We start from the raw sequence: 46,399 nt of genomic DNA on the forward strand, positions 1-46,399 counted from the left end.
GGGCGTGGCCGGGGACGGGCGGCGGATTCGCTCGACGGCACCGGCGGCCGGGGCTCAGGCGCGCCGCGGGTCGCCGCTCGCGGACCGGGACGCGACGAAACCGGCGAACACCGGTGGTGAAGCCATCGACGTGCGGGTCATGGTCACCACCTCCTCGCTACTCGGGTACCGCCTCGGACCTCCAGCTTCGCCCGGAATGCGGCGCTCGGCATTGCGCACGACCGGCCAACAAAGGGCCGAATGATTGCCGGTCACTGGACAACCGGTCCGGGCACCCCCCGGAGCTATGGTTGACCCGAGGAGGTTGACGTGATCATCAAACGCACGATCCTCCCCGGCATCGGGGTCCGGCACACGCTGACCACCGACGAGGGCCGCCGCATCGGAGTGATCGACTACCAGACCGGCGGCCGGCGCGACATCGTCCACGACGACCCGGACGACCCGGACCGGATGGTGGCGCTCAGCCTCACCCGCGACGAGGCGTCGGCCCTGGCGAACCTGCTCGGCTTCCCGGAACTGGTGGCCGTTCCCGCCTGAGCGTCACGCCGGCAGCGGCCTGAGCGTCACGCCGGCAGCGGCTTGCGCGGCCAGTCCAGCGCCCGCGCGCCGAGGACGGCGGCGTGCAACGTGAACCGGTCCCGCGCGTCGGCGGGGTCGTACCCGCTCAGTGCCCGGACGCGGGCCAGCCGGTAGGTGACGGTGCGGACGGAGACGTGCAGCCGCCGGGCCGCCTCGGTGCTCACCTCGCCGCAGGCGAAGTACTCGTTCAGCGTGTCCAGCAGCGGCTCGGCGCCGCCGCGCGCCTGGGCCAGTGGCGTCAGCACCGCCCGGACGAGGTCCACCATGGCCGGCTGGTCGCGCAGCAGCACGCGGTAGATGAGCAGGTCGTGCGCGTCGATCACGGACGTCTCGGAGTGCAGCCGCCGCGCCGTGGTCAGCGCCTCCCGCGCCTCCTCGTAGGAGCGGGCGATGCCGTACACGCCGGGGTGCGGGCGGCCCACCGCCACCTGCCACGGCCGGCCCCGCACCAGGCGGTCCAGCTCGCCGTGCATCAGCGTGCCCAGGTTGCCGGCCGGCCCGCGGCCCCGGTCGGTGGCGACCGGGTCGGCCGGGGCGATCACCACGAGCAGCCCCTCCTTCGTGGCCACCAGCACGTCCCGGTCGCCCAGCCGGTCGAACACGGCCCGTTCCAGCGCGCTGATCGCCGCCTCCGTGTCCGGCAGGCGGCGACCGGGCGCGGCGAGCGCCACCTGGTGTACGCGGGCGAGGTCGAGCCCGAAGGGCTCGGCCCGTTCCACCAGCCCGCCGAGGTCGGAGTCGCCGCGCAGCAGGTCGTCGACGAGTTCCCGGCGCAGCGACTCCTCCCGCCGGACCAGTTCCCGCCGGGCCACGGCGTAGCCCTCGGCGAGCGTGGCCACGGCGGTGTCGACCACCTGCAGCACGGCGTCGGCGGCGGCGCGCACCGCCTCGCTGTCGTCGGAGCGGTCCAGGTGCGGAAACTGCCGCCACACCCGCCGCGCCGCGGACAGGTAGAGGCGTACCGCGCGTCCGGCGGACACCCCCTGCTCGGCCGCGCGCCGGCCGAGGGCGCCCACCGCGTCGAGTTCGGCGCGGCGCGGACGGCGGCCGGTCACCGCCGCGTCGGTCAGCAGCCGCAGGTAGTCGCCGAGCAGTTCCACGGGTACGCCACCGGCGTCGGCGCTCGCCGCCCGGGCCACCTCGGCCAGCCACTGCTCGTCCTCGCCGCCCGCGGCCGGCGCCGGCCGGCGGACGTTGTCGGTCATCGCGGTCTCCCCGTGCCGGGCCGGCACCCGATGCCGGCCCACTGCGCCCAGCGTAGGCCGGGGGTCCGGCGCCGTCGGGCGCGACCGGCCCGCGCGGTCCGTCCGGGAGCGGGCGCGCCCGGCGTCATGCCCGCGACGGCGGGCCCGGGTCGACCACGAGCGCCGGACCGGTCCGCCGCCCACCCCGGGGGCCGCGGGTCAGGCGCCGCGCCGCCCCCGCCGGGTCGTCGTCGGCCGCCACCTGATCGAGTACGCGCACCCAGCGCTCGCCGTGCGCGTCGGCGAACGCGGCGGCGACCACGGCGACCCGACGGCCGGTGACCGGCGCCGGCGTCGCGCCCCCGCCCGGTGACGCGGACCCGGCCCGGGCAGTGGACCCGGCCCGGGCAGCAGAGCCGGCCCGGGCAGGGGACCCGGCCGGTCGAGTGGACCCGAGCGCCGGACCGGCCGGCACTCCGGCGAGGGCGGCCCGGTCTGCGGCGACGGTGATCAGGTCGGGCGAGCCGCAGCGCGCCGCCTCCACCGCGCCGGACCGGTCCACACGCACGATCGTGGCGCGCAGGTGACCCGCCGGGGCGAGGTCGCGTACCGCCTGGTCGAGCACGCCGGCGAGGCGCTGCGGCGACGCTGCCGGCCGGGCGTGCCGGCGGAACGTCTGCTCGATCGCCCGCCGCCCGGCGGGCGTGTCCAGCGCGGCGCCGGTGACGGTGCCGACCAGGGCGAGAAGCCCGCCGCCGCGCAGCGGGACGGCGGCGCCGATCTCGCCGGGCGAGCCGCAGACCGCCAGCGCGGCGCTTCCCGAGCCGGCCGGCACGGTGAAGACCGCGACGTCCGGCGGCCCGGCGGCGCGCGTCACCGACGCGGTCCGGGTCCGTCGGCGGGCCCACGCCAGCAGGGGCACAGCGGTCAGGCTGAGCGTGGAGGCGAGCAGCGCCTGCGGGTCGCTGCGGTGGCCGGGGATCACCGGTACGAGGACCGACGCCACCACCAGCACGCCCGCCCACGCCGACACCAGTGCCGCCACCCGGGGCCGGGCCGAGACGCCGAGCAGGCCGGGCAGCAGCACCCAGCCGATCGGGGTGCCGACCTCGGCGACACCCATCAGCACCGCGTTCCCGGTGGTGCCCGCCAGGGCGGCTCGCATCGGCAGCACGCCCACCACCCTATCGGGGCCCCCGCCGTACCGGCCGAGACCCAACCTCACTCCTTACCCGGTGATGGGCCCGGGCGACACGACACGAGCGCGTGATTCTCTCGACATACCGTCGCGCCGTGTCGCCCGTTAGGGTTGACGTACCGCAGGTCGATCTTGAGGAGTGTGTGTGCTGGTTCTGGTGGCGGTCCATGCGCTCGCAGCCGTGATCGCCCCCGTGCTGGTACGCCTACTCGGTCGACGCGCTCTCTACCTGCTGGCTGCCGTTCCCGCCGCGGCGCTGGTCTGGGCCCTGACCTGGACCGGGCAGGTGCGCTCGGGCCGGCCGGTCGTCGAGACGGTCACCTGGGTGCCGCAGCTCGGCCTCGACCTCGCGCTGCGGATGGGCACGCTGTCCTGGCTGCTGGTGCTGCTCGTCGGCGGCGTCGGCGCCCTCGTGCTCGTCTACAGCGCACGCTACTTCCGCTCCGACGACCCGAGCCTCGGCCGGTTCGCCGCGGTGTTCGTCGCGTTCGCCGGCGCGATGCTCGGCCTGGTGGTCTCCGACGACCTGCTGCTGCTGTACGTGTTCTGGGAACTGACCACGGTCTTCTCGTACCTGCTGATCGGCAGCGACCCCACCAAGCGGGCCAGCCGGCGCGCCGCGATGCAGGCGCTGCTCGTGACCACGCTGGGCGGCCTGGCGATGCTCGCCGGGTTCGTCATGCTCGGCCAGCACGCCGGCTCGTACCGGTGGTCCGAGATCGCCGGGAACCTGCCGGAGGGCGGATACCTCACCGCCGCGCTGGTGCTCGTCCTGCTCGGCGTGACGAGCAAGTCGGCGATCTTCCCGTTCAGCTTCTGGCTGCCGCGCGCGATGGCCGCGCCCACGCCGGTCAGCGCCTACCTGCACGCCGCCGCCATGGTCAAGGCGGGCGTGTTCCTGGCCGCGCTGATGGGCCCGGCGGTCGGCCAGGCCACCGTGTGGCGCGCCTTCCTGCTCGGCGGCGGCCTGATCACGCTGTTCCTCGGCGGCTGGACGGCGCTGCGGCAGGTCGACCTCAAGCTGCTGCTGGCGTACGGCACGGTCAGCCAGCTCGGCCTGCTCATGGTGATCCTCGGCGCGGGCACCCGCGACACCGCGCTGGCCGGCGCCGCGATGCTGCTGGCGCACGCCCTGTTCAAAGCCACCCTCTTCCTCGTCGTCGGCGTCGTCGACCACGTCACCGGCACCCGGGACCTGCGCGAGCTGAGTGGGCTGGGCCGCCGTGCGCCGGTGCTCGCGGCGGTCGCCGGGCTCGCCGCCGCGTCCATGGCCGGGCTGCCGCCGCTGTTCGGATTCGTGGCCAAAGAGGCAGCGCTGGAGGCGTTCCTGCACGGCGGGCCGGTCGAGCTGCTGGTGCTCGCCGGGGTGGTGGCCGGTTCGGCGCTCACCGTCGCGTACACGTTGCGTTTCCTCTGGGGCGCGTTCGCCGCCAAGCCCGACGTGCCCGACACCCCTGTCGAACGGATCGAGCCGGCCTTCCTCGGCCCGGCGGCGGTGCTCGCCCTCGCCGGCCTCGTGGTCGGGATCGCCGCCCCGGCGGTGGACCGGGTGCTCGCCCCGTACGCCGACCAGTTCCCGACCGCCGACCCCGGCTACCACCTCGCGCTGTGGCACGGCCTGACGCCGGCGCTCGGCCTGTCGGCGCTGGCCGTCACCGGCGGCGTCGCGCTGTTCCTGCTGCTGCAGCGCCGCCGCCCGTACCTCGCCCGGCTGCCGTTCGACGGCGCCACCGGCTACGACCGGCTGGCGGGCGCCGTCGACCGCGCGGCGGTGGAGCTCACCGGCGCCACCCAGCGCGGATCGCTGCCGTTCTACCTCGGCGTCATCCTGCTGGTGCTGGTGATCCTGCCGGGCGGGGCGGTGCTGGCCGGCATTCCCTGGGCGCAGCGGTTCCAGCTCTGGGACACCCCGTTGCAGGCCGTCGCGGGCGCTGTCGTCGTGGTCGCCGCGCTGGTCGCCGCGCGCGCCCGCCGTCGGCTGACCGCCATGATCCTGGTCGGGGTGACCGGCTACGGCACGGCGCTGCTGTTCATCCTGCACGGCGCGCCGGACCTGGCGCTCACCCAGTTCCTGGTGGAGACCGTCACGATCGTGATGTTCGTGCTGGTGCTGCGCCGCCTGCCGCGCCGGTTCTCGGCCCGCCCGATCCGCGCCACCCGGCAGTTCCGCGTGGCGCTCGGCGTGGCCGTCGGCGTGGTCACCGCCGGCATGGCGTACGTCGCGGCGGGCAGCCGGGTGGCCACGCCGATCTCGGTCGGCTTCCCGGACGAGGCGGTCTCCTACGGCGGCGGCAAGAACGTCGTCAACGTGACGCTCGTCGACATCCGGGCCTGGGACACGATGGGCGAGATCGCGGTGCTGGTGGTGGCCGCCACCGGTGTGGCCAGCCTGATCTTCCGCGGCACCCGCGCCCTGGACCTGCGCAGCGGCATCCCCGGCGTCGGCCGGCAGCAGTCGTCGCGCCCGCGCTGGCTCACCAGCGGCGCGACGTCCCGGCAGCAGTCGGTGATCCTCCAGGTCGTCACCCGGCTGCTCTTCCACGCCATCCTGCTGTTCTCCATCTACCTGCTCTTCTCCGGCCACAACGCGCCGGGTGGCGGGTTCGCCGCCGGGCTGGTCGCCGGTCTCGGGCTCGCGGTGCGGTATCTGGCGGGCGGGCGTACCGAACTCAACGGCGCCGCACCGGTGGACGCCGGCTTCGTGCTCGGCGCGGGACTGTTCGTCGCGGTCGGCACCGGCGTCGCCGCGATGCTGCTGGGCGGCGAGTTCCTGCAGAGCGCGACGCTCGACTTCCACCTGCCGCTGCTGGGCCACGTCCACTTCGTCACGTCCGTCTTCTTCGACGTGGGCGTCTACCTCATCGTGGTCGGCCTGGTGCTGGACATCCTGCGCAGCCTGGGCGCCGAGATGGACCGCCAGGAGGAGGACGACGAGCAGGAGACCGAGCCGGCCGGCGTACGGGAAGAGGAGCTGGTATGAGCCCGAACATTCCCAACCTGGTCTACATCCTGGTGATCGGCGTCCTGTTCGCCACCGGGGTCACGCTGCTGCTGGAACGCAGCCTCACCCGCGTCCTGATGGGGGTCATCCTGCTCGGCAACGGCGTGAACCTGCTGCTGCTCACCGGCGGCCGGGCCGGCGGCCCGCCGATCGTCGGCACCTCCGCCCAGGAGGACATGGCCGACCCGCTGCCGCAGGCCATGGTGCTGACCGCGATCGTGATCACGCTCGGCATGACCGCCTTCCTGCTGGCCCTGGCCTACCGCAGCTGGCACCTCAACGGCCACGACGAGGTGCAGGACGACGTCGAGGACCGCCGGATCATGGAACTGGCCGACCGGGACGAGGGCCCCGGCACCGCCGACGCCGACACCGCGGACGGCGGCCCCGCGGACGGCAGCCCCGAGGCTCGGGTCCTGGCCGAGGCGGAGGGCGGCCGATGACCTGGCTCGTCCCGCTGCCGGTGGTGATGCCGCTGCTCGGCGCGGCCCTCACGCTGCTGGCCGCCCGGCGGGCCCGCGCCCAGCGCTGGGTCAGCATCGTCGTGCTCGCCGCCACCGTCGCCGTGGCGGCACTGCTCCTGGTCCAGTCGTCGCTGGACGGCCCGCTCGTGGTCGAGGTGGGCGGCTGGGTCGCGCCGATGGGCATCGTGCTCGTCGCCGACCAGCTCGCCGCGTTGATGCTCGTGGTGTCCGCCTCGGTCACCCTGTGCGTGCTCGTCTACTCCATCGGGCAGGGCATGGCCGACGGCAACGAGGAGACGCCGCTGTCGGTCTACCACCCGACCTATCTGGTGCTGACCGCCGGCGTGTGCAACGCCTTCCTCTCCGGCGACCTGTTCAACCTCTACGTCGGCTTCGAGATCCTGCTGGTGGCCAGCTACGTGCTGCTGACGCTCGGCAGCACCGAGACGCGGATCCGGGCCGGCACCACGTACGTCGTGGTCAGCCTGCTCTCGTCGCTGATCTTCCTGGTGGCGATCGGCCTGGTCTACTCCGCCACCGGCACGCTGAACCTGGCCCAGCTCGCCGACCGCCTGGACGCGCTGCCCGACGACATGCGCCTGGTCCTGCAGGGCATGCTGCTGCTCGCGTTCGGGATCAAGGCGGCGGTGTTCCCGCTGTCGGCGTGGTTGCCGGACAGCTACCCGACCGCGCCCGCGCCGGTGACTGCGGTCTTCGCCGGCCTGCTCACCAAGGTCGGCGTGTACGCGATCATCCGGACCGAGACGCTGCTGTTCCCCGGCGGACGCACCGCCGACCTGCTCATGGTGATAGCGGCGTTGACCATGGTGGTCGGCATCCTCGGCGCGGTGGCGCAGTCGGACATCAAACGACTGCTGTCGTTCACGCTGGTCAGCCACATCGGCTACATGCTGTTCGGGGTCGGCCTGACCACCCCGCTCGGCCTGTCCGCGGCGATCTTCTACGTGGTGCACCACATCACCATCCAGACCACGCTGTTCCTCGCCGCCGGCCTGGTCGAACGACGCGGCGGCAGCACCGCGCTGGACCGGCTCGGCGGGCTGGCCCGGCTGTCACCGCTGCTGGCGTTGCTGTTCTTCGTACCGGCGCTCAACCTGGCCGGCATCCCACCGTTCTCCGGGTTCCTGGGCAAGCTCGGCCTCGTGCAGGCCGGGGTGGACGACGGCGGGTTCCTGGCCTGGGCGCTCGTCGCGGGCGGGCTGCTGACCAGCCTGCTCACCCTCTACGCCATCGCCCGGGTGTGGAACCTGGCGTTCTGGCGGGCGCCGCACCCGGACATGCCGGAGGCCGGTGACGCCGACCGGGCCGCCCGAACCGACGGCGCCGAGCAGCCGCACGAGGGCGCCTCGCCGGCCGGGGCCGTGCTGCCCCGGCTGATGACGGTGCCGACCGCCGCCCTGGTGGTGCTCGGTCTGGCGCTGACAGTGGTGGCCGGGCCGCTGTTCGAGATCAGCACCGACGCCGCCGACGACCTGCTGCGCCGTGCCCCGTACGTGGAGGCCGTGTTCCCGGAGGGACCGCCGTGACCAGTCAGCCGAAAGCGCCGCTGACCCCCCGCGACCGCTGGCGCAACCGCGCGATCGCCGTGACCGGCCTGGTCACCGTCTGGGTGCTGCTGTGGGGCACCTTCAGCTGGGCGAACGTGATAAGCGGACTGGTGGTCGCCGCCGTGTTGCTCGTGGTCTTCCCGCTGCCCCCGGTGACCTTCGCCGGCCGGATCCGGCCGGTGCCGCTGCTGAGATTCCTGGCCCGCTTCCTGCGCGACCTGGTTGTCGCGTCGGTCCAGATCGCCTGGCTGGCCGTCCGGTCCAGACACCCGCACTCGGCGATCATCGCGGTGCCCCTGCGGGTGAACACCGACCTCAACCTCACCCTCAACGCCGAAGCCCTGTCGCTGGTGCCGGGCAGCCTGATCCTGGAGGCCGACCGGCGTACCGGCACCCTCTACGTGCACGTCATCGGCATCCGCAGCCTCGACGAGGTGGAGCGCTTCCGGCAGAGCGTGCTGGAACTGGAGGGGCGCATCGTCGCCGCCGTCGGCTCGGCCGAGGAACTGGACCTGATCCGTCGATCCGCACCCACCGGCCCGTCCGGGTCGGTCGAGCTGGAAGGAGCACCGACGTGACCGTCGTCGCCGTGATCGTCACCGCGCTGCTCGTCGCGGCCGGTGGGCTCACCCTCGTCCGCATCATCCGTGGGCCGTCGATCCTCGACCGGGCCGTCGCCACCGACGTGCTGCTCGCCGTCGTCGGCGCGGCCATCGCCACCGAGGCCGCGTACAGCCGGGACGCCACCGCGCTGCCGGTGCTCGTGGTCCTCGCCCTGGTCGGGTTCGTCGGCTCGGTGAGCGTCGCCCGCTTCGCGGCTCGGAGAAACCCGAAATGACGCTCGACACGATCCTGGACACCGTCGCCGGCGTCTGCCTGGTCGCGGGCGCCCTGCTCTGCCTGGCCGCCGGCATCGCGCTGATCCGCTTCCCGGACGTGCTGTCGCGGATGCACGCGGCGGCCAAGCCGCAGGTGCTCGGGCTGCTGCTGGTGCTGCTCGGCTGCGCGTTGCGGCTGCGTACCGGGGTGGACATCACCACGCTGGTCCTGGTGGGCCTGTTCCAGCTCGCCACCGCCCCGGTCGCCGCGCACATGGTCGGGCGGACCGCGTATCCGCACGACGACATCCGACGGGACCTGCTGATCACCGACGAGTTGGCCGGCGACATCGACCGGATCCGGGCGGACCGGGCCGGCGAGCCGCAGGACACGTCGCCGGCCCGCACGTCCTGAGACTCCGCCCCAGCGTCGAGGCAGGGAGCCCATGAGCGGCACGGTCTACGAGAACGCCCGCATCCACACGCTCGACCCGGCCCGCCCGCACGCCGAGGCGATGCTGGTCCGCGGCGAGCGGATCGTCGCCGTCGGCGACCTCGCCGAGTGCCGGGACCGGGCCGGCGGCGGCGCGCGCCGGATCGACCTCGGCGGGATGGCCGTGCTGCCCGGGCTGATCGACAGTCACATCCACGCCGCGTCCTACGTACGCGGGCTGGACCAGGTGGACCTGCGCGGCACGTCGAGCCTCGACGAGGCGCTGGCCCGGATCGCGCGGCACGCCGCCACGCTGCCGCCGTACGCCTGGCTGTTCGGTGGCGGGTGGGACAGCAACAGGTGGACCCGGCCGGTGCAGCCGACCCGTACCGACCTGGACCGGGTCTGCCCGGACCGCCCGGCCGCGCTGCCCAGCGTCGACGGCCACACCATCTGGGTGAACAGCGCCGCGCTGGCCCGCCTCGGCATCGACGCCGCCACCCCCGACCCGCCCGGCGGGCAGATCGCACGCGACGAGCACGGTGAGCCGACCGGCATCCTGCGCGAGGCGGCCGCCGACGCGTCCTGGGCGGTGGTGCGCTCCCCGCACGCCGGTGACCTGGTCGCGCAGTTGCGCGCCCACCTGCCCCGGCTGCTCGCCGCCGGCCTGACCGGCATCCACGACCTGGACGGGCAGGACGCCCGCGCCGCCTACGAGACGCTGTACGCCCGGGGCGAGCTGCCGCTGCGGGTGCACAAGACGATCCCGGCCACGGCGCTGGACGAGGCGATCGACAGCGGCTGGGCCACCGGCGACGGGGACCGGTGGCTGAGCACCGGCCCGGTGAAGATCTTCACCGACGGCGCGCTCGGCTCGCACACCTGCCTGATGAGCGAGCCGTACGACGGCGAGCCCGGCAACCACGGCATCGCCGTCACCCCGGCCGAGGAGTTCGAGCGGCTGCTGGCCACCGCCGCCGGGGCCGGCATCGCGGTGGCGGCGCACGCCATCGGCGACGCGGCGAACCGGATGGTGCTGCGGGCGTACGCGCGCTGGCGCGATTCGGCCGGGCCCGGCCCGGCGGCGCGGCTGCGGCACCGGATCGAGCACACGCAGCACCTGCTGCCCGAGGACGTGCCGTTGCTCGCCCGCTCCGGGGTGATCGCCTCGATGCAGCCCACCCACTGCACCAGCGACATTCCGCTGACCAGCCGGATGCTCGCCGGCCGGGACCTCGCCTCGTACGCCTGGCGCAGCCTGCTCGACGCCGGGGCCGTCGTGGCGTTCGGGTCGGACGCCCCGGTGGAGGACCCCGACCCGTTCTTCGGCGTGCACGCCGCGGTGACCCGGCAGCAGCCCGACGGGACCCCGCCCGGCGGCGTCGACCCGCACGAGCGGCTCGACCTGGACACGGCGCTGCGCTGCTTCACCGGGGCCGGCGCGTACGCCTCCTACGAGGAGCACCTGAAGGGGCGGCTGCGCCCCGGCATGCTCGCCGACTTCATCGCGCTGCCCACCGACCCGTACCGGGTGGAGCCGGCGCGACTGCGGGACCTGACAGTGGCGCTGACCGTGGTCGGCGGCGTGGTGCGCTGGCAGCGCTGACCGTGTCCCGCCCGGACGCCGCTGTCCGGGCGGGACACGGCTCTCAGGCGCCCTTCACCCAGCCGAGGCTGAACCGGGCGAAGTAGATGCCGCCGGTGTCGCCCACCTCGTACAGGTTGCCGACCGTGCCGTCGGCCAGCACCGCCATCGTCGAGTAGCCGGCGCCGCCGGGCTTGACCAGTGCCCGCGCCGGCCAGCTCGCGCCGTCGTCGGTGGACAGCCGTACGGTGAGGTCGTTGCGCGCGCTCGGGTGCGCGTTGTTGCTGAACAAGGCCGTGCGGGTCCGCACCGGCGCCCGGTTCGCGCCGACCTCGGACGGCCGCAGGTAGGACATCTCGTCGGCGTTGCACAGCGGGTCGGTCAGCAGCGTGCTGGCCGTGGCCGCGCCGAACGTCGCGGCGCCGTCGGTGGAGGTGGCGTAGAAGCGGCTGCGGGTCGAGTTGTGCCGCATGTTCTGCACGATCGCGCCGGTGCCGCGCTCGATCGCCTTGCTCTCGTTGATGTTCCCGCCGGCGGATCCGCCACGGCGCCAGGTCGCGCCGTGGTCGTCGCTGTAGATGTTCGCGGCGTGGCTGGTGCCGGCCGAGTCCCGGTAGGCGATCGGCTGGATCAGACGGCCGGTGCTCGTCTGGATGCCGTGGCCGGAGGAGAAGAACACCTGCCGCCAGGTGGGGTCCTTGACGGCCGGGTTCAGCTCGACGGGCGCGCTCCAGGTGGCGCCGTTGTCCCGGCTGGTGATGTAGCGCAGGTGCATGCTGTTCGGGTCGTCGGCGGTGTTCAGGCCGGAGCCGCCGGACCAGAAGCTGATGCCGGGCCGGGGGGAGTAGGTGAAGAAGCAGTAGACGACGCCGGTGGCGCGGTCCACGAGCAGGCTGGGGTCGCCGACGCCCTCGCTGGTGGTGGGCGGGGCGTGGATGACCCGGGGCTGCTCGAAGGTGCGGCCGCCGTCGGTGCTGCGGATCATCACGATCTGGATGTTGTTGGTGCCGCCGCCGAGGTCGTACGAGCCGTTCACCCGGGCGTCGGCCACGGCGATGACGGTGCCGTTGTTGGTGACGGCCAGGCCGGGGATGCGGACCGAGGCGACGGTGCCGTCGTACCGGCCGCCCGTGCCGTTGAGGTCGCGGATCACGGTCTGCGTGGTGAGCAGCGTGGTGCTGGTCATCTGCGGGGTGCCGGTGGCCAGGTCGCAGGAGGTGGTGCCGCGCAGCGTGGTGTCGAAGCCGGGGGCGGTGACCCGCAGCGTGTACGGGGCGCCGGCGCCGACGGTCCAGTAGTGCAGGTAGTTGCCGCCAGCGGCGATGGTGCGGGTCCACGGCGAGCCGGTGCGTCCGGGCCACGTGACGGTGAAGTCCCGGGCGGTCGTGGTGCGGTTCTCCAGCGCGAGCTGGAGGCGGCCGTTGGTGCAGTCGAAGCTGGTGAGCGCGGACATGCCGGTGCCGCAGTGGAAGAGGCCGGAGGTGGTCTCGTCCAGGCCGGTCGGGGTCGTCGTGCGCAGCGTGTACGGCGTGCCGGGGGACAGCGTCCAGTACAGCTCGGCGCCGCTGCCGGCCGCGACGGTGCGGGTCCAGGGCGAGCCGGACCGGCCGGGCCAGGTGACTGTGTACGTCTGTGCCGTGGTGCTGCGGTTGTCCAGAAGCAGGAGCAGCCGGCCGGTGGTGCAGTCGGCGCCGACGGTGGCGCTCACGTCGGCGGGGGCGGCCTGGGCCGGGGTGGCGGGGAGCACCGTCAGCAGGCCGAGGAGGACGGCCAGGCCGGCGGTCACCCGGCGTGGTATCGCACGGACAGGGGGCACGGGGGATTCCTTCCGGACGGGGGTGAGGATCGGAGCGACAGCGTCAGACGTCGGACGTCCGATGTTGGGTACGTACGCTAAGCCGATCGATGGGACCCGTCAAGGAATCCGACGATGTGGACCGTGCACAAAGGGCGCGCGCAGGCCGGCCGGGCCGCCGGCGGCCTGCCGGTGTCCGGTCGCCGGGTCAGGCCTGGGCGGCGCGGGCGATGCTCGCCCGGATGGGCGCGTAGTGCTCGGCGATGGCCGAGCGCAGCGCCGCCGCGTCCCCGGCGGTGAGGGCGGCCACGATGGCCTGGTGCCGCTGGGCGGTGATGACCCGGTCCTCCGGCTCGGTGCGCAGGGTCGGCGCGACGATGGCCTGCACCTGCCAGAACGCCTCGGTCAGCTGGACCAGCAGGTCGTTGCCGAGTGGCTCCATCAGCTTCAGGTGGAAGGCCCGGTCGACGTCGAGGAAGTCCTCGCCCTGTGCCGCCCGGCTGCGCATCTCGTCGGCGAGCGCGGACAGCTCCGACCGGTGTTCCTCGTCCAGGGCGTCGATGACGGTGGCCGCCAGCCCCTGCTCCAGCGTCTGCCGGATGTCGACGACCTGGGCCAGTACGTGGTGGTCGTCCTCGCCGCTGAGCAGCCCTCGGAACGTCAGGCTCTCCACCAGGGCGTTGAGGGACATCCGGCCGACGAACGTGCCGTGGCCGTGGCGCACCTCGACGATGTCGAGCGCGGAGAGGATCTTGACGGCCTCGCGGACGCTGGAGCGGCTGGCGCCGACCGCCTCGCACAGCTCCGTCTCGGTGGGCAGGAGATTGCCCGGCTTGAGGCGGTTGCGCAGGATGTACTCCTTGATCCTGGTGGCGACCTCCTGCCGGCGAGGGCTCGGCCGCTCGGCGCCGCGTAGCGGACTGGCGTCAATGGTCGTCATCTGCCCCTTGCCCTTCGTTCCCGAATCTGACACCCTCACCCTACCGGCATCAGACGTCAGACGTCATACACCTTACACTTCACATCCCCGGCGCGAGCGGCGACGCGAGCGCATGAAGAGCCTATGGAGGCATCTACGTGAGCACCACCGGTAAGTCGCGGAGCTGGCGCGTGCCGCGCCGCCGCGTCCGCCCCCTGGCCGTCGCCTCCCTCGGAGCGACCCTCGCCCTCGGGCTGGTGGCCTGTAGCGGCGGTCCCGCCTCGACCAACGCGGTCAGCGGCGGGAAGGCGGGCACGTCGATCGAGGCCACCCTGGCGTTCACGCTCTCCAGCGGTTTCGACCCGGGCAACGCCTCCTCCGCCGTGGCGACCGCCGTCAACCAGCACGTCTTCGAGGGTCTCGTGGACCTCGACCCGATCACGCGGGAACCCTACAACGCCCTGGCCAAGAGCGACCCGACGCCCGGCGCCGACGGCCTCACGTACACCGTGACGCTGCGCGACGGCGCGAAGTTCTCCGACGGCACCCCCGTCACCGCCGAGGACGTCGCCTGGTCGTTCACCCGGGTGCTGAAGCCGGCGGACCCGAAGGCGCCGCCGCTGATGCAGGGCTTCGTCTCGTTCCTCGACAGCGTCACCGCCAAGGACGCGGCCACCGTCGAGTTCAAGCTGAAGTACCCGTTCGCCCTGTTCAGCGAGCGGATCTCGGTCATCAAGGTCGTGCCCAAGGCCAAGACCGGTGACGCGGCAGCGGCCAAGGCGTTCGACACCGCGCCGATCGGCTCCGGCCCGTTCAAGGTGGACAGCGCGTCCAAGGAATCCGGCATCAAGCTGAGCAAGAACGAGACCTACAACGGCCCGCGCCCGGCCAAGGTCGAGACGATGACGTGGAACACCACCACCGAGGCGTCGGCCCGGGTGTCGGACCTGCAGGGCGGCCGCGTGCAGGCCATCGAGGCCGTGCCGTACCTGAACGTCGACTCGCTCAAGGACAAGTACACGATCGACGTGAAGCAGGCCTTCAACCAGGTCTTCCTCATGTTCAACAACGCCGCCGCGCCGTTCAGCGACAAGCGCGTCCGCCAGGCCCTGCACTACGCCATCGACAAGGACGCGGTCATCAAGACCGCGCTCAACGGCTACGGCAGCCCGGCGACCAGCTACCTCGACGAGGGCAACAAGGCGTACCAGAAGGCCGCCACCGTCTACGACTACAACCCGGACAAGGCCAAGGCCCTGCTCCAGGAGGCCGGCGTCACCAACCTGTCGTTCCGGCTCGACACCACCGACAACTCGGTGGTCAAGGACGTCGCCCCGCTGGTCATCGAGCAGTGGAAGAAGATCGGCGTCAACGCCACGCTCAACACCGTGCCGTCCTCGGCCATCTACGGCGACATCGTCCCCAAGGACACGTTCCGGGTGCTCATGGCCACCGGTGACCCGAGCGTCTTCGGCGTCGACACCGACCTGCTGATGCGCTGGTACTACTTCGGCGAGACCTGGCCGGGCCAGCGTTACCGCTGGAGCGACGCCAACCGCAAGGCCATGGGCGACCTGCTGGACAAGGCCGCGCAGACCTCCGACGAGGCGGCCCGCAAGGCGCTGTGGAAGCAGGCCCTGGACATGGTGGCGGACGACGCCCCGCTCTACCCGATCCTGCACACCAAGGTCGTCACCGCGTACGACCCGGCCAAGCTCGACGGCTTCTCGGGCGCCTCGACCACCGGCCTGTACTTCCTGGGCACCGGCCGGACCGGCTGAGCCCACTCGGGGCTCCGCCCCCGCCTCCGTCCCGTCCGGCCGCACGTGACCCATGCGGCCGGACGGGACGCCCCGGCGCCCCGCCACGAGAAAGAGAATCAATGCTGACCGTCCTGAACCTGGTCGCACGACGATTCCTGACGCTGATCCCCCTGGTGCTGGGCATCACGCTCTTCGTCTTCGTGATCATGCAGTTCTCCCCGATCGACCCGGCGCTGTCCGTCCTCGGCGACCAGGCCACGCCGGCGCAGGTCGAGGCGTTCCGCGCCGCGAACGGGCTGAACGACCCGCTGCCGCTGCGCTACCTGCACTTCCTCGGCGACCTCGTCCGCGGCGACCTCGGCATGACGTTCCCGCCGTCGGTCCCGGTCGCCGAGAAGATCGCCATGGCGCTGCCGCTGACCATCCAGCTCACCGCGCTCGGCGTCGTCGGCGCGCTGGTCATCGCGCTGGCCCTCGGCATCCCGGCCGCCCTGTACCGGGACCGCTGGCCCGACCAGGTCATCCGGATCGTCTCCATGGCCGGCATCGCCACGCCTTCGTTCTGGCTGGCCCTGCTGTTCATCCAGGAGTTCTCGGTCCGCCGCCCGATCTTCCCGACCGGTGGATACGTCAACCCCGCCGACTCGGTCGGCCTCTGGCTGCAGTCCCTCGCGCTGCCCGCGCTGGCGCTGGCCGTACCGGTCGGCTGCTCGCTGGCCCGCATCGTCCGCACGTCGATGGTCGAGGAACTCGACAAGGACTACGTCCGCACCGCCGTCGGCGCCGGACTGCCACCGCGCGTGGTGATCGGCCGCAACGTGCTGCGCAACGCGCTGGTCAACCCGCTCACCGCGCTCGGCCTGCGGATCGGCTACCTCATCGGCGGCACCGTCGTCATCGAGGCCATCTTCTCGCTGCCTGGCATGGGCACCCAGATCATGAGCGCCGTCCAGCAGAACGACACCGCGCTCGCCCAGGGCACCGTGCTCACCATCGCGCTGTGCTTCGTCCTGGTGAACCTGGTCGTCGACATCCTCTACCTCTTCGCCAACCCCCGACTGCGCGGAGGCCACTGATGCGCCGGTCCCTCACCACGCGGCTGTCCCGCCCCGGCATGGCCTTCGCCCGGCTCGGTCTCGCGGCCCGGTTCGCGCTCGGCTTCGTCGCGCTCATCGTCGTGGTCGGCGTGCTCGCCCCGCTGCTGCTGCGCCACGACCCCACCCAGACCGGCCTCGGACCGGCGCTGACCGGCCCGAACGGCGACTTCTGGTTCGGCCTGGACAAACTCGGCCGCGACGTCTTCTCCCGGCTGGTCGCCGGCACCCGGCGCTCCCTGATCGTCGGTTTCGGCGCGGCCGGCATCGCGCTGGTGCTCGGCGCGATCCTCGGCGCGCTCGCCGGCAGCAGCCGCACCGTCGTCGACGAGATCATCATGCGCTGCCTCGACGTGGTCATGGCCTTCCCCACGATCGTGCTCTCCGCGCTGCTGATCATCTCGTTCGGCAAGAACAGCCTGCTGGTCCTCGTCATCGCGATCGGGTTCGTGTTCACCCCCTCGGTCGCGCGCATCGTCCGCGCCAACGTGCTGTCCCAGTACGGCGAGGACTACGTGGCCGCCGAGCGCATCATCGGCGCCCGCCGCCCGCACATCCTCTGGCGGCACGTCCTGCGCAACTGCGCCGCCCCGATCCTCGTCTTCGTCACCGTCATGGTGGCCGACGCGATCGTCTTCGAGGCGTCCCTGTCCTTCATCGGCGGCGGCCTCGCCCCGCAGGAGGCGGCCTCCTCGTGGGGCTCGGTCATCGCCTTCGGCAAGGAGATGGTGCAGATCGGCGGCTGGTGGGCCACATTCTTCCCCGGCCTGCTGATCCTGCTCACCGTGCTGGCGCTCAACGTGCTCTCCGAGGGCATGTCCGACGCCTGGGCCGCCCCCGCCGCGCGCCGCGCCACGTCCACCACCAGCGGTGACGCGCTGGAGCAGGCGCAGCCCGGCACCGGCGAGGTGGTCGAGCTGCCCGGCCTGGCCGAGGCGGCGCAGCGGCTGCGTGAGCGCGCCCGCCCGCTGCCGCAGGGCAAGCCGGTCCTTCAGGTCAGCGACCTGTCCATCGGCTTCGAGGGCCGCCACCGCGGCGTCGACATCGTCGACGGGCTCACCTTCGACGTACGCCCCGGCGAGGTCGTCGGCCTGGTGGGGGAGTCCGGCTCCGGCAAGTCGCTGAGCGTCCTCGCCGTCATGGGTCTGCTGCCGCAGGGCGCCCGGGTACGCGGCGAGATCCGCTTCCAGGACACGGACCTGCTGAAACTCAACGCCAAGGGCCGCCGCGCCCTGATGGGCCGCGAGATCGCCATGGTCTACCAGGACGCGCTGTCGGCGCTGAACCCGGCGCTGCGCGTCGGCGCCCAGCTCGCCCAGATGATCCGCCGCGGCGGCACCCGCTCGGCCGAGGAACTGATGCGGCTGGTCGGGCTGGACCCGCGGCGCACCCTCGCCGCGTACCCGCACGAGCTGTCCGGCGGGCAGCGGCAGCGCGTCGTGATCGCCATGGCGCTGTCCCGCGACCCGAAGCTGATCATCGCCGACGAGCCGACCACCGCGCTCGACGTCACCGTGCAGGCCCAGGTGATGGCGCTGCTGCTGGAGCTGCGCGAGCGGCTCGGCTTCGCTCTCATCCTGGTCAGCCACGACCTCGCCCTGGTCAGCGACGTCTGCGACCGGGTCGTGGTGATGTACGGCGGGCAGATCGTGGAGACCGGCGTGACCGCCGACGTGATGGAGGCGCCCGCCCACCACTACGCCCGCGGCCTCCTCGGCTCGGTCCTGTCCCTGGAGACCGGCGCGGAACGGCTCACCCAGATCCGCGGCGTGGTGCCCTCACCGGCCGACTTCCCGAAGGGTTGCCGGTTCTCCGACCGCTGCCCGATGGCGACCGAGATCTGCCGGGACACCGCGCCCACCATGGCGGGCACGGACGGCCACGGGTACGCCTGCCACCACCCCGCCGTCACCGTCAGCGAGAAGGAGCCGGCCCGATGAGCGCCACCGCCGAGCACCGGCCGATCGCCGAGCTGAGCGACGTGCACGTGGTGCACGCCGCGCGCGGCGGCGGCATGTTCAGCCGGGAGAAGGTCTACGCGCTCACCGGCGCCGACCTGGTCATCCGGGCCGGCGAGACGGTCGGCATCGTCGGCGAGTCCGGCTGCGGCAAGTCCACCCTCGCCAAGGTGCTCGTCGGCCTGCAACGGCCGACCGCCGGCACGGTGTCCTTCGCCGGCAAGGACGTGTGGTCGATGAGCGCCGCCGAGCGGCGCGAGCACATCGGCGCCGGCGTCGGCATGATCTTCCAGGACCCGGCCACCTCACTGAACCGCCGGATGCCGGTACGCGACATCCTGCGCGACCCGCTCGACGTGCACCGCCGGGGCACCCGGCAGCAGCGCGAGCAGCGGGTGACCGAGCTGATGGCCCTGGTCGGCCTGCCCCGCTCGGTCGCCGACGTGCTGCCCAGCCAGCTCTCCGGCGGCCAGCGCCAGCGGGTGTCCATCGCCCGCGCGCTGGCCCTGGAACCGGGGCTGGTCATCGCCGACGAGCCGACCAGCGCGCTCGACGTGTCGGTCCGCGCGCAGATCCTCAACCTGCTGCTGGACCTCAAGGACCGGCTCGGCCTGGCCATGGTGCTGGTGTCGCACGACATCCAGACCGTCAAGCGGGTCAGCGACCGGGTCGTCACCATGTACCTGGGCCGCATCGTCGAGCAGACCCCCGCCGACCTGCTGCCCGAGGGCGGCCGGCACCCGTACACCCGGGCCTTGTTCTCGGCCACGCCGGGCCTGCTCTCACCGATCGAGCCCATTCCGCTGGTCGGCCCGGTCCCGTCGGCGACCCGGCCGCCGAGCGGCTGCCCGTTCCGGACCCGCTGCTGGGCCGCGACCGACGGCTGCGCCGTGGACATGCCCGCGCCGCGCCCCGCCGAGGGCGCGGGCCACGAGTTCCGCTGCCACCACCCGGTGCCCGCCGGCACCGCGAACACCGAACTGGTCGCGCTCGCCACCTCGGCGACCGGCCGCACCACAACTGAGTCTGTCGAGGAGAACCTGTGACCACCCCAGCCCCGCGGTTCGCCGGAGTCGTGCCGCCGGCCGTCACCCCCCTGACCGAGGAGGGCGAGGTCGACGTCCACTCCCTGGAACGGCTGGTCGAGTGGCTGCTCGACGCCGGCGTCGACGGCATCTTCGCGCTCGGCAGCTCCGGCGAGACGGTCTTCCTCACCGACCGGCAGCGGGACCTCGCGCTGGAGACCATCGTCAAGACCGCCGGCGGCGCCGTGCCGGTCCTCGCCGGATGCATCGAGCCCACCACCCGCCGGGTCGTGGAGCGGGCCGAGGCGTCCACCCGGCTGGGCGCGGACGGCCTGGTCGTGACCGCGCCGTTCTACGCCATCGTCGGCCCGCACGAGATCGAGCGGCACTTCCGCGCCGTCGCCGCGGCGGTCGAGCTTCCGCTGCTGGCGTACGACATCCCGGTCTGCGTGCACAGCAAGCTCTCCGTCGACCTGCTGACCCGCCTCGCCGCCGAGGGCGTGCTGGCCGGCGTCAAGGACTCCAGCGGCGACGACGTCGCGTTCCGCCAGCTGGCGCTCGCCATCGCCGAGCACGCGCCGGAGCGCGACTTCAGCCTGCTCACCGGCCACGAGGTCGTGGTCGACGCGATGATGCTCGCCGGTGGCTCCGGCTCGGTGCCCGGACTGGGCAACGTGGACCCGGCCGGATACGTGCGGCTGCACCGCGCCTGCGTGGCCGGCGACTGGGCCGCGGCCCGGCGGGAGCAGGACCGCCTGACCCGGCTGTTCCGCATCGTCGACGCGGCCGACCCGGCCACCTCGGCGGGCGCCACCCGGGGCGTCGGCGCGTTCAAGACCGCGCTGTCCCTGCTCGGCGTCATCGCCGGCAACGCGGTGTCGCTGCCGCTGCGGCCGCTGGACGACGCGGAGACGGGCCGCGTGCGTACCCAGCTGGAACTGGCCGGGCTGCTCTGACCATGCCCGAGGTGAGCACGACCGGTCTGGTCGCCGCGCTCGACATCGGCGGCACCAAGACCACAGCCGCGCTGGTCACCGCCGCCGGCGAGGTCGTCGGCCGGCACACCGCGCCGACACCCGGCCGCTCCGGCGCCGCCGCGGTGCTCGACACCGCCGCCGGCCTGGTCGAGAAGCTGCGGGCGGACGCGCCGGACGTCGTACGGGCGCTCGGCGTCGGCAGCGCCGGCGTCATCGACAGCGGCTCCGGCCTGGTGCTGTCCGCCACCGACGTGCTGACCGGATGGGCCGGCACGGACCTGCGCGGCGACCTGGCCCGGCGCCTCGGCGTGCCGGTCACCGTGATCAACGACGTGCACGCCCACGCGCTGGGCGAGGCGCGTCACGGCGTCGCGGCCGGGTACGACACGGTGCTCTACGTCGCCGTGGGCACCGGTGTCGGGGCGTCGTTCGTCCTCGGCGACACCGTGCTCGCCGGTGCGCACAGCGCGGCCGGGCACGCCGGGCACCAGCCGTCGGCGTACGCCGGAACGCTGCCCTGCACCTGCGGCGGGCGCGGGCACCTGGAGGCGATCGCCGCCGGGCCCGCGCTCACCGCCGAGTACGTCCGGCGTACCGGCCGTCCGGTGGCCGACCTGCGGGCCGTCGCCGCGCTCGCGGCAGGCGGCGACGAGACGGCCCGCGACGTCGTCCGGCTCGGCGGCACGGCCGTCGGGTCCGCCGTCGGCGGCCTGGTCAACGTGCTCGACCCCGCCGCCGTGGTGATCGGCGGCGGCGTCACCGGCCTCGGCGAGCCGTGGTGGCGGGCGCTGCGCGACGCGGTGCCCGCCGAGACGCTGCCCGGCCTGAAGGGCGTGCCGGTCCTCGCCTCCACCCTCGGCCCCGACGCGCCGTTGCTCGGCGCCGCCTCGCTCGCCTGGAAGGCCTCATGAACTCCCTCGTCGACCAGCTCCGTGACCGCCTGGTGGTCTCCTGCCAGGCGTACCCGGGTGAGCCGATGCGCGACCCGGACACCATGCGCCGGGTCGCGCTCGCCACCGCCCGCGGCGGCGCCGCCGGCATCCGCGCCCAGGGCCTGGCGGACATCGCGGCCATCCGCGCAGCGGTGGACCTGCCGCTGATCGGGCTCTGGAAGGACGGCGACGACGACGTCTTCATCACTCCGACGCTCGAACACGCGCTGGCCGTCGCCGACGCCGGGGCGCACGTCGTCGCGCTCGACGGCACGTCCCGGCCCCGGCCCGACGGCCGTACGCTCGCCGAGACGATCGCGGCCGTGCACGAGCGCACCGGCGCGCTGGTGATGGCCGACTGCTCCACGTTCGACGAGGGCATCGCCGCCGCCGCTGCCGGCGCCGACCTGGTCGGCACGACGCTCTCCGGGTACACCGCGTACACCACAAAGGGCGACGGGCCGGACCTGGACCTGGTCGCCCGGCTCGCCGCCGCGGTCGACGTCCCGGTGGTCGCCGAGGGACGCATCCACACCCCGGAGCAGGCCGCGCAGGCGCTGCGGGCGGGCGCGTGGACGGTGGTGGTCGGCACCGCCATCACCCACCCGAGCACCATCACCGGCTGGTTCGCGTCCGCCGTCCGGGAGGCCGCGTCGTGCCGCTGACCGACCTCGACCTGGCCGGCTGCCTCGCGTACCGGCCGGAGCTGGACGTGCCGGCGGACCTGGACGGATTCTGGGCGCGCACGCTCGACGGCGGCGGCGACCCGGCGGCGGCGGTCTACGAGCCGGTCGACACCGGGCTGACCCAGATCCGGACGTACGCGGCCACGATCCCCGGTTTCGGCGGTGAGCCGGTACGCGGATGGCTGCACCTGCCCGCCGGTGCCGACGGGCCGCTGCCCTGCGTGGTCGAGTACCTCGGTTACGGCCGGGGCCGCGGCCTGCCGCACGAGAAGCTGTTCTGGGCGGCGGCGGGTTTCGCGCACCTGATCATGGACAGCCGGGGCCAGGGGTGGAGCGCCGCCACCGGCGGCACGCCCGACCCGCACCCCTACCCGGCCGGCACCGTGCCCGGCTTCCTCACCCGGGGCGTCGCCGACCCGGCGGAGCACTACTACCGGCGGCTCATCACCGACGCGGTGCGCTTCGCCGAGGCCGCCCGGCGGCACCCGGCCGTCGACCCGCGCCGGGTGGCGGTGACCGGCTTCAGCCAGGGCGGCGGCCTCGCCCTGGCCGTCGGCGCGTTGTGCCCGGACGTCGCCGCCGTCATGCCGGACGTGCCGTTCCTGTGCGACATCCGCCGGGGCGTGCGCGTCGCCGGGCCGGACAGCCCGTACGCCGAGGTCGTCGAGTACCTCGCGCTGCACCGCGACCGCGCCGACCAGGTGTTCCGCACGCTGTCCTACCTGGACGCCGCAGTGCTCGCGCCGCGCGCCACCGCGCCGGCGCTGTTCTCCATCGCCCTGCGTGACCAGGTCTGCCCGCCGTCGACCTGCTTCGCCGCCTACCACCGCTACGGCGGCGACAAGGACGTGCGGGTGTACGAGTTCAACGACCACGAGGGCGGCGAGGCCGCGCACCAGCGCGAACAGCTCACCTGGCTGCGCGGAATCCTGGGCGGCTAACGGGCCCGTTCCACCACGTAGTCGGTCAGCTCCAGCAGGAAACGGCCGTCCTCGGTGTCGGCGGCGGCGCCCAGCGCCCGCTCACCCTCACGCCGGGCCGCGAGCGCGAGATCCCGGGCGCTGCGCCGCGCCGACTCCACACAGTCGTACGCGAGCAGCCGCCCGTGCAGCCAGCGCACCTCGGCGTCGGTGCGCTGCGCGCGGGTACGGCTCAGCAACCGCACGAGCCGTTCACGTTCCTCCGGTGTGCACCGCCGCATGAAGTCGATCAGGATCAGCGTGCGCTTGCCCTCCCACAGGTCACCGGCGATCTCCTTGCCGTAGCGGGCGTAGTCGCCGGTCAGGTTGAGCGCGTCGTCCTGGATCTGGAACGCCGCGCCCAGATACCAGCCGTACCGATCCAGCACGTCGAGAGCGTTCTCCCGGCCGGTCGCCACGAGGACGCCGGTGCGGCACGGGTAGATGCACGTGTACCAGGACGTCTTCTTCAGGCACATCCGGTAGTAGTCGTCGGCGTCCAGGTCGCACACGTTGTCGCGGATCCAGCCGATCTCGATCGCCTGCCCCTCCAGCGAGTGGCGCATCATCAGCTCGGTCTCGGTGAACAGCCGCCACGCGATCCCGGAGCCGAGCGCCGCCCGGTTCGCGGCCAGCCGCCGCAACGCCAGCAGGTTCGTCATGTTGCCGACGTTCAGGGCCACGCCCACGCCGTACTCGGCGTGCAGGGTCCGCCCGCCGCGCCGCTGCTCGCTGGAATCCTGGATGTCGTCGTGGATGAGGAAGGCGTTGTGGAACAGCTCCACTGTCACCGCGGCGTTGAGGCCCACCGCGTCGCCGCCGCCGAACGCCCGGCACGTGGCCAGGCACAGCGCGGCGCGTAGCCCCTTGCCCCACCGGCGCGGATACTCCGCGACCAGGTCGTAGAGGTAGCGTGGGCCGCCGTCGGGCACGTCGTCGAGCAGCGCGCCGAGGGCGAGCCCGCGATAGCGCTCCAGCATCCGTTCCACGTGCCCGCCGGCCACCCCGGCGGTCGGCGCCATCGCGCGGCTACCGGTCCGTCGGCCGCTTCGGGGCCGGCGACGCCAGCCGGTCCGCGAGCCCGTTTGCGACCTCGGGGGCCAGCCGCGCCAAATTGAGTACGGTGTCCAGCGCGTCGTGCGCGTCCGACGTGTACCGCCGGATCACCTCACCGCGCTGGTCGTCGGCCATCTTCAGCTGCCCGACCACGGTGTCGATCAGGGCGTGCCCGTCGGTGCGGACCCGCGCGACGAGTTCGTCGAACGCCTCCGGGTCGACCCGGCGGCTCTCGGTCAGCTTCTCCTCGAGTCGCCGTGCGCCGGCCAGCCCCGCCGCGAGTTCCTCCTCCAGGACCGTGGCCGCGTGGGTCACGGTCTCCGAGGTCTCCTCGGCCACCTTCTCGAAGCGCTCGTTCGTGCGCTCACGCTTGCCGTCTGTCATGGGCGAAGTGTCACCGGACCAGGCACGACGCACCAGGCGAGTGTCGCCATGGTGACTGAGCGTGGCCAGCCCGGGCAGCTTTCGCGACTGGGTACGGGTACTCAGCGCAGTACCGTCCCGTCGCTCATGTGTCCGCGTCGCGGCGTCGACAGGATCCTTGTCATGGCCGAGACGCTGCACCGACACGCCGCCTTGCGTACCGTCGACACGCCGCTGCCCGCCGAGGCCGCGCTGGCCCCCGCCGGCCGCGCGGTCGCCGCGCTGGCCCGGCTCATCGCCCACCACCCCGCCGGCTGGAGGTGGCTGGCCCGGCGCCACCACCCGGTCCTCGACCGGCTCGCCGCCGCGAACGCGCGGTCCACCTGCGTCCGCGCCGCCCGGCGGGTGCCCGCCTACCAGGCGTTCCTGCGGGCCCGCCCGGGCGGGCTGCGCCGTCGGCTGCGGGACTTCCCGGAGACCGACAAACGCGGGTACGTGATGGCGTACGACGCCTCGGCCCGGTGCCGGGACGGGCGGATGCCGGAGCGGGGCGTGGTGGTCGACGAGTCGGCCGGCTCGTCCGGGCGGCCGTTCAACTGGCCGCGCGGCGAGCGGGAGCTGCGGGCGGTGCACCGCGACATCGCCGGGTACACCGGGCTGGCGTTCCCGATGCGCCGACCGTTCGTCATCAACGCGTACTCGATGGGCGCCTGGGCGACCGGCACCACGACCGGCGCGGCGATGGCCCGGATCGCGACGGTGAAGAACACCGGCCCCGACCTGGGGAAGATCGTCGACACGCTGCGCGAGTTCGGCCCCGGCCACGACTACCTGGTGACCGCGTACCCGCCGTTCCTCAAGCACCTGCGGGACCGGCTCGACGCCGAGGACTTTTCGTGGTCGCGGTACCGGATCTTCGCCAGTTGCGGCGGCGAGGGGATGACCGAGGCGTTGCGCGACTACCTGGAGCAGCGGTTCGTGCGGGTGCGGTCGGCGTACGGGGCGTCGGACCTGACCATCGGCATCGGCGCGGAGACCCGGTTCACGGTCTGGTTGCGGCGGCGGCTGCGCACCGACGCGGGACTGCGCGCGGAACTGCTGGGCCGCGGCGAGCAGCGGCTGCCGATGGTGTTCCAGTACAACCCGTTCGCCACCTACCTGGAGACCAACGACCGGCGGGAGCTGCTCTGCACCGTGACCGGCCCGCACGTGCTCCAGCCCCGGCTGCGCTACAACGTCGGCGACGAGGCGCTGCTGGTGCCGTACCGCCGGATCGTGGAACTGGCGCACGCCGACCCGGTGCGCCGCGCCGAGTTCCGTACCGCGGTGTCCGAGGAGCGGATGACGCTGCCGTTGCTGCTGCTGTTCGGCCGCAGCGACTCCACCGTGTCCTACCTGGGCGCGAACCTCTACCCGCAGGACGTCGAGTACGGCCTCTACACCGGAAACCCGTACGCCGCCGAGATCAACAGGTTCTGTCTCACGCTGCACGAGGACGCGGCGCTGGAGACCCGGCCGGTGATCCACGTGGAGCTGCGCCGCCCGCTGGACGCCGCGGCCCGGGCGGCGCTCGCCGACGCCTGCCGCGACGGGGTACGCGCGTACCTGACCTCGGTGTCGCGGGACTTCGCGCAGTCCCTGGTGGAGGACCCGACCGCCGGTGACCTGCGGGTGGAGCTGCACGAGCCGGGCGGCGGCCCGTTCGCCGCCATGCAGAAGATCAAGAACGTCTACCTGGTGAGGTGAGCGATGCGCACCCGTGACTTCTCCCGCGCCCCGGCCCAGGCCCGCGCCGGCGCCATGTTCATCGGCGGCACCCGGTACGCGAACCCGCTGGTGCTGCTGCGCCTGGCCCCCGACTGGATCCGGATGGTGCGCGACATGCGCCGGATGTCCGGCTACTGCTGGCACACCGTCTACTGGCAGTTCCCGCTGACGCTCGGCACCATCGCGTTCTTCACCGACCGCGACGCGCTGCTGCGCTTCGCCCGGACCCGGCACCACCGGAGGCTGATGATGTGGCTGACCGACGGCAACCGCAACGCCACGGCCGGGTTCATCCGCCTCTACACCGCCTCCCCGGACGGCTACTCAAACGGCGCGTGGCGGGCCGAGGACGGCGCGATGGGCCACATCGAGCGGTTCACGCCGCTGGGCGCGGAGACCACCGGACCGGCGGTGCGCCGGTGACCGGCCACCGGTTCGAGCGCGTGACCGGCCGGCGCGGCCTGCGCGACTTCCTCGCGCTCACCGACCGGCTGTACGCGGACGAGTCCCGCTACGTGCCGACGCCCCGGCAGCAGATCCGCCGCTGGTGGCGCGACGGCGTGCCGATGTACGTGCTGCGCGACGCCTCCGGCGCGGTGGTCGGGCGGACCACGCTGCACACCGACGCGGACCTCGACGCGAAGCTCGGCCGCCGGTGCCAGTTGTTCGGGCTCACCGAGTTCACCCCGCACGCCGCCCGGCCGCTGTTCGACGCGATCGCCACGCACGCCACACCCGGCCGGGACCTGCTGTTCGGGCCGGTGGCGCTGCTGCCCAACCAGGCCGGCGGCGTGATCACCTCCGGGTACGCCGACCGGGGTTTCGTGGACAGCGCGTGGAACCCGCCGTACTACCCGGACGCCTACGAGGCGTACGGGTTCACCGGGCGGTTCGTCTCCGACACCTGGATCTGCCCGGTGCCGTCGCCGTCCGGGCCGCCGCCCGCGCTGGGCGTCCAGCCCGACGGCTCCCGGCTGGACCTGCACCGCGGGAACAGCCGGCGGCTCGACGAACAGCTGGACCTGCTGCGCGGGATGCTCAACGACTCCTTCGCCCAGCTCGGCTACTACACGCCGATCTCCGCGGCGCAGTTGCGGCGGCAGACCGACGGGCTGGCGTACCTGCTGGATGACTCGCTGCTGCTCTACCTGACCCGCGACGGGCAGCCGGTGGCGTTCGTGCTCTGCGTGCCGGACATCAGCGACTTCCTGGTCGCTGTGCGCGGCGACCTGAACCCGGTCAACCAGCTTCGTCTGCTGGCCACCCGGCGCCGGTACCGCCGGGAGGCGGTGCTGATCGTCAAGGGCGTGGTGCCGCGGTTCCAGGGGCGCGGCTACCAGCGGCTGCTGTCGGAGCACCTGCACCGCAACCTGCACGAGGGCGGATACACGGCGCTGCGCAGCACGTACGTCGGGCGGGACAACCCGGCGTCGGCCGCCCAGTACCGGCGCCTCGGCGGACGCCCGCTGCACGGCTACACGTTCTACGCCAGGGAGCGGTGAGCATGGACCTCGCCGCGTTCCGCGCGCTGGAGCCGCTGTGCTGGCGGGCGCCGAGCGCGCACAACACCCAGCCGTGGCGGCTGCGCTACGAGCGCTGGGCGATCACCGTCGGCTGGGACCCGGCCGACACGCTGCCCGCCGGCGACCCGACCGGGCGGGACCTGCGGCTGTCGCTCGGCGCGTTCGTGGAGACCTGCCTGATCGTCGCCGCCGACGCGGGGCTGCGGCTGGACTGGGCCGCCGACCACGACGAGTCGGACCGGCGGGTGGGGCGGCTGCGTCCGGCCCGGCAGCCGTACCGGACGCCGTTTTGCGCCGCCGACGTGTGGGACCGGCGTACCCACCGGGGCCGGTTCACCGGCGGCCCGGACGCCGACGTGGTCGCGGCCGTGGACGCGGTCGCCCGCCGGGCCGGTGGCGCGGCCCGCGTGGTGCCGGCGGCCGGGCGGCTGCGCGCGCTGCTGCGCACGGCCGACCGGCACGTGTACGCCGACCCGTCGGTGGTCGCCGAGCTGCGCCGCTGGCTGCGCCTGGACCGGGCGTGCCCGCGCTACCGGAGCGACGGGCTCAGTGACAGCTGCCTCGGGCTGGGCCGGGCGGCGGCCACCGGACTGCGGGCGGCGCTCGCGGCGTACCCGGCGTTGCGCCCGCTGGGGCTCCCCCGGCTGCTCGCCGCCGCGGGCGGTGATCCACTGGCGCGGGGCGGCGGGGTGCTGGCGCTGATCGAGCCGCCCGGTCTGGACGCGGCCGGGCAGGTCGAGTTCGGACGCGTGCTGATGCGGATGTGGCTGACGCTGCACACGGCCGGGCTGGCCGCGCACCCGCTCAGTCAGCTCGTCGACGTCGCAGCCACCCGTGGCGCGCTCGGCACGCTGCTGGACGTGGCGCCGGAGCGGATCGTGCACGTGGCCCGGGTGGGCCGGCCGGCCGCGCCCGCGCCCCGCTCGGCCCGGCGAGTGCGCCACGGATCGCGTCTGTTAGCGGTAACACCCCTTGACGCGATGTCACTTCATCCATGAGAGTCCATGTTGGCCGACGTGTCGCCCGGTCGGGAGCCCTGGGCGCGGAGTGGCAGGAACGCGGCGTCCGGGTGTGCGAGGCGCAATCTGTTAGCGATAACAGAGCAGCCGCGCACCCGGACCCGCCTCTGATCCGCGCGGTTGGGAGAAAAGCATGTCTGAAGTGACACGACGCAACGTCATCAAGGCCGCAGCGGCCGGCACCGGCGCCGCGCTGGTGCCGGCCGCCTGGAGCGCCGCCGCCCGCGCCGGCTCGGCGGCGCCGGCGCAGGTGCTCGCCGCGAACGACCTGGCGCTCTGGTACGACGAACCGGCCGGCACCGACTGGCTGCGCGCCCTGCCGATCGGCAACGGGCGGCTCGGCGCGATGGTGTTCGGCAACGTGGACACCGAACGGCTCCAGCTCAACGAGGACACCGTGTGGGCCGGCGGCCCGTACGACTCGGCGAACACCCGGGGCGCGGCCAACCTGGCCGAGATCCGGCGTCGCGTCTTCGCCGACCAGTGGACCTCGGCCCAGGATCTGATCAACCAGACCATGATGGGCAGCCCCGGCGGTCAGCTCGCCTACCAGACCGTCGGCGACCTGCGGCTCTCCTTCGGGTCGGCGAGCGGGGCGACGCAGTACAACCGGACGCTGGAGCTCACCACCGCCACCGTCACCACCACGTATGTGCTGAACGGTGTCCGGTACCAGCGGGAGGTGTTCGCCAGCGCGCCCGACCAGGTGATAGTGCTCCGGCTGACCGCCGACCGGGCGAACGCGATCACGTTCTCCGCCGCGTTCGACAGCCCGCAGCGGACCACCGTGTCCAGCCCGGACGGCGCGACAGTCGCGCTCGACGGCATCTCCGGCTCGATGGAGGGGGTCAACGGCTCGGTGCGGTTCCTCGCGCTGGCCAACGCCGCCGTCACCGGCGGCACGGTGAGCAGCTCCGGCGGCACGCTGCGGGTGTCCGGCGCGACCAGCGTGACGGTCCTGATCTCGATCGGCACCAGCTACGTCAACTACCGCACCGTCAACGGCGACTACCAGGGCATCGCCCGCAACCGGCTGAACGCCGCCAAGAGCGTCGCCGTCGACCAGCTCCGCACCCGCCACCGCGCCGACTACCAGGCGCTGTTCGACCGGGTCACGATCGACCTGGGCCGCACCGCCGCCGCCGACCAGCCCACCGACGTGCGGATCGCGCAGCACGCGAGCACGAACGACCCGCAGTTCGCCGCGCTGCTGTTCCAGTTCGGGCGGTACCTGCTGATCTCCTCGTCGCGGCCGGGCACCCAGCCGGCGAACCTGCAGGGCATCTGGAACGACTCGCTCACGCCGTCCTGGGACTCGAAGTACACGGTCAACGCCAACCTGCCGATGAACTACTGGCCGGCCGACACCACGAACCTGTCCGAGTGCTTCCTGCCGGTCTTCGAGCTGGTCAAGGACCTCACCGTCACCGGCGCGCGGGTCGCCCAGGCACAGTACGGCGCCGGTGGCTGGGTCACCCACCACAACACCGACGCCTGGCGGGGCGCGTCGGTGGTGGACGGCGCGTTCTGGGGCATGTGGCAGACCGGCGGGGCCTGGCTGAGCACGCTCATCTGGGACCACTACCTGTTCACCGGCGACCTCGGCTTCCTCCAGGCCAACTACCCGGCGCTCAAGGGCGCCGCCCAGTTCTTCCTCGACACCCTGGTCGCCCATCCGACGCTCGGCTACCTGGTGACGAACCCGTCGAACTCGCCGGAGCTGGCGCACCACGCCAACGCCAGCGTCTGCGCCGGACCCACGATGGACAACCAGATCCTGCGTGACCTGTTCGACGCCGCGGCCCGGGCGAGCGAGGTGCTCGGCGTCGACACCACGTTCCGGTCCCAGGTGCGTACGGCCAAGGATCGGCTGCCACCGAGCCGCGTCGGTTCCCGGGGCAACGTGCAGGAGTGGCTCGCCGACTGGGTCGAGACCGAGCGCACCCACCGGCACGTCTCCCACCTGTACGGGCTGCATCCCAGCAACCAGATCACCAGGCGGGGCACCCCGGCGCTGTACGAGGCCGCCCGCAAGACGCTGGAGCTGCGCGGCGACGACGGGACCGGCTGGTCCCTCGCCTGGAAGATCAACTTCTGGGCCCGGCTGGAGGACGGCGCCCGCGCCCACAAGCTCCTGCGCGACCTGGTCCGCACCGACCGGCTCGCGCCGAACATGTTCGACCTGCACCCGCCGTTCCAGATCGACGGCAACTTCGGCGCCACCTCGGGCATCGCCGAGATGCTGCTGCACAGCCACACCGGGGAGCTGCACCTGCTGCCCGCGCTCCCCAGCGCCTGGCCCGCCGGGCAGGTCGCGGGGCTGCGCGGCCGGGGTGGCTACACGGTGGCGCTGACCTGGAGCAACAGCCAGGCCGACGAGATCAGCGTCCGCGCCGACCGCGACGGCACGCTGCGACTGCGGTCCCGGCTGTTCACCGGCGCCTTCACCCTCACCGACGTCACCGACGGCAGCACACCGGCCACCACCCGGCCGGAGTCCGACGTCGTGGCGCTCACCGTCCGCGCCGGCCACACGTACCGGGCGGCCCGGCCGGGCGTGACCCCCTCGCCGACAGTGACGCCGACGCCGACGTCCACGCCGTCACCGACCCCGACCCCGACCACCAGTTCCCCGGCGCCGTCCGGTGCGCGTGCCACGTACGCGATCACCGGCTCCTGGTCGGGCGGCTTCCAGGCCGAGGTCACGGTGACCGCCGGCGCCACCGCGATCCGCGGCTGGACGGTGTCCTGGACGTTCCCGAACGGTCAGGTGATCAACCAGATCTGGAGTGGCACGCACATCCAGAGCGGCGCGAACGTCACGGTGCGCAACGTCGACTACAACGGATCCCTGCCGGCGGGCGGCTCCACCACGTTCGGCTTCATCGGCACGGCCGGCGGCACCAACAACCCGCCGACGAACCTCACCTGCACGACCACCTGACCGCTGACGCGCCCCGCCGCGGCAACCCGGCCGGGGCGGGGCGTGCCGACGGTCAGGCCAGCAGCGTCTCGCGCAGCCGCGCGCCCAGGTTGAACTCGCCGACCACCCGGGGACCGGCCGGGTCGTACACGGCGATGCGGTGGTTGCGGCGCATCATCTCCCGCACCGCCGGCGGCAGCCGGGGCGGGTCGTCCATCGTCGCGAGCACCCGCGCGCCGGTGCCCATCAGCCGCTCCACCAGCGACGCGCTGTCGGTGTCCACACGCACCCGGCCGAACTCCCAGCCGGCCGTGGTCAGGTCGAGCACCTCGAACAGGCGCGTCACGAACGGCTGCGGATCGGTCACCTTGTCCAGCCGGTCGGCCCGCCCGCCGACCGCCGCCACGGCGCCGGCCACCTGCGCGTACGGGTGCAGCCCGCTGGGCAGCGCGCCGAGCGGCCAGCGCAGCGCGGGCCCGGCCTCCTTCCATAGGGGCCGGTAGTTGCGGCGGTGCACCAGCAGCCGCCGGCCGGTACGCCGGAACACCTCGTGCGCCTGGCCCAGCAGGTCGGCGTGCGCCTGGTCGGCGGCCTCGCAGACGATCCCGGCGGCCACCACGAGACCGTCGTCATCGGACAGCAGCCGGGTGATCGCGTCGGCCTGCTCCGGGAACCGGAGGCGGGCGTGCGCCCCGTAGGACTGCCGCACGTCCCGCAGCAGCTCCTGCTGACGTGTCGGGTCCAGTTCGACCCGTCCGCCACCGAGCAACCGCTGGAGCCAACCCATCGCGCCTCGCTTCCGTCGCCGTCTGCGGACCGGGCAATGCTAGTTCGTCGGCCGATGCTCGTATGGTGACGGGGTGACCGATCGATCCCTGACCCTGATGGCGGTGCACGCGCACCCCGACGACGAGGCGACGAGCACCGGCGGCATCCTGGCGCGCTACGCGGCCGAGGGCGTGACCACTGTGCTCGTTACCTGCACCGACGGGGGGTGCGGCGACGGCCCCGGCGGAATCAAGCCGGGCGACCCCGGGCACGACCCGAAGGCCGTGGTCGAGATGCGCCGCGCCGAGCTGGCCGCGAGCTGCGAGGCGCTCAAGGTGACCCACCTGGAGACGCTCGACTACGGCGACTCCGGGATGATGGGCTGGGCCACGAACGACGCGCCCGGCGCGTTCTGGAACACGCCGGTGGCCGAGGCGGCCGGCCGGCTGGCCGAGCTGATCCGGCGCTACCGTCCCGACGTCGTCGTCACCTACGACGAGAACGGCTTCTACGGCCACCCGGACCACATCCAGGCCCACCGCATCACCATGGCCGCCGTCGAGCAGACCGGCATCCCGGCCAAGGTCTACTGGACCACCGTGCCGCGCAGCGCGTTCCAGCAGTTCGGCACCGTCATGCGCGAGATCGGGGTGGAGTTCCCCGAGCCGGAGGCGACCGACGAGATGCCGGCGCTGGGCCTGCCGGACGACGAGATCACCACCTGGGTCGACACCAGCGGCTACGGCGGGCAGAAGTTCGCGTCGCTCGCCGCGCACGCCAGCCAGGCGGAGAACATCTTCTTCCTGCGCCTCGGGCAGGAGCGGTTCACCGAGCTGATGGGCATGGAGACGTTCGTACGGGTGCGGGACACCACCGGCGCGCCGACGCCGGAGGACGACCTGTTCGCCGGGCTGCGCTGACCGGCCGCCGGCCCGGTCCGGCGTGTCGTCGGCCGGGCCGCTCATCTCAGGCCGCGACGGTCTGCGCGGCCAGGTGCGCGAGCACGACACGGACGTCACCGCCGGTGTCGGCCATGACCTGACGTTGCCGGGTGGCGCCGGTGCCCTCGCGGCGCACCCGGTCGATCTCGCGCCGGACCAGGTCCAGATCGCCGTGGCGGGTTAGCGCGGGCGTGACGATGCCGAGCATGTCGTCGACGAGGTCCCAGGCGGGCCGGGGCCGCCCGGTGCGCAGGTCGACCAGGTCACCGTCCACGCCGTCGTGCGCGGCCCGCCAGTGCGCGGCGGCGACGAGGCAGTCGCGGATGCGCTGGGCCGGCACACCGTCGCGGATGTCGTCGATCGCGGTGGCGACCAGCGCCCGGACCAGCCCGGCGATCAGGACGGTGTCGTCGACTGTGGGGCAGACGTCGCCGACGCGGATCTCCACTGTGGGGTACGACGCCGACGGCCGGGCGTACCAGTAGACCATCGCGGCGTCGAGCATGATGCCGGCGGTGATCAGGTCCCGGACCGTGGCGTCGTAGTCGGCGGCCGAGTGGAAGTGCGGCGTCGGCCCGATGCTCGGCCACCGTTCCAGCTGCATCGAGCGCCAGCTGGCGTGCCCGGTGTCCCGCCCGTCGTGCAGCGGCGAGTTGGTGGTGAGCGCCTGCACCACCGGCAGCCACGGGCGCAGGTGGTTGCACACCTGCACGGCCAGATCCCGGTCGGGTACGCCGACGTGCACGTGGCAGCCGCAAACCGCCGGGTCGTGGGCCACCGGGCCGAACCGGCGGGACATGTCGTGGTAGCGCTGCTCGTCGGGCACCGTGCGGTGGGCCTCGCAGACCGGCGTGGCGCCGACCGCCACCAGTCGCGCCCCGGCCGCCTCGGCCGCCCCGGCGGCCGCCCGGCGCAACGTGACCAGGTGCTCGCGGAGCTGACCGAGGTCGGGGCTGACCGGGGTCACCATCTCCACCATGCTGTGCCGGAACTCCTGCCGGCTCTGCTCGCGTGCGGTCCCGGAGAGCGCGTCGCGGACCCGGTCGGCGACCGGCATGCTCTCGCCGGTGACCGGGTCCAGCAGCAGGAACTCCTCTTCCACCCCGAGGGTCAGGACGGTGGGGATCTCCGGTGTCGGGGTGGTGGCGGTGGTGGTGGGCCGCGGCCTCACCGACGGCTCCACCGGCACGGAACGGTCGGCAGCTCGTCGTGAGGCGGGATCATGTCTCGACGGTACGAGGCCGGGGGCCGTCCCGAGGCTGTTTCCGCCGACCACCGCCCCCGCGGGTGGCGCGGGGGCGGTGGGGTCGCTCAGCAGGACGTCGCTCAGCAGTCGTAGTACATGGCGAACTCGTGCGGGGTCGGGCGCAGGCGTACCGGGTCGACCTCGTTGGCGTTCTTCCAGTCGACCCAGGTGGAGATCAGGTCGGCGGTGAAGACGTTGCCGTCGAGCAGGTAGTCGTGGTCGGTCTCCAGCGCCGCCAGCGCCTCGGGCAGCGATCCGGGTACCTGCTTGACGTCGCCCCACTCCTCCGGGGGCAGGTCGTACAGGTCCTTGTCGATCGGCGCGGGCGGCTCGATCTTGTTCTTGATGCCGTCGAGACCGGCCATGAGCATGGCGGAGAAGGCCAGGTACGGGTTGCTGGACGGGTCCGGCACGCGGAACTCGACGCGCTTGGCCTTCGGGTTGCTGCCGGTCACCGGGATGCGGGTGCAGGCGGAGCGGTTGCGCTGGGAGTAGACCAGGTTGACCGGCGCCTCGAAGCCGGGGACGAGACGGCGGTACGAGTTGATGGTCGGGTTGGTGAAGGCCAGCAGCGAGGGGGCGTGGTGCAGCAGGCCGCCGATGTACCAGCGGGCGGTGTCGGACAGGCCGGCGTAGCCGGTCTCGTCGTAGAACAGCGGTTCGCCGCCGCGCCAGAGGCTCTGGTGGGTGTGCATGCCGGAGCCGTTGTCACCGAACACCGGCTTCGGCATGAACGTGGCGGTCTTGCCGTGCGCCCACGCCTCGTTCTTGATCAGGTACTTGAACAGCTGAAGCTCGTCGGCGGAGTGCAGCAGCGTCGAGAACCTGTAGTTGATCTCGGACTGCCCGCCGGTGCCCACCTCGTGGTGTGAGCGTTCCACAGTGAACCCGGCGTCGACCATCCGGCGGACCATGCTGTCGCGCAGGTCGGCGTAGTGGTCGACCGGGGGCACGGGGAAGTAGCCGCCCTTGTACGCGGTCTTGTAGCCGCGGTTGCCGCCCTCCTCGATCCGCCCGGTGTTCCAGGCGCCCTCGATCGAGTCGATGTAGTAGAACGACTGGTGCGCCGAGGTCTCGTGGCGGATGGAGTCGAAGATGTAGAACTCCGCCTCCGCGCCGAAGTACGCGGTGTCGGCGATGCCGCTCGCCGCCAGATACGCCTCGGCCTTCTTCGCCACGTTGCGCGGATCCCGGGAGTACGCCTCCCTGGTGAACGGGTCGTGGACGAAGAAGTTCAACGCGACGGTCTTCTGCGCGCGGAACGGGTCCACGAACGCGGTCGCCACGTCCGGCAGCAGCAGCATGTCCGATTCGTGGATCGACTGGAAGCCGCGGATCGACGAGCCGTCGAAGGCGAGGCCGTCGCTGAACACGCTGTCGTCGAACGACTCGACCGGCAGGTTGAAGTGCTGCATCACGCCGGGCAGGTCACAGAAACGTACGTCGACGAACTTCACGTCCTCGTCGGTGAGGTATCGCAGGAGTTCCTCGGAATTGGCGAACACACGTCCTCCTGGCAGGCGTCGTTGATCCTGGCCACGTCCCGTGGCCGGACCGCCCGGGGACATGGCCCGTACCGCCACCGTACGACGGCGCGCCGTGCCCGGCTCGCCAACCGCCCATCCGGGTTTCCTTCGCCACAGGCCGGGTAGTCGCCGTACCCGGCGGACCGCCCGGGGAGACGACGCGGCGGGAGGTTGGCATGGTGGGTGCTCCGCGACTGACCGGTGGGCGCTGAGATGTGCGGGATCAGCGGTGAGGCCAGGTTCGACGGGGTCACCCCCGACACCGACGCGGTGAATCGGATGACAGCGGCGATGCGTTCACGCGGCCCGGACGGTGAGGGCGCGTGGGACGACGGCTGGATCGCGCTGGGGCACCGCCGGCTCACCGTCATCGACCTGTCCGAGGCCGGCGCCCAGCCGATGGTCCGCGACGACCTCGGCCTGGCCCTGGTCTTCAACGGCTGCGTCTACAACTACCCGCAGCTGCGCGACGAACTGAGCACGGCCGGGCACACCTTCCACAGCACCAGCGACACCGAGGTGATCCTGGTGGCGTACGCGCAGTGGGGTGAGCGGTTCGTCGACCACCTGGTCGGCATGTTCGCCGTGGCGCTGGTGGACCGGCGTCGCCGCCGGCTCGTGCTGGCCCGCGACCGGCTCGGCATCAAGCCGCTGTACCTCGCCGAGTCCCCGGGCCGGCTCCGGTTCGCCTCCACGCTGCCGGCGCTGCTGGCCGGGGGCGACGTCGACACCGGCATCGACCGGGTCGCGCTGCACCACTACCTGTCGTGGCACTCGATCGTGCCGGCGCCCCGCACCATCCTGCGCGGGATCCGCAAGCTGCCCCCGGCCACCGTCCGGGTGATCGACGCCGACGGGCACAGCAGCGAGCGCGTCTACTGGCGGCCCGAGTACCGGCGCGACCGGGCCCACGACGGCATGGACGCCGCCGACTGGCGGACCGCCGTCGGGGACGCGCTGCGCACGGCCGTACGCCGCCGGCTGGTCGCCGACGTGCCGGTCGGGGTGCTGCTCTCCGGCGGCCTCGACTCCAGCATGATCGTCGCGCTGCTCGACGGCGCCGGTCAGCACCACCTCCAGACGTTCAGCATCGGGTTCGACAGCCGCGGCGACGAGGCCGGCGACGAGTTCCACTACTCCGACCTGGTCGCCCGCGCGTTCGGCACCGACCACCACCGCATCCAGCTCTCCGACGGCGATCTCGGCCCGGCCGTACGCGCCACCGTGGCGGCCATGACCGAACCGATGGGCAGCCACGACGTGGTGGCGTTCCACCTGCTCTCCGAGCAGGTCGCCCGGCACGTGAAGGTGGCGCAGTCGGGCCAGGGCGCCGACGAGGTGTTCGCCGGCTACGGCTACCACCACCGGCTCGCCGACGCGGCGCGGGAGAACGCCGCGGCCGAGTTCACCGCCGCGTTCTTCGACCGCGATCACGCCGAGCTGAACCGGGTGGTCGACCCCGCGTACACCTGTGAGCGCGACGCCAGCGGCGAGCTGGTCGCCGCGGACCTGGCCGCGCCCGGCGCGCAGACCGCCGTGGACGCGGTGCTGCGCCTGGACACGCACCTGATGCTGCCCGACGACCCGGTCAAACGCGTCGACAGCATGAGCATGGCCTGGGGACTGGAGGTGCGCACGCCCTTCCTCGACCAGGACCTGGTGGCGCTCGCCGCGGCCTGCCCGCCCGAGCACAAGCTGGCCCAGGGCGGCAAGGGCGTGCTCAAGGAGGTGGCCCGGGAAGTGCTGCCGGCCGAGGTCATCGACCGGCCCAAGGGCTACTTCCCGGTGCCGGCGCTGCGCAACGTCGACGGGCCCGTGCGAGAGTTGGTGGTCGAGGCGCTCAGCGCGCCCGAGGCGCGCCGGCGCGGGTTGTTCCGCCGGGAGTACGTCGACGAGCTGCTGGCCGAGCCGGACCGGGCGCAGGCCGCCGCCGGCAGCAACAAGCTGTGGCAACTGGGCCTGCTGGAGTTGTGGTTGCAGTCGCACGGCGTGAGCTGAAGGGCCGCCCGGCCCGGGGCGGCGAGAGGAGCATGGTGAAGTTCGTCATCGAGAGCGAAGCCGACGGCACCGTGGGGTTCACCGTGGTCGGCGGCGACGGGCGGGTGCTCGCCACCGGGCAGCCCTGCCCGGACAAGGGCGCGGCGCTGGCCGCGGTGGGTGAGCTGATGCACGGGCTGGGTGAAGCCTGCATCGAGGACCGGACGGGGGCGACCGCCGGGCCGGTGGCCGGCACCCGGACCGAGATCGGCGACGACATGTCCGACATCGGCCGCTCCGGCATCCCGCCGGTCTGAGGCTGCTTCCGTGGCCGCCCTCCGGGGCGGCTGGAACCCGCCCGGCCGGCCGGCCGGGCGGGTTCGTGCGCTCACTGCTCGTCGTCGAGCACGTCCGTGTGGCCGTCGCGGGTGACGGTGGGCGGGAGGTGCTCGTCCGGCTGGGGCGCCTCGGCCAGCGTGTGGTGCGGGTCGCCGTCGGGCGAGAACAGCACCCGATCGGTCTTGCGGGTCTTCTCCTGCTCCTCCTCCGGCTCAGTCACCGCGTTCTCCCTCCGCTCACCGGCGCCCCGGGCAGGCCACCTCGCCCCACGCTATGCGCCGGACGGGCCCCGGGAGCGGGTTTCCGCCCGACGGCTGCCCTGCGGTCATAGGTCCGGCCGGTGGCGGTCCGAACCGTGCGGTCGACTGAGGCTCGCGCACGCCGTCGTGGCCGGCGTGCCGATGTCCGACGCCAACCCCTGATCGTCCCGCCGCGTCGGCCCTTGGTCGTCCCGCCGCGCTAGCCGTCGCCATCACGGAGAGTAGCGCCGAAGCTGCGCCCGCATGGTTCACCTCGGGCCACTTTGCTCTGCAGCCATCGACGCGGCGGTGACTCACGGCTACCGCTGCGTATGAGGCTGCAGAGCAAAGTCGCCGAAGAGGCAACAGCCTCGCCGACGACTGGTCGAATATTTTTCCTGCTCAGGTGTGGTGCGCCCGGAAGGGTGGTGCATTCGCCGAGGAAACCGCCTCTCACTCACTGTGACGAGGTGCTGGATGGGGTCGAGGTGACGGAAAGTCACGCCCTCGGTCCGGGCGCGGGGCGCTGAAGGCGGTGAAGCGGCAGCCGGATAAGGGTCAGGCAGCCCGCCAGTCGCGCACCAGGGCGGCCACGGTGGCGTGCCGCGCGTCCGGGTCGGCGCGCGTGGCCCGGTCGACGACCGCGCGTTCCGCGGTGGTGCCGCGCCAGCCGGACGGGCCGTCGAGCAGGTGGTGCAGCGTACGGCCGAGCGCGTGCACGGTGGTGCGCTCGTCGATGGTCGCGCCCCGGGTCAGCTCCTCCGGCGACAGGTAGCGGCGGGACCCGGGCAGCCGGTCGGAGTCGAGCACGAACGCCCCCGGCCGGTACTCGTCCAGGTCGATCAGCCACATCCGGCGGGCGTCGAAATCGTAGAGGAAGCAGCCGTCGTAAAGGTCGACAGCCACGTACCCGGCCGCGCTCACCGCCACGTGCGCGTCGAGGATCGCGTCCAGCGCCGCGCGTACCTCGGCGAGCGGGAGCCGCTGGAAGCGGGCCAGCCCGGCCCGGTCGCTGCCGTGGACGGTGGCGTGGTTGAGCACGACGCCGTTGCGCCACGGGTACACGACGGTCGGGCCGTCGGCGCCGTCGCGTACCAGCTCGGGCTGCACGAGCGCGGGGTGCCGGACCGCGGCGTGCAGGCCCAGGGCGCGGGTCAGCGACTCACGCGCCGCAGGCGTCGCGGCCCGCTTGACGAACCAGCGTCTGCCCGCCGACTCCACGCCGTAGGACACGCAGCCGGAGTCCTGGTCGCCGAAGACCACGAACGCGGCGGCCGGGTCCAGATCCCACACACGTCGAGGCTACGACGAAGCAGGACCGCGCCGGCCGCCGGAGTCAGTCCACCACCTCGATGACGTCGCCCGGCGCGCGGCGGGGCGCCGGCGGCAGCTCGGCCTCCGGGCCCCAGCCGACGCGCACGATCAGGTACGGGCTGCCGATGCCGGCGAGCAGGTCACGCATCATCCGGCGCGGCCAGGCCAGCTCGACGGCGTCGCTGAGCGGCGCGCTGGCCAGCCCTTCGGCGGTGGCGGTGAGCAGCAGCGCCGACAGCGCCTCGCCGCCGCGCAGCCAGGCGGCCGGCTCGTCGTCCTCACCGAACAGGATCAGGTACGCCGCGCCGCGGTCGAAGTCCGTGCCCGCGCTGAGGCCGGCCGCCCCGCCGGGCGCGTAGTCGCGCAGCGGCACCCGCCGTGGGGAGGGCCGCACGGCGGTGGCTGCGGGCACTCCGTCGCCGCTGCCCGCCGGCCGGTTGGTCCACCGGTTCAGCTCCTCCCGGTACGCGGGGTCGGCCAGCTCCGCCTCGGCGGCGCGGCCGGTGGACACGGCGAGCATCGGCATCTGGTCCGGCCGGACCACGTGCAGGTGGGCGCCCTCTGCCTCGACGGCGTCACCGAGCCGGGCCAGCACCGCCTCCGGCACCGGCCGGTCGCCGTACGCCCGCCGGTCGGTGCGGCGGCGCGGGATCGCGTCGACGAGCCGGCCCGCCGGCACGTCCAGGTCGATCGGGCCGGTCGTGCGGATCCGGGCCAGCAACGACGGGTCGGACGGGTCGGGCAGCCGCTCGACCACCGCCGCCCAGCCGAACGCCGCCAGCGACACGCGCGCGTGGTGCAGGGCGGCGCCGCAGCTCAGCATCAGCAACCGGCCGTCCGGGTCGGTGTGCGTGAGCTGCCGATCCGGGTCGCCGTGCAGCTCCAGCGCGTCCGCGGTGATCCGCCAGCGCCAGGGCTGGGTGTTGAACACCGACGGGGCGTGCAGGGACTGCCGGGCGGCCGCCTCGAGCACCCGTACCCTCGGGTCCTGGCCGGTGCGGGTCGGTGTGCTGGTCATGGCGGCCCTCCTGGTTGCTCGTCCCCTTCCGACCCTGCCCGCCGCCGTCGGCGTCGGACAGGGCCGGAGGTCCCGGCCGCACCGGGCCGTGCGCCCCGGCGCGGCGTCAGGCGGCGTCCGGCTCCGGGGGTACGGCCAGCGCGATCGTGAGGTCGAGGACGGCGGCGGGGTCGAGCAGCCGGTCGCCGAACAGCTCACGGAGCTTGCCCATCCGGTAGCGGACGGTCTGCGGATGCACGAACAGGTCGGCGGCCACGTCGTCGCGGCGTCCCTGGTGCAGCAGCCACGACCGCAGCGTCTCGGCCAGCCGGTGCGCGGTGGCCGGGGGCAGCGCGGCCAGCGGCGCGAGGGCCTGCGCGCGCAGGTCGGCCAGGGCCTCCGGGTCCATGCTGAGCAGCAGCGTGGCCAGATGACGCTCGGTGTCGACCGGTCCGGCGTCCGGCTCGCCGAGGCCGAGCGCGAGCGCCCGGGTGGCCCGCTGGTACGACGCGGCGACCCGGTGCCAGGGGCGGGCCGGGCCGAGCACCGCCCGGTGCCCGTGCAGCAGCCGGGTGAGCTGGCGGCGCCGGCCGCCGTGCATGTCCGGCACCAGCAGTACGGCCAGCTCCTCGACCGGGTTCATGCCGGGCAGGTCCTCGCCGCTCTCCAGCGTGTGCGGGCTGAGCAGCGCCAGAACGGCGCGCAGGTGCCGGCGGGGCAGCAGCACCACCGTCAGAGTCTGCGGCGGCGGCCAGTCGGCGCGCTCCGCGCTGCGCCGCAGCGACTCCTCCGGCTCACCGGCCAGCAGCTGCTGGGTGAGCCGTTCCAGGCTGCGGCGGCGCATCCGGCCGGCGCTGGCCAGCTCGTCGGCGTGCCCGGCCACGCTCGCCGCGGACAGCTCGTCGATGTACGCGAACATCAACTCAGCGAACTCGGCCACCGTCTCGGCGGCGAGCCCGCTGCGCACCGTCGTGGTGGACACCTCACGCCAGGCCACCCGGGCGCCCACCCGGTACGCGGCCAGCAGCGCGTCCATGCTGCGCCCCGAGCGGGCCTCACCGCTGCCCAGCGCGTACGCGGCCTCCAGCGCCGGGGCCAGGGGAGTGCTCGGGTCGAACGCCTGGGTACCCTCGATGAGCTGGAGGAACGTGCCGAGCGCGATGCGTACCGCGTTTTCGATCTTCGCCCGCATGGCGCCGGTGAGCGCGCCGGAGTAGTCCGGCACCTCGGCGGTGATCGCGGAGACGGTCCGTTCGGCGACCATCGGCAGCCGGTCGCGCAGCGTCGCGGCCATGCCGGCCTCGAGGTTGAGGTGCGCGGCGCGCTGCCCAGTGCCGGCCTCCAACGTCATGTTGTTCCCTCCGAACAAAAACCCGCGACCTTTTCACCTTTGCTGGTCAAGATGTTATGCGATCGGGCGGTCACGCTGGTCATATGACCACAACTGCCTCCCGCCGCCCTCAGAAGGTCACCTTCCGGGACAGGCTGCTGCGGCTGGCCGGAACGGTCACCACGCCGGTGCTGCCCGACGACTACCTCGACCTGATCGCGCCGCTGCGCGCCGGCGCCCCGCTGCGCGGCCGGATCGTCGCCGTCCGCCCGGAGACCCGGGACGCGGCCACGCTGGTGATCCAGCCCGGCCGCGCCTGGCAGGGCCACCTGCCCGGGCAGTACATCCGCCTCGGCGTCGACGTCGACGGCGTGCGCCAGTGGCGCGCGTACTCGGTCACCTCCGCGCCGGACGCCCCCGACGGCCGGATCAGCGTCACCGTGAAGGCCATCCCCGACGGCAAGGTCAGCAACCACCTCGTCCGCCGGCTCCGGCCCGGCACGCTGATCCACCTCGACCAGGCACAGGGCGACTTCGTGCTCCCGAGCGCGACGCCCGAGCGGGTCCTGTTCCTCACCGCCGGCAGCGGCATCACCCCGGTCATGGGGATGCTGCGCTCCGGGCTGGCCGACCGGGCCGACGTGGTGCTCGTGCACTCCGCGCCCACCCGCGACGACGTCATCTTCGGTACGGAACTGCGCGCGCTCGCCGACCGCGGCGCGCTGCGGCTGGTCGAGCGGCACACCGACACCGACGGCCTGCTCGACGTCGCCGAACTCGCCGCCCTGGTGCCCGACCACCTCGACCGCGAGGCGTGGGCCTGCGGCCCGATCGGCATGCTCGACGCGGCCGAGGGGTACTGGTCCTCGAACGGCCTCGTCGAACGGTTGCACACCGAGCGGTTCCGCCCGACGGTGATCACGCCGGGCGAGGGAGGCACGGTGACCTTCACCGGAGCAGGGGTGACAGTCGAGTCCGACGGCGCCACCACCCTGCTCGACGCGGGGGAGAACGCCGGAGTGCTGATGCCTTCCGGGTGCCGGATGGGCATCTGCTTCGGCTGCGTCGTACCGCTGCGCCAGGGCGCCGTCCGTGACCTGCGCAACGGCGACGTCACCACTGCCGTACCGGGGGACGGCGTGCTCGTCCAGACGTGCGTGTCGGCCGCCGCCGGTACCTGCGACATCGATCTCTGACAGGAGCCACCCACGTGACCGTCATCCAGAAGAAGGCCGTCAACCCGATCGCCCACCTGAGCGCCGAGGACATCGAGATCATCGGCAAGGAGTTGGACGCGATCCGGGACCGGGTCCTCGCCGACCGGGGGGAGCGGGACGCCCGCTACATCCGCAAGGTGGTCAAGACCCAGCGGACACTGGAGATGAGTAGTCGCGCGGTGCTGTTGTTCTCGCTGTTCCCGCCGGCCTGGATCGTCGGCACGGCCGGCCTCACGGTCGCCAAGATCCTGGAGAACATGGAGATCGGGCACAACGTCCTGCACGGCCAGTGGGACTGGATGCGCGACCCGAAGATCCACTCCACCACCTGGGAGTGGGACCACGTCTCCCCGGCCGACCAGTGGAAGCAGTCGCACAACGAGCTGCACCACCGCTACACCAACGTCGTCGGCAAGGACAACGACCTCGGCTACGGCATCATGCGCGTCGACGAGGACCAGCCGTGGCACCCGATGCACCTCGGCCAGCCGCTGTGGAACCTGATCAACGCCATGTTCTTCGAGTACGGCATCGCCGCGTACGACATGGAACTCGGCGACCACCTCAAGCAGCGCAAGCTCAAGGACCCGAAGTTCCGGGCCAAGGCCCGCGCCGTCGGCCGCAAGATCCGCCGTCAGGTGCTCAAGGACTACGTGGTGCACCCGCTGCTGTCCGGCCCCTCGTTCCTGACCACGCTCGCCGCCACGTTCACCGCGAACCTGCTGCGCAACGTGTGGAGCCACTCGGTGATCATGTGCGGGCACTTCCCCAACGGCGTCGAGACGTTCGAGAAGACCTCCATCGAGGGCGAGACGCGCGGCGAGTGGTACCTGCGCCAGATGCTCGGCTCGGCCAACATCAGCGGCAGCCGGCTGCTGCACATCATGACCGGCAACCTGTCGTACCAGATCGAGCACCACCTCTTCCCCGACCTGCCCAGCAACCGCTACCAGGAGATCGCGCCGCAGGTACGCGCGCTGTTCGACAGGTACGGCCTGCACTACACCACCGGCCCGCTGCCCAAGCAGGTCGCGTCCGCGTGGTGGAAGGTCATCCGGCTGTCGCTGCCCAACCGCAACGACAGCCGGCAGCCGGTCGCCCCGGCCCCGCTGGTCTCCTCCGGCACGGCCTGACCGGGCCGTTCGGTGCACGGCCGGTGAACTTCCACCGGCCGGCACCTGACCAGCCGCTGCACAGTCGGCGTCTTCGCAGCTCAGAGCGGTTTTCGCGGCCGTCGTGACAGCCCCGCGTCCCCGTACACTCGCGCCCGTCCGGGCGTACGGGTGAAGGGGTGGAACGCCGATGCGGCGCGTGGTCATGCTCGTCGACAACGCGGTCGAGGGTGACTCGCGGGTGCAGAAGGCGGCCCGCTCGGCCGCCGACGCCGGCTGGGACGTCACGCTGATCGGCTGCGCCCACGTCGACGCCGAACGCCGCTGGCGGCTCGGCGACGCCGAGGTACGCGTCCTCCCGCTCGCCGACGCTCGCGCCACTCCACCCGCCGCCGCATCGGCCGTCCTCTCCAGCCCGCGCGGCGGCGCCTCCGCTTCGGGCCGTGACGCTGGTTCGCGCGACGGCTCCGGCCTGCGTGGGGTGTCCGGGCTGCGCGGCGTGTCCGGTCTGCGGGCTCGGCTCTTGGCCCGGGGCGGACTGCCGTTGCGCGCGGCGCGGCTGGCCCGCCGGCCCGTCGAGCACGCCGAGGTCCGTTTCTGGCGGGCCCGGCTGCGCGACGGGGCCTGGCGGCGGCTGGAGCCGGGCCTCTGGGACTACGAACGGGTCGCCGGACCGGTCGTCGACGACCTGCGCCCCGACCTGATCCACGCGCACGACTTCCGGATGCTCGGCGTGGCCGCCCGCGCCGTCGACCGCGCCCGCGCCGCCGGACGTGACGTCAAGCTGGTCTGGGACGCGCACGAGTGGCTGCCCGGGGCGCGGCCGCGTCGGGACAACGCCCGCTGGCTGCCCGCCCACCTCGGTTACGTCCGCGAGTACGTCGGTCACGCCGACGCGGTCGTCACGGTTTCCGACACGCTCGCCGACCTGCTGGTACGCGACCACGACCTGCCCGAACGCCCGACCGTGATCCTCAACGCCCCGATCGCCGCCACCACGGAGACATCCGCTCCCGATCTGCGGAAGCGCTGCGGTCTGCCACCGGACACGCCGCTGCTGGTCTACAGCGGGGCGATGGCGGTGCAGCGCGGCGTGGACACGGTGGTCGAGGCGTTGCCGCTGCTGCCCGGCGTACACCTGGCGCTTGTCGTCGCCGACCCGGCCGCCGCCTACGTCCGCCAGGTCGTCGCCCGCGCGGCCCGGCACGGGGTGGGCGACCGGGTGCACGTGCTGCCGTACGTGCCGCATCGCCAGCTCGTCGCGTTCCTCGCCACCGCCGACATCGGGCTGATCCCGCTGCACCACTGGCCCAACCACGAGATCGCGCTGATCACCAAGTTCTTCGAGTACGCGCACGCGCGGCTGCCGATCGTGGTCAGCGACGTCCGCACCATGGCCGAGACGGTCCGCGCCACCGGGCAGGGCGAGGTGTTCCGTGCCCGCGACGCCGCCGACCTGGCCCGCGCGGTGCGGGCGGTGCTCGCGGATCCGGCCCGTTACCGCGCCGCGTACGAGGGTGAGGACTCCCCGCTCCCGGGGTGGACGTGGGAGGCGCAGGCCGAACGCCTCGACGCCCTCTACCGCCGCCTGCTCACCCCCACCCGCTGACGCCCGCCCGGGTGGAACACCACGGGTGTCTCCGGCCCGTTTTGACACCCATGGCGTTCCACCCGCCCCCCGGGGGCGGCATGGTCAACTCCAGCTCGGCGAAGTGGCGGCATCCGAGGGGCGCCGACCCCGCCATTTCGGGGGAGTGGTGTTGATCAGGGCGAGGGCGAGGGCGGGGCGCGGGAAAAGGGG

The 46,399-nt window shown here is 73.2% G+C and carries 41 protein-coding genes; 28 read left to right on the top strand and 13 right to left on the bottom strand.

What is annotated here, in order from left to right:
* Window positions 1–244, top strand: a 244-nt coding sequence (locus BAW75_RS32645) for a hypothetical protein (protein WP_208635292.1), incomplete at its 5' end; no start/stop codon positions are given.
* 65 nt (window positions 245–309) lie between these two features.
* Window positions 310–540 (top strand): cation:proton antiporter regulatory subunit, encoded by a 231-nt coding sequence (locus tag BAW75_RS22140; RefSeq protein ID WP_104114779.1) that lies wholly within the window; start codon window positions 310–312, stop codon window positions 538–540.
* A 26-nt stretch (window positions 541–566) separates the two neighbouring features.
* Here the strand turns inward: BAW75_RS22140 and BAW75_RS22145 are convergent, their stop codons facing one another.
* Window positions 567–1,787, bottom strand: coding sequence for a PucR family transcriptional regulator (locus BAW75_RS22145; RefSeq protein WP_064446529.1), 1,221 nt, complete (start codon window positions 1,785–1,787; stop codon window positions 567–569).
* A 124-nt stretch (window positions 1,788–1,911) separates the two neighbouring features.
* On the bottom strand, window positions 1,912–2,931 hold the full coding sequence (locus tag BAW75_RS22150; protein ID WP_104114803.1) for a SpoIIE family protein phosphatase: 1,020 nt from the start codon (window positions 2,929–2,931) through the stop codon (window positions 1,912–1,914).
* 178 nt (window positions 2,932–3,109) lie between these two features.
* Between BAW75_RS22150 and BAW75_RS22155 the strand changes: the two genes are divergently transcribed.
* The 7 genes from BAW75_RS22155 to BAW75_RS22185 are packed head-to-tail and all read left to right on the top strand — an operon-like array spanning window position 3,110 to window position 10,854.
* A complete protein-coding gene (locus BAW75_RS22155) occupies window positions 3,110–5,944 on the top strand; it encodes a Na+/H+ antiporter subunit A (RefSeq protein ID WP_104114780.1) in 2,835 nt (944 codons plus the stop codon).
* A complete protein-coding gene (locus tag BAW75_RS22160; protein ID WP_104114781.1) occupies window positions 5,941–6,408 on the top strand; it encodes a Na(+)/H(+) antiporter subunit C in 468 nt (155 codons plus the stop codon). The genes BAW75_RS22155 and BAW75_RS22160 overlap by 4 nt, the downstream gene beginning before the upstream one ends.
* Window positions 6,405–7,976 (top strand): Na+/H+ antiporter subunit D, encoded by a 1,572-nt coding sequence (locus tag BAW75_RS22165; RefSeq protein ID WP_104114782.1) that lies wholly within the window; start codon window positions 6,405–6,407, stop codon window positions 7,974–7,976. Before BAW75_RS22160 ends, BAW75_RS22165 begins: the two co-directional genes overlap by 4 nt.
* Window positions 7,973–8,575, top strand: coding sequence for a Na+/H+ antiporter subunit E (locus tag BAW75_RS22170; protein ID WP_064446268.1), 603 nt, complete (start codon window positions 7,973–7,975; stop codon window positions 8,573–8,575). The genes BAW75_RS22165 and BAW75_RS22170 overlap by 4 nt, the downstream gene beginning before the upstream one ends.
* Window positions 8,572–8,835 (top strand): monovalent cation/H+ antiporter complex subunit F, encoded by a 264-nt coding sequence (locus BAW75_RS22175; protein WP_104114783.1) that lies wholly within the window; start codon window positions 8,572–8,574, stop codon window positions 8,833–8,835. Before BAW75_RS22170 ends, BAW75_RS22175 begins: the two co-directional genes overlap by 4 nt.
* Window positions 8,832–9,230, top strand: a complete 399-nt coding sequence (gene mnhG, locus BAW75_RS22180) for a monovalent cation/H(+) antiporter subunit G (RefSeq protein ID WP_069090130.1) — start codon at window positions 8,832–8,834, stop codon at window positions 9,228–9,230. The genes BAW75_RS22175 and mnhG overlap by 4 nt, the downstream gene beginning before the upstream one ends.
* A 31-nt stretch (window positions 9,231–9,261) precedes the next feature.
* Entirely contained in the window at window positions 9,262–10,854 is a 1,593-nt protein-coding gene (locus BAW75_RS22185; protein ID WP_104114784.1) for an amidohydrolase, read from the top strand.
* A gap of 43 nt (window positions 10,855–10,897) precedes the next feature.
* On the opposite strand, the gene BAW75_RS22190 is transcribed toward BAW75_RS22185, so the two are convergent.
* Window positions 10,898–12,649, bottom strand: coding sequence for an exo-alpha-sialidase (locus tag BAW75_RS22190; protein WP_146074886.1), 1,752 nt, complete (start codon window positions 12,647–12,649; stop codon window positions 10,898–10,900).
* Between the two features lie 187 nt (window positions 12,650–12,836).
* Window positions 12,837–13,568 (bottom strand): FadR/GntR family transcriptional regulator, encoded by a 732-nt coding sequence (locus tag BAW75_RS22195; protein ID WP_104114786.1) that lies wholly within the window; start codon window positions 13,566–13,568, stop codon window positions 12,837–12,839.
* Window positions 13,569–13,705: 137 nt separating this feature from the next.
* Here BAW75_RS22195 and BAW75_RS22200 point away from each other — a divergent pair, with 137 nt between their 5' ends.
* The 8 genes from BAW75_RS22200 to BAW75_RS22235 all read left to right on the top strand — a co-directional run bounded on the left by BAW75_RS22200 (window position 13,706) and on the right by BAW75_RS22235 (window position 22,923).
* Window positions 13,706–15,328, top strand: a complete 1,623-nt coding sequence (locus tag BAW75_RS22200) for an ABC transporter substrate-binding protein (RefSeq protein ID WP_043324748.1) — start codon at window positions 13,706–13,708, stop codon at window positions 15,326–15,328.
* A gap of 101 nt (window positions 15,329–15,429) precedes the next feature.
* Complete coding sequence (locus BAW75_RS22205) at window positions 15,430–16,386, top strand: ABC transporter permease (protein WP_064446265.1); 957 nt, start codon at window positions 15,430–15,432, stop codon at window positions 16,384–16,386.
* A complete protein-coding gene (locus BAW75_RS22210; RefSeq protein WP_043324746.1) occupies window positions 16,386–18,344 on the top strand; it encodes a dipeptide/oligopeptide/nickel ABC transporter permease/ATP-binding protein in 1,959 nt (652 codons plus the stop codon). Before BAW75_RS22205 ends, BAW75_RS22210 begins: the two co-directional genes overlap by 1 nt.
* Complete coding sequence (locus BAW75_RS22215; protein WP_104114787.1) at window positions 18,341–19,408, top strand: oligopeptide/dipeptide ABC transporter ATP-binding protein; 1,068 nt, start codon at window positions 18,341–18,343, stop codon at window positions 19,406–19,408. The genes BAW75_RS22210 and BAW75_RS22215 overlap by 4 nt, the downstream gene beginning before the upstream one ends.
* Window positions 19,405–20,343: a dihydrodipicolinate synthase family protein gene (locus BAW75_RS22220; RefSeq protein ID WP_069090135.1), complete on the top strand. Its 939-nt coding sequence runs from the start codon at window positions 19,405–19,407 to the stop codon at window positions 20,341–20,343. The genes BAW75_RS22215 and BAW75_RS22220 overlap by 4 nt, the downstream gene beginning before the upstream one ends.
* Window positions 20,344–20,345: 2 nt before the next feature.
* On the top strand, window positions 20,346–21,275 hold the full coding sequence (locus tag BAW75_RS22225; RefSeq protein ID WP_104114788.1) for an ROK family protein: 930 nt from the start codon (window positions 20,346–20,348) through the stop codon (window positions 21,273–21,275).
* On the top strand, window positions 21,272–21,961 hold the full coding sequence (locus BAW75_RS22230; protein ID WP_104114789.1) for an N-acetylmannosamine-6-phosphate 2-epimerase: 690 nt from the start codon (window positions 21,272–21,274) through the stop codon (window positions 21,959–21,961). Before BAW75_RS22225 ends, BAW75_RS22230 begins: the two co-directional genes overlap by 4 nt.
* On the top strand, window positions 21,952–22,923 hold the full coding sequence (locus BAW75_RS22235) for an acetylxylan esterase (RefSeq protein WP_104114790.1): 972 nt from the start codon (window positions 21,952–21,954) through the stop codon (window positions 22,921–22,923). Before BAW75_RS22230 ends, BAW75_RS22235 begins: the two co-directional genes overlap by 10 nt.
* Here BAW75_RS22235 and BAW75_RS22240 read toward each other — a convergent pair.
* Both BAW75_RS22240 and BAW75_RS22245 read right to left on the bottom strand, forming a co-directional pair.
* Window positions 22,920–23,963 carry a polyprenyl synthetase family protein gene (locus BAW75_RS22240; RefSeq protein WP_104114791.1) on the bottom strand — a complete coding sequence of 348 codons (1,044 nt, stop codon included), beginning with the start codon at window positions 23,961–23,963 and terminating at the stop codon, window positions 22,920–22,922. The genes BAW75_RS22235 and BAW75_RS22240 overlap by 4 nt on opposite strands.
* Window positions 23,964–23,970: 7 nt before the next feature.
* Window positions 23,971–24,381 carry a hypothetical protein gene (locus BAW75_RS22245; RefSeq protein WP_069090139.1) on the bottom strand — a complete coding sequence of 137 codons (411 nt, stop codon included), beginning with the start codon at window positions 24,379–24,381 and terminating at the stop codon, window positions 23,971–23,973.
* 162 nt (window positions 24,382–24,543) lie between these two features.
* On the opposite strand from BAW75_RS22245, the gene BAW75_RS22250 reads away from it, so the two are divergent.
* From BAW75_RS22250 to BAW75_RS22270, 5 genes are all read left to right on the top strand, one after another.
* Window positions 24,544–26,106, top strand: coding sequence for a phenylacetate--CoA ligase family protein (locus BAW75_RS22250; protein WP_104114792.1), 1,563 nt, complete (start codon window positions 24,544–24,546; stop codon window positions 26,104–26,106).
* 3 nt (window positions 26,107–26,109) lie between these two features.
* The gene (locus BAW75_RS22255; protein WP_104114793.1) at window positions 26,110–26,550 is read left to right on the top strand and encodes a DUF4188 domain-containing protein; all 441 of its coding nucleotides are present in this window, start codon (window positions 26,110–26,112) and stop codon (window positions 26,548–26,550) included.
* On the top strand, window positions 26,547–27,629 hold the full coding sequence (locus BAW75_RS22260) for an N-acetyltransferase (RefSeq protein WP_104114794.1): 1,083 nt from the start codon (window positions 26,547–26,549) through the stop codon (window positions 27,627–27,629). The genes BAW75_RS22255 and BAW75_RS22260 overlap by 4 nt, the downstream gene beginning before the upstream one ends.
* Before the next feature lie 2 nt (window positions 27,630–27,631).
* A complete protein-coding gene (locus BAW75_RS22265; protein ID WP_104114795.1) occupies window positions 27,632–28,648 on the top strand; it encodes a nitroreductase family protein in 1,017 nt (338 codons plus the stop codon).
* Between the two features lie 154 nt (window positions 28,649–28,802).
* A complete protein-coding gene (locus tag BAW75_RS22270) occupies window positions 28,803–31,613 on the top strand; it encodes a glycosyl hydrolase family 95 catalytic domain-containing protein (protein WP_104114796.1) in 2,811 nt (936 codons plus the stop codon).
* A 52-nt stretch (window positions 31,614–31,665) separates the two neighbouring features.
* Here BAW75_RS22270 and BAW75_RS22275 read toward each other — a convergent pair whose 3' ends face one another.
* Window positions 31,666–32,379 carry a hypothetical protein gene (locus tag BAW75_RS22275; RefSeq protein WP_043324727.1) on the bottom strand — a complete coding sequence of 238 codons (714 nt, stop codon included), beginning with the start codon at window positions 32,377–32,379 and terminating at the stop codon, window positions 31,666–31,668.
* A 73-nt stretch (window positions 32,380–32,452) separates the two neighbouring features.
* Between BAW75_RS22275 and BAW75_RS22280 the strand changes: the two genes are divergently transcribed.
* Window positions 32,453–33,280 (top strand): PIG-L family deacetylase, encoded by an 828-nt coding sequence (locus BAW75_RS22280; protein WP_043324725.1) that lies wholly within the window; start codon window positions 32,453–32,455, stop codon window positions 33,278–33,280.
* Window positions 33,281–33,326: 46 nt separating this feature from the next.
* Here the strand turns inward: BAW75_RS22280 and BAW75_RS22285 are convergent, their stop codons facing one another.
* Together BAW75_RS22285 and glnA are read right to left on the bottom strand one after the other, a co-directional pair.
* On the bottom strand, window positions 33,327–34,472 hold the full coding sequence (locus BAW75_RS22285; protein ID WP_104114804.1) for a carboxylate-amine ligase: 1,146 nt from the start codon (window positions 34,470–34,472) through the stop codon (window positions 33,327–33,329).
* Between the two features lie 155 nt (window positions 34,473–34,627).
* Window positions 34,628–36,052: a type I glutamate--ammonia ligase gene (gene glnA, locus BAW75_RS22290; protein WP_104114797.1), complete on the bottom strand. Its 1,425-nt coding sequence runs from the start codon at window positions 36,050–36,052 to the stop codon at window positions 34,628–34,630.
* A 234-nt stretch (window positions 36,053–36,286) separates the two neighbouring features.
* On the opposite strand from glnA, the gene BAW75_RS22295 reads away from it, so the two are divergent.
* Entirely contained in the window at window positions 36,287–38,071 is a 1,785-nt protein-coding gene (locus tag BAW75_RS22295) for an N-acetylglutaminylglutamine amidotransferase (protein ID WP_104114798.1), read from the top strand.
* A 32-nt stretch (window positions 38,072–38,103) separates the two neighbouring features.
* On the top strand, window positions 38,104–38,367 hold the full coding sequence (locus tag BAW75_RS22300) for a hypothetical protein (RefSeq protein WP_222948895.1): 264 nt from the start codon (window positions 38,104–38,106) through the stop codon (window positions 38,365–38,367).
* 71 nt (window positions 38,368–38,438) lie between these two features.
* On the opposite strand, the gene BAW75_RS32390 is transcribed toward BAW75_RS22300, so the two are convergent.
* From BAW75_RS32390 to BAW75_RS22315, 4 genes are all read right to left on the bottom strand, one after another.
* Window positions 38,439–38,609: a hypothetical protein gene (locus tag BAW75_RS32390; RefSeq protein ID WP_013285860.1), complete on the bottom strand. Its 171-nt coding sequence runs from the start codon at window positions 38,607–38,609 to the stop codon at window positions 38,439–38,441.
* A gap of 577 nt (window positions 38,610–39,186) precedes the next feature.
* On the bottom strand, window positions 39,187–39,921 hold the full coding sequence (locus BAW75_RS22305) for a serine/threonine-protein kinase (protein WP_104114799.1): 735 nt from the start codon (window positions 39,919–39,921) through the stop codon (window positions 39,187–39,189).
* A gap of 43 nt (window positions 39,922–39,964) precedes the next feature.
* Window positions 39,965–40,960, bottom strand: coding sequence for an Acg family FMN-binding oxidoreductase (locus tag BAW75_RS22310; protein ID WP_104114800.1), 996 nt, complete (start codon window positions 40,958–40,960; stop codon window positions 39,965–39,967).
* Window positions 40,961–41,066: 106 nt separating this feature from the next.
* Window positions 41,067–42,290, bottom strand: a complete 1,224-nt coding sequence (locus BAW75_RS22315; RefSeq protein WP_043324720.1) for a PucR family transcriptional regulator — start codon at window positions 42,288–42,290, stop codon at window positions 41,067–41,069.
* Between the two features lie 83 nt (window positions 42,291–42,373).
* On the opposite strand from BAW75_RS22315, the gene BAW75_RS22320 reads away from it, so the two are divergent.
* From BAW75_RS22320 to BAW75_RS22330, 3 genes are all read left to right on the top strand, one after another.
* On the top strand, window positions 42,374–43,465 hold the full coding sequence (locus tag BAW75_RS22320) for a ferredoxin reductase (RefSeq protein ID WP_104114801.1): 1,092 nt from the start codon (window positions 42,374–42,376) through the stop codon (window positions 43,463–43,465).
* A 14-nt stretch (window positions 43,466–43,479) separates the two neighbouring features.
* On the top strand, window positions 43,480–44,619 hold the full coding sequence (locus BAW75_RS22325) for a fatty acid desaturase family protein (protein WP_043324718.1): 1,140 nt from the start codon (window positions 43,480–43,482) through the stop codon (window positions 44,617–44,619).
* 184 nt (window positions 44,620–44,803) lie between these two features.
* Window positions 44,804–46,207, top strand: a complete 1,404-nt coding sequence (locus BAW75_RS22330; RefSeq protein WP_167435603.1) for a glycosyltransferase family 4 protein — start codon at window positions 44,804–44,806, stop codon at window positions 46,205–46,207.
* Window positions 46,208–46,399: the final 192 nt, after the last annotated feature.

Source organism: Micromonospora chalcea (genome assembly GCF_002926165.1).
Taxonomy (GTDB): Bacteria; Actinomycetota; Actinomycetes; order Mycobacteriales; family Micromonosporaceae; genus Micromonospora; species Micromonospora chalcea.

Bases quoted from the DNA above. Each gene is read 5' to 3' on its own strand.
- BAW75_RS22300 (WP_222948895.1), top strand. From the start codon at position 38,104: ATGGTGAAGTTCGTCATCGAGAGCGAAGCCGACGGCACCGTGGGGTTC.
- BAW75_RS22210 (WP_043324746.1), top strand. From the start codon at position 16,386: ATGCGCCGGTCCCTCACCACGCGGCTGTCCCGCCCCGGCATGGCCTTC.
- BAW75_RS22215 (WP_104114787.1), top strand. From the start codon at position 18,341: ATGAGCGCCACCGCCGAGCACCGGCCGATCGCCGAGCTGAGCGACGTG.
- BAW75_RS22310 (WP_104114800.1), bottom strand. From the start codon at position 40,960: ATGACCAGCACACCGACCCGCACCGGCCAGGACCCGAGGGTACGGGTG.
- BAW75_RS22245 (WP_069090139.1), bottom strand. From the start codon at position 24,381: ATGACAGACGGCAAGCGTGAGCGCACGAACGAGCGCTTCGAGAAGGTG.
- BAW75_RS22265 (WP_104114795.1), top strand. From the start codon at position 27,632: ATGGACCTCGCCGCGTTCCGCGCGCTGGAGCCGCTGTGCTGGCGGGCG.
- BAW75_RS22250 (WP_104114792.1), top strand. From the start codon at position 24,544: ATGGCCGAGACGCTGCACCGACACGCCGCCTTGCGTACCGTCGACACG.
- BAW75_RS22150 (WP_104114803.1), bottom strand. From the start codon at position 2,931: ATGCGAGCCGCCCTGGCGGGCACCACCGGGAACGCGGTGCTGATGGGT.
- BAW75_RS22145 (WP_064446529.1), bottom strand. From the start codon at position 1,787: ATGACCGACAACGTCCGCCGGCCGGCGCCGGCCGCGGGCGGCGAGGAC.
- BAW75_RS22255 (WP_104114793.1), top strand. From the start codon at position 26,110: ATGCGCACCCGTGACTTCTCCCGCGCCCCGGCCCAGGCCCGCGCCGGC.
- BAW75_RS22330 (WP_167435603.1), top strand. From the start codon at position 44,804: ATGCTCGTCGACAACGCGGTCGAGGGTGACTCGCGGGTGCAGAAGGCG.
- BAW75_RS22320 (WP_104114801.1), top strand. From the start codon at position 42,374: ATGACCACAACTGCCTCCCGCCGCCCTCAGAAGGTCACCTTCCGGGAC.
- BAW75_RS22230 (WP_104114789.1), top strand. From the start codon at position 21,272: ATGAACTCCCTCGTCGACCAGCTCCGTGACCGCCTGGTGGTCTCCTGC.
- BAW75_RS22205 (WP_064446265.1), top strand. From the start codon at position 15,430: ATGCTGACCGTCCTGAACCTGGTCGCACGACGATTCCTGACGCTGATC.
- BAW75_RS22195 (WP_104114786.1), bottom strand. From the start codon at position 13,568: ATGACGACCATTGACGCCAGTCCGCTACGCGGCGCCGAGCGGCCGAGC.
- BAW75_RS22185 (WP_104114784.1), top strand. From the start codon at position 9,262: ATGAGCGGCACGGTCTACGAGAACGCCCGCATCCACACGCTCGACCCG.
- BAW75_RS22160 (WP_104114781.1), top strand. From the start codon at position 5,941: ATGAGCCCGAACATTCCCAACCTGGTCTACATCCTGGTGATCGGCGTC.
- BAW75_RS22240 (WP_104114791.1), bottom strand. From the start codon at position 23,963: ATGGCGCCGACCGCCGGGGTGGCCGGCGGGCACGTGGAACGGATGCTG.
- BAW75_RS22275 (WP_043324727.1), bottom strand. From the start codon at position 32,379: ATGGGTTGGCTCCAGCGGTTGCTCGGTGGCGGACGGGTCGAACTGGAC.
- mnhG (WP_069090130.1), top strand. From the start codon at position 8,832: ATGACGCTCGACACGATCCTGGACACCGTCGCCGGCGTCTGCCTGGTC.
- BAW75_RS22225 (WP_104114788.1), top strand. From the start codon at position 20,346: ATGCCCGAGGTGAGCACGACCGGTCTGGTCGCCGCGCTCGACATCGGC.
- BAW75_RS22295 (WP_104114798.1), top strand. From the start codon at position 36,287: ATGTGCGGGATCAGCGGTGAGGCCAGGTTCGACGGGGTCACCCCCGAC.
- BAW75_RS22315 (WP_043324720.1), bottom strand. From the start codon at position 42,290: ATGACGTTGGAGGCCGGCACTGGGCAGCGCGCCGCGCACCTCAACCTC.
- BAW75_RS22165 (WP_104114782.1), top strand. From the start codon at position 6,405: ATGACCTGGCTCGTCCCGCTGCCGGTGGTGATGCCGCTGCTCGGCGCG.
- BAW75_RS22270 (WP_104114796.1), top strand. From the start codon at position 28,803: ATGTCTGAAGTGACACGACGCAACGTCATCAAGGCCGCAGCGGCCGGC.